Annotated in this window: 59 protein-coding genes (2 of these 59 cut by a window edge); 32 read left to right on the forward strand and 27 right to left on the reverse strand. The window is 74.9% G+C overall.

Annotation, left to right across the window (positions count from 1 at the left end; all coding sequences use genetic code 11):
• Positions 1–99 carry the 3' portion of a DUF1684 domain-containing protein gene (locus ACFYPD_RS19410; RefSeq protein ID WP_387115061.1) on the forward strand. 486 nt of this gene lie to the left of the window's left edge, so only the last 99 of its 585 coding nucleotides appear in the window; the start codon falls outside the window, past its left edge; its stop codon occupies positions 97–99.
• Between the two features lie 52 nt (positions 100–151).
• Here ACFYPD_RS19410 and ACFYPD_RS19415 read toward each other — a convergent pair whose 3' ends face one another.
• Entirely contained in the window at positions 152–739 is a 588-nt protein-coding gene (locus ACFYPD_RS19415; protein WP_387115064.1) for a general stress protein, read from the reverse strand.
• A gap of 109 nt (positions 740–848) precedes the next feature.
• On the opposite strand from ACFYPD_RS19415, the gene ACFYPD_RS19420 reads away from it, so the two are divergent.
• The 3 genes from ACFYPD_RS19420 (at position 849) to ACFYPD_RS19430 (ending at position 4041) form a co-directional block, all read left to right on the forward strand.
• Complete coding sequence (locus ACFYPD_RS19420) at positions 849–2690, forward strand: glycoside hydrolase family 15 protein (protein ID WP_387115067.1); 1842 nt, start codon at positions 849–851, stop codon at positions 2688–2690.
• Positions 2687–3466, forward strand: coding sequence for a glucose 1-dehydrogenase (locus tag ACFYPD_RS19425; RefSeq protein ID WP_387115070.1), 780 nt, complete (start codon positions 2687–2689; stop codon positions 3464–3466). Before ACFYPD_RS19420 ends, ACFYPD_RS19425 begins: the two co-directional genes overlap by 4 nt.
• 74 nt (positions 3467–3540) lie before the next feature.
• The gene (locus ACFYPD_RS19430; protein ID WP_387115073.1) at positions 3541–4041 is read left to right on the forward strand and encodes a metallophosphoesterase family protein; all 501 of its coding nucleotides are present in this window, start codon (positions 3541–3543) and stop codon (positions 4039–4041) included.
• A gap of 1 nt (position 4042) precedes the next feature.
• Here ACFYPD_RS19430 and ACFYPD_RS19435 read toward each other — a convergent pair whose 3' ends face one another.
• On the reverse strand, positions 4043–4267 hold the full coding sequence (locus ACFYPD_RS19435) for a DUF3072 domain-containing protein (protein WP_387115076.1): 225 nt from the start codon (positions 4265–4267) through the stop codon (positions 4043–4045).
• A 102-nt stretch (positions 4268–4369) separates the two neighbouring features.
• Between ACFYPD_RS19435 and ACFYPD_RS19440 the strand changes: the two genes are divergently transcribed.
• Positions 4370–5317, forward strand: a complete 948-nt coding sequence (locus ACFYPD_RS19440) for an NAD(P)/FAD-dependent oxidoreductase (protein ID WP_387115605.1) — start codon at positions 4370–4372, stop codon at positions 5315–5317.
• A gap of 66 nt (positions 5318–5383) precedes the next feature.
• Positions 5384–6436 (forward strand): anti-sigma factor RsbA family regulatory protein, encoded by a 1053-nt coding sequence (locus ACFYPD_RS19445; RefSeq protein WP_387115079.1) that lies wholly within the window; start codon positions 5384–5386, stop codon positions 6434–6436.
• On the opposite strand, the gene ACFYPD_RS19450 is transcribed toward ACFYPD_RS19445, so the two are convergent.
• From ACFYPD_RS19450 to ACFYPD_RS19460, 3 genes are all read right to left on the reverse strand, one after another.
• Positions 6386–7681: a cation:proton antiporter gene (locus ACFYPD_RS19450; protein WP_387115082.1), complete on the reverse strand. Its 1296-nt coding sequence runs from the start codon at positions 7679–7681 to the stop codon at positions 6386–6388. The genes ACFYPD_RS19445 and ACFYPD_RS19450 overlap by 51 nt on opposite strands.
• Before the next feature lie 65 nt (positions 7682–7746).
• Positions 7747–8508 carry an HAD family hydrolase gene (locus ACFYPD_RS19455; RefSeq protein WP_387115085.1) on the reverse strand — a complete coding sequence of 254 codons (762 nt, stop codon included), beginning with the start codon at positions 8506–8508 and terminating at the stop codon, positions 7747–7749.
• Positions 8509–8548: 40 nt separating this feature from the next.
• The gene (locus ACFYPD_RS19460) at positions 8549–10684 is read right to left on the reverse strand and encodes a SpoIIE family protein phosphatase (RefSeq protein WP_387115088.1); all 2136 of its coding nucleotides are present in this window, start codon (positions 10682–10684) and stop codon (positions 8549–8551) included.
• A 200-nt stretch (positions 10685–10884) separates the two neighbouring features.
• Between ACFYPD_RS19460 and ACFYPD_RS19465 the strand changes: the two genes are divergently transcribed.
• Positions 10885–11721 (forward strand): hypothetical protein, encoded by an 837-nt coding sequence (locus tag ACFYPD_RS19465; protein WP_387115090.1) that lies wholly within the window; start codon positions 10885–10887, stop codon positions 11719–11721.
• 57 nt (positions 11722–11778) lie between these two features.
• On the opposite strand, the gene ACFYPD_RS19470 is transcribed toward ACFYPD_RS19465, so the two are convergent.
• Positions 11779–12141: a DUF6401 family natural product biosynthesis protein gene (locus ACFYPD_RS19470; RefSeq protein ID WP_387115093.1), complete on the reverse strand. Its 363-nt coding sequence runs from the start codon at positions 12139–12141 to the stop codon at positions 11779–11781.
• Positions 12142–12305: 164 nt separating this feature from the next.
• On the opposite strand from ACFYPD_RS19470, the gene ACFYPD_RS19475 reads away from it, so the two are divergent.
• Entirely contained in the window at positions 12306–12752 is a 447-nt protein-coding gene (locus ACFYPD_RS19475) for a hypothetical protein (RefSeq protein ID WP_387115096.1), read from the forward strand.
• On the opposite strand, the gene ACFYPD_RS19480 is transcribed toward ACFYPD_RS19475, so the two are convergent.
• On the reverse strand, positions 12753–12965 hold the full coding sequence (locus ACFYPD_RS19480) for a hypothetical protein (protein WP_387115099.1): 213 nt from the start codon (positions 12963–12965) through the stop codon (positions 12753–12755).
• A gap of 177 nt (positions 12966–13142) precedes the next feature.
• On the opposite strand from ACFYPD_RS19480, the gene ACFYPD_RS19485 reads away from it, so the two are divergent.
• The gene (locus ACFYPD_RS19485; protein WP_387115102.1) at positions 13143–14360 is read left to right on the forward strand and encodes an MFS transporter; all 1218 of its coding nucleotides are present in this window, start codon (positions 13143–13145) and stop codon (positions 14358–14360) included.
• A 65-nt stretch (positions 14361–14425) separates the two neighbouring features.
• Here ACFYPD_RS19485 and ACFYPD_RS19490 read toward each other — a convergent pair whose 3' ends face one another.
• The 4 genes from ACFYPD_RS19490 to ACFYPD_RS19505 all read right to left on the reverse strand — a co-directional run bounded on the left by ACFYPD_RS19490 (position 14426) and on the right by ACFYPD_RS19505 (position 16786).
• Positions 14426–14689 carry a hypothetical protein gene (locus ACFYPD_RS19490; RefSeq protein ID WP_387115104.1) on the reverse strand — a complete coding sequence of 88 codons (264 nt, stop codon included), beginning with the start codon at positions 14687–14689 and terminating at the stop codon, positions 14426–14428.
• Positions 14690–14788: 99 nt separating this feature from the next.
• Entirely contained in the window at positions 14789–15250 is a 462-nt protein-coding gene (locus ACFYPD_RS19495) for an SRPBCC family protein (RefSeq protein ID WP_387115107.1), read from the reverse strand.
• 55 nt (positions 15251–15305) lie between these two features.
• Positions 15306–15722, reverse strand: coding sequence for a DUF2795 domain-containing protein (locus ACFYPD_RS19500; RefSeq protein ID WP_387115110.1), 417 nt, complete (start codon positions 15720–15722; stop codon positions 15306–15308).
• An 86-nt stretch (positions 15723–15808) separates the two neighbouring features.
• Complete coding sequence (locus ACFYPD_RS19505; protein ID WP_387115113.1) at positions 15809–16786, reverse strand: YihY/virulence factor BrkB family protein; 978 nt, start codon at positions 16784–16786, stop codon at positions 15809–15811.
• Positions 16787–16928: 142 nt separating this feature from the next.
• Between ACFYPD_RS19505 and ACFYPD_RS19510 the strand changes: the two genes are divergently transcribed.
• Positions 16929–17333 (forward strand): ChaB family protein, encoded by a 405-nt coding sequence (locus tag ACFYPD_RS19510; RefSeq protein WP_387115116.1) that lies wholly within the window; start codon positions 16929–16931, stop codon positions 17331–17333.
• 60 nt (positions 17334–17393) lie between these two features.
• Here ACFYPD_RS19510 and ACFYPD_RS19515 read toward each other — a convergent pair whose 3' ends face one another.
• Positions 17394–18827 carry an aldehyde dehydrogenase family protein gene (locus ACFYPD_RS19515; protein WP_387115119.1) on the reverse strand — a complete coding sequence of 478 codons (1434 nt, stop codon included), beginning with the start codon at positions 18825–18827 and terminating at the stop codon, positions 17394–17396.
• A gap of 72 nt (positions 18828–18899) precedes the next feature.
• Here ACFYPD_RS19515 and ACFYPD_RS19520 point away from each other — a divergent pair, with 72 nt between their 5' ends.
• Positions 18900–20492 carry a phytoene desaturase family protein gene (locus ACFYPD_RS19520; protein WP_387115122.1) on the forward strand — a complete coding sequence of 531 codons (1593 nt, stop codon included), beginning with the start codon at positions 18900–18902 and terminating at the stop codon, positions 20490–20492.
• Between the two features lie 52 nt (positions 20493–20544).
• On the opposite strand, the gene ACFYPD_RS19525 is transcribed toward ACFYPD_RS19520, so the two are convergent.
• Together ACFYPD_RS19525 and ACFYPD_RS19530 are read right to left on the reverse strand one after the other, a co-directional pair.
• Positions 20545–21312, reverse strand: a complete 768-nt coding sequence (locus ACFYPD_RS19525; RefSeq protein WP_387115125.1) for a polyprenol monophosphomannose synthase — start codon at positions 21310–21312, stop codon at positions 20545–20547.
• 170 nt (positions 21313–21482) lie between these two features.
• Positions 21483–21920, reverse strand: a complete 438-nt coding sequence (locus ACFYPD_RS19530; protein WP_387115128.1) for an SRPBCC family protein — start codon at positions 21918–21920, stop codon at positions 21483–21485.
• 156 nt (positions 21921–22076) lie between these two features.
• On the opposite strand from ACFYPD_RS19530, the gene ACFYPD_RS19535 reads away from it, so the two are divergent.
• From ACFYPD_RS19535 to ACFYPD_RS19570, 8 genes are all read left to right on the forward strand, one after another.
• Positions 22077–23789: an HAD-IIIA family hydrolase gene (locus ACFYPD_RS19535; protein WP_387115131.1), complete on the forward strand. Its 1713-nt coding sequence runs from the start codon at positions 22077–22079 to the stop codon at positions 23787–23789.
• Positions 23786–24760 carry a glycosyltransferase gene (locus ACFYPD_RS19540; protein ID WP_387115134.1) on the forward strand — a complete coding sequence of 325 codons (975 nt, stop codon included), beginning with the start codon at positions 23786–23788 and terminating at the stop codon, positions 24758–24760. Before ACFYPD_RS19535 ends, ACFYPD_RS19540 begins: the two co-directional genes overlap by 4 nt.
• On the forward strand, positions 24745–25962 hold the full coding sequence (locus tag ACFYPD_RS19545; protein WP_387115137.1) for a glycosyltransferase: 1218 nt from the start codon (positions 24745–24747) through the stop codon (positions 25960–25962). The genes ACFYPD_RS19540 and ACFYPD_RS19545 overlap by 16 nt, the downstream gene beginning before the upstream one ends.
• Positions 25962–26654 carry an SIS domain-containing protein gene (locus ACFYPD_RS19550; protein WP_387115140.1) on the forward strand — a complete coding sequence of 231 codons (693 nt, stop codon included), beginning with the start codon at positions 25962–25964 and terminating at the stop codon, positions 26652–26654. The genes ACFYPD_RS19545 and ACFYPD_RS19550 overlap by 1 nt, the downstream gene beginning before the upstream one ends.
• 11 nt (positions 26655–26665) lie before the next feature.
• Positions 26666–28138, forward strand: coding sequence for a PfkB family carbohydrate kinase (locus tag ACFYPD_RS19555; protein WP_387115143.1), 1473 nt, complete (start codon positions 26666–26668; stop codon positions 28136–28138).
• 76 nt (positions 28139–28214) lie between these two features.
• Positions 28215–28916, forward strand: coding sequence for an SDR family oxidoreductase (locus ACFYPD_RS19560; RefSeq protein ID WP_387115146.1), 702 nt, complete (start codon positions 28215–28217; stop codon positions 28914–28916).
• A complete protein-coding gene (locus tag ACFYPD_RS19565) occupies positions 28913–29884 on the forward strand; it encodes a glycosyltransferase family 9 protein (RefSeq protein ID WP_387115149.1) in 972 nt (323 codons plus the stop codon). The genes ACFYPD_RS19560 and ACFYPD_RS19565 overlap by 4 nt, the downstream gene beginning before the upstream one ends.
• On the forward strand, positions 29868–30857 hold the full coding sequence (locus tag ACFYPD_RS19570) for a DNA topoisomerase IB (protein WP_387115152.1): 990 nt from the start codon (positions 29868–29870) through the stop codon (positions 30855–30857). Before ACFYPD_RS19565 ends, ACFYPD_RS19570 begins: the two co-directional genes overlap by 17 nt.
• Before the next feature lie 185 nt (positions 30858–31042).
• Here the strand turns inward: ACFYPD_RS19570 and ACFYPD_RS19575 are convergent, their stop codons facing one another.
• From ACFYPD_RS19575 to ACFYPD_RS19595, 5 genes are all read right to left on the reverse strand, one after another.
• Positions 31043–32083 carry a helix-turn-helix domain-containing protein gene (locus ACFYPD_RS19575; protein WP_387115154.1) on the reverse strand — a complete coding sequence of 347 codons (1041 nt, stop codon included), beginning with the start codon at positions 32081–32083 and terminating at the stop codon, positions 31043–31045.
• Between the two features lie 123 nt (positions 32084–32206).
• Positions 32207–32710 carry a hypothetical protein gene (locus ACFYPD_RS19580; RefSeq protein WP_387115157.1) on the reverse strand — a complete coding sequence of 168 codons (504 nt, stop codon included), beginning with the start codon at positions 32708–32710 and terminating at the stop codon, positions 32207–32209.
• Between the two features lie 66 nt (positions 32711–32776).
• On the reverse strand, positions 32777–34408 hold the full coding sequence (locus tag ACFYPD_RS19585) for a RecQ family ATP-dependent DNA helicase (RefSeq protein WP_387115160.1): 1632 nt from the start codon (positions 34406–34408) through the stop codon (positions 32777–32779).
• A gap of 52 nt (positions 34409–34460) precedes the next feature.
• Positions 34461–35411, reverse strand: coding sequence for a TIGR03557 family F420-dependent LLM class oxidoreductase (locus ACFYPD_RS19590; protein WP_387115162.1), 951 nt, complete (start codon positions 35409–35411; stop codon positions 34461–34463).
• Between the two features lie 87 nt (positions 35412–35498).
• Positions 35499–35621 carry a hypothetical protein gene (locus ACFYPD_RS19595; RefSeq protein WP_255474570.1) on the reverse strand — a complete coding sequence of 41 codons (123 nt, stop codon included), beginning with the start codon at positions 35619–35621 and terminating at the stop codon, positions 35499–35501.
• Between the two features lie 135 nt (positions 35622–35756).
• Between ACFYPD_RS19595 and ACFYPD_RS19600 the strand changes: the two genes are divergently transcribed.
• Positions 35757–37259: a glycoside hydrolase family 3 protein gene (locus tag ACFYPD_RS19600; RefSeq protein WP_387115165.1), complete on the forward strand. Its 1503-nt coding sequence runs from the start codon at positions 35757–35759 to the stop codon at positions 37257–37259.
• Between the two features lie 32 nt (positions 37260–37291).
• On the opposite strand, the gene ACFYPD_RS19605 is transcribed toward ACFYPD_RS19600, so the two are convergent.
• Both ACFYPD_RS19605 and ACFYPD_RS19610 read right to left on the reverse strand, forming a co-directional pair.
• Entirely contained in the window at positions 37292–37579 is a 288-nt protein-coding gene (locus tag ACFYPD_RS19605) for a GNAT family N-acetyltransferase (RefSeq protein WP_387115167.1), read from the reverse strand.
• Positions 37576–38802: a cysteine desulfurase-like protein gene (locus ACFYPD_RS19610; RefSeq protein WP_387115170.1), complete on the reverse strand. Its 1227-nt coding sequence runs from the start codon at positions 38800–38802 to the stop codon at positions 37576–37578. The genes ACFYPD_RS19605 and ACFYPD_RS19610 overlap by 4 nt, the downstream gene beginning before the upstream one ends.
• 74 nt (positions 38803–38876) lie before the next feature.
• On the opposite strand from ACFYPD_RS19610, the gene ACFYPD_RS19615 reads away from it, so the two are divergent.
• The 7 genes from ACFYPD_RS19615 to ACFYPD_RS19645 all read left to right on the forward strand — a co-directional run bounded on the left by ACFYPD_RS19615 (position 38877) and on the right by ACFYPD_RS19645 (position 43207).
• A complete protein-coding gene (locus tag ACFYPD_RS19615) occupies positions 38877–39242 on the forward strand; it encodes a hypothetical protein (protein WP_387115173.1) in 366 nt (121 codons plus the stop codon).
• Between the two features lie 62 nt (positions 39243–39304).
• The gene (locus ACFYPD_RS19620) at positions 39305–40126 is read left to right on the forward strand and encodes a DUF1206 domain-containing protein (protein WP_387115175.1); all 822 of its coding nucleotides are present in this window, start codon (positions 39305–39307) and stop codon (positions 40124–40126) included.
• A 77-nt stretch (positions 40127–40203) separates the two neighbouring features.
• Positions 40204–41400 carry a mechanosensitive ion channel family protein gene (locus tag ACFYPD_RS19625; RefSeq protein WP_387115178.1) on the forward strand — a complete coding sequence of 399 codons (1197 nt, stop codon included), beginning with the start codon at positions 40204–40206 and terminating at the stop codon, positions 41398–41400.
• Between the two features lie 273 nt (positions 41401–41673).
• Positions 41674–42108 (forward strand): phage holin family protein, encoded by a 435-nt coding sequence (locus tag ACFYPD_RS19630; protein WP_387115181.1) that lies wholly within the window; start codon positions 41674–41676, stop codon positions 42106–42108.
• Positions 42105–42446, forward strand: coding sequence for a DUF3618 domain-containing protein (locus tag ACFYPD_RS19635; protein WP_387115183.1), 342 nt, complete (start codon positions 42105–42107; stop codon positions 42444–42446). Before ACFYPD_RS19630 ends, ACFYPD_RS19635 begins: the two co-directional genes overlap by 4 nt.
• Complete coding sequence (locus ACFYPD_RS19640) at positions 42443–42715, forward strand: DUF4235 domain-containing protein (protein ID WP_355056391.1); 273 nt, start codon at positions 42443–42445, stop codon at positions 42713–42715. Before ACFYPD_RS19635 ends, ACFYPD_RS19640 begins: the two co-directional genes overlap by 4 nt.
• Before the next feature lie 288 nt (positions 42716–43003).
• Positions 43004–43207: a cold-shock protein gene (locus tag ACFYPD_RS19645; protein ID WP_088962828.1), complete on the forward strand. Its 204-nt coding sequence runs from the start codon at positions 43004–43006 to the stop codon at positions 43205–43207.
• A 116-nt stretch (positions 43208–43323) separates the two neighbouring features.
• Here ACFYPD_RS19645 and ACFYPD_RS19650 read toward each other — a convergent pair whose 3' ends face one another.
• Together ACFYPD_RS19650 and ACFYPD_RS19655 are read right to left on the reverse strand one after the other, a co-directional pair.
• Positions 43324–43521 (reverse strand): hypothetical protein, encoded by a 198-nt coding sequence (locus ACFYPD_RS19650; RefSeq protein ID WP_387115186.1) that lies wholly within the window; start codon positions 43519–43521, stop codon positions 43324–43326.
• A 91-nt stretch (positions 43522–43612) separates the two neighbouring features.
• Positions 43613–44596: an aldo/keto reductase gene (locus ACFYPD_RS19655; protein WP_387115189.1), complete on the reverse strand. Its 984-nt coding sequence runs from the start codon at positions 44594–44596 to the stop codon at positions 43613–43615.
• Between the two features lie 84 nt (positions 44597–44680).
• On the opposite strand from ACFYPD_RS19655, the gene ACFYPD_RS19660 reads away from it, so the two are divergent.
• Together ACFYPD_RS19660 and ACFYPD_RS19665 are read left to right on the forward strand one after the other, a co-directional pair.
• A complete protein-coding gene (locus tag ACFYPD_RS19660; RefSeq protein ID WP_387115192.1) occupies positions 44681–45508 on the forward strand; it encodes a trans-aconitate 2-methyltransferase in 828 nt (275 codons plus the stop codon).
• Positions 45505–46530: an adenosine deaminase gene (locus tag ACFYPD_RS19665; RefSeq protein ID WP_387115195.1), complete on the forward strand. Its 1026-nt coding sequence runs from the start codon at positions 45505–45507 to the stop codon at positions 46528–46530. Before ACFYPD_RS19660 ends, ACFYPD_RS19665 begins: the two co-directional genes overlap by 4 nt.
• On the opposite strand, the gene ACFYPD_RS19670 is transcribed toward ACFYPD_RS19665, so the two are convergent.
• The 3 genes from ACFYPD_RS19670 to ACFYPD_RS19680 all read right to left on the reverse strand — a co-directional run bounded on the left by ACFYPD_RS19670 (position 46487) and on the right by ACFYPD_RS19680 (position 49107).
• Positions 46487–46762 carry a hypothetical protein gene (locus ACFYPD_RS19670; RefSeq protein ID WP_387115199.1) on the reverse strand — a complete coding sequence of 92 codons (276 nt, stop codon included), beginning with the start codon at positions 46760–46762 and terminating at the stop codon, positions 46487–46489. The genes ACFYPD_RS19665 and ACFYPD_RS19670 overlap by 44 nt on opposite strands.
• 237 nt (positions 46763–46999) lie before the next feature.
• On the reverse strand, positions 47000–48388 hold the full coding sequence (locus tag ACFYPD_RS19675) for an ATP-binding protein (protein WP_387115202.1): 1389 nt from the start codon (positions 48386–48388) through the stop codon (positions 47000–47002).
• A gap of 29 nt (positions 48389–48417) precedes the next feature.
• Positions 48418–49107 carry a response regulator transcription factor gene (locus tag ACFYPD_RS19680; RefSeq protein ID WP_089155714.1) on the reverse strand — a complete coding sequence of 230 codons (690 nt, stop codon included), beginning with the start codon at positions 49105–49107 and terminating at the stop codon, positions 48418–48420.
• Between the two features lie 73 nt (positions 49108–49180).
• Between ACFYPD_RS19680 and ACFYPD_RS19685 the strand changes: the two genes are divergently transcribed.
• Positions 49181–50107 carry an ADP-ribosylglycohydrolase family protein gene (locus tag ACFYPD_RS19685; RefSeq protein ID WP_387115205.1) on the forward strand — a complete coding sequence of 309 codons (927 nt, stop codon included), beginning with the start codon at positions 49181–49183 and terminating at the stop codon, positions 50105–50107.
• Positions 50108–50172: 65 nt separating this feature from the next.
• Here ACFYPD_RS19685 and ACFYPD_RS19690 read toward each other — a convergent pair whose 3' ends face one another.
• Positions 50173–50967, reverse strand: coding sequence for a DUF1775 domain-containing protein (locus tag ACFYPD_RS19690; protein WP_387115209.1), 795 nt, complete (start codon positions 50965–50967; stop codon positions 50173–50175).
• A 206-nt stretch (positions 50968–51173) separates the two neighbouring features.
• Here ACFYPD_RS19690 and thrS point away from each other — a divergent pair, with 206 nt between their 5' ends.
• Together thrS and ACFYPD_RS19700 are read left to right on the forward strand one after the other, a co-directional pair.
• Positions 51174–53198, forward strand: coding sequence for a threonine--tRNA ligase (gene thrS, locus ACFYPD_RS19695; RefSeq protein ID WP_387115212.1), 2025 nt, complete (start codon positions 51174–51176; stop codon positions 53196–53198).
• A 62-nt stretch (positions 53199–53260) separates the two neighbouring features.
• Positions 53261–53661 carry the 5' portion of an HIT family protein gene (locus ACFYPD_RS19700; RefSeq protein WP_387115215.1) on the forward strand. Its footprint extends 166 nt past the window's final position, so only the first 401 of its 567 coding nucleotides appear in the window; it begins with the start codon at positions 53261–53263; its stop codon lies off the right edge, out of view.

The raw sequence follows: 53661 nt of genomic DNA on the forward strand, positions 1-53661 counted from the left end.
CCGAGCTGCGCCTACGACGACCGGTGGGCCTGCCCGCTGGCCCCGCCGGAGAACCGGGTCGACGTCCCGATCCGCGCCGGCGAGCGGTCCTACCACTGACGCGGTGACGCCCCGGCGCGACGGGGCGCGCCGGGGCGTCGGGCTCGACCGGTCAGCGGGCGGTGGCGCCGGTCGGGGTCAGGTGCATCCGGCCGAGCAGCTGCCGGGCCTGGTCGGCCAGTTCGGCGTCCACGGTGACCGCGTACTGGCTGGCCCGCAGCGCGCTGGCCGAGGTGAAGTCGCGCTGGCCCCCGGTCATGGCGTGGGCCACCGCGCCGAACACGGCGCCCCAGATCGCGCCAATCACCAGGCCCACCAGGATCACCGCGAGCCAGTTCCCCGCGGTAAAGATGCCGAAGAGCAACCCAATGAACAGGCCGAACCAGGCGCCGGTGCCCGCACCCACCAGGGCGGCCCGGCCCGTGGTCAGCCGGCCCATCACGGTCTCGACGAGAGTGAGGTTCGTCCCGACGATCGCGGTCCGTTCCACCGGGAACCGGTTGTCGGCCAGATAGTCCACCACCCGCTGGGCGGACGGATAGTCCGGATACGACCCGATCGTGACGGTCGGCGGGCCGGCCTGCGGCCCGTGTCCGTCCCCGCTGGGCGGCGACGGGCGACCGCTCGGACCGGACGGGAGGTTGTCGCTGCCCGGCATCCCGGGCCGCCAGGCCGCGGTCGGACTCGAGGAACTGGTCATGAGCATCCTCCTTCGTCAACCCGCCGCGTTCCCACCCCCGTCGGGCGGTAACGCGCCCGTCCGGACCGATGGCGGCGCATGGCGACCGCCGGGCCGGGTAGCCAACCCCGTGCGGACCGGACGGATCAGCGAGCACGGCTTCCTCGCCGACGGGCACAGCGCCGCCCTCGTGGACCGGGCCGGCGCGGTCAACTGGTGGTGTCCGCCCCGCTTCGACGCGCCGTCCGTGTTCGGCCGGCTGCTCGACGACGCGGCCGGGCACTGGAGCATCCGGCCCGCGGGCGAGTTCACCAGCACCCGGTCCTACCTGGACGACACGCTCGTGCTGCGTACCGTCTTCACCACCGCGACCGGGACGGCGGCCGTCACCGACGCCCTGGCGCTGGAGCCCGGCGCGCGCGGGCACGGGATCGGGCGGCGGTCGCCGCGGGTGCTCGCCCGGGTCGTCGAGGGGCTCACCGGCGAGGTGCCGATGCGGGTCGACTACGCGCCCCGCTTCGAGTACGGGCGGGTCAACGCCTACCTCACCGACACCGACGGGGTGATCGGGGCGACGGCCGGCGCGTGCCGGCTGGAGCTGCGCGCCAACGTGCCGCTGACCTGCGGCGAGGGCGCCGCGTCCGGGACGTTCACCGCCCGCGCCGGCAGCGCCCACCACTTCACCCTCGGGTACGCCCCGACCTACCGGGGCGGCGCGCCGGCGCTGCCCGACGCCGACCAGGTGCTGGCCGACACCGTCGCCGGCTGGCGGTCCTGGGCCGACCTGCACGACTACCACGGCGACTACCGCGAGATGGTCCGCCGCAGCGCGATGATGGTGCAGGGGATGACCTACGGGCCCAGCGGGGCGGTCGTCGCGGCGGCCACCACCTCGATCCCCGAGGAGCTGGGCGGCGACCGCAACTACGACTACCGGTTCGTCTGGCTCCGCGACTTCAGCCTCACCCTCCAGGCGCTCTGGCTGGCCGCCTGCCCGGACGAGGCCGATCGGCAGTTCAGCTGGGTGGCCCGGGCGATGGGCCGGATCGACGACGAGCCGGTGCCGATCATGTACGGCGTCGAGGGCGAGCGGGACCTCACCGAGCACCGCCTCGACCACCTCGCCGGGTACGCCGGCAGCCGGCCGGTCCTGATCGGCAACGACGCCTGGCAGCAGCGGCAGTCCGACGTGCTGGGCGAGGTCCTCGACGCGGCGTGGTTGATGCGCCACTACCTCGACCCGATGTCGGCCGACGTGCGGCACATGCTGCACGCTCTCGCCGACCAGGCGGTGCGGCAGTGGCACCGGCCCGACGCCGGGATGTGGGAGGCGCGCGACATCGAGCGGCACTACCTGTCGTCCAAGGTGCAGTGCTGGACGGCGCTGGACCGGGCCGTCCGGTTCGGGCCCCGGATCGGCGAACCCGCCGACGTGGCGCGCTGGGCGGCCGCCCGCGACGAGGTGCGCGCGGCGGTGCTCGACCGGGGCTGGAGCGACCGGGTCGGGGCGTACACCGGCGCGTTCGACTCCGACGAGCTGGACGCCTCGGTCCTGATCATGCCGCTGGTCGGCTTCCTGCCGGCCGACGACCCGCGGATGCGCGCCACGATGGACGTGGTCGAGCGCCGGTTGTCCCGCAACGGCCTGCTGCGCCGCTGGAACGACGACCCGGCGGGCTTCCTGATCTGCTCGTTCTGGCTGGCCGCCGGCCTGGCCGAGGCCGGTGAGCTGGACCGGGCGCGGCAGCTGTTCGCGCAGCTCGCCGCGCAGGTCAACGACCTCGGCCTCTATGCGGAGCAGATCGATGAGACCACCGGTGAACAGCTGGGCAACTTCCCGCAGGCCTTCTCGCACATCGGCCTGATCAACGCCGCGGGCCGGATCACCGCGGCCGCCGAGCGGCTCGGCGGCCGGACCGACCAAGCGGCCGTGCCGACCGGCGCGGCCACCACGGAGGGAGTACGCGGATGACCGGACGTCTGGCGGGGAGGACCGCCCTGATCACCGGCTCGGACTCGGGTATCGGCCAGGCCACCGCCATCGAGTTCGGCCGCGAGGGCGCCGACGTGGTGGTGCACTACCTGCACGACCACGCCGGGGCGAACCACACCCGGGCCGAGATCGAGAAGTCCGGCCGGCGGGCCGTGGTGGTGCAGGGCGACATCAGCGTCGAGCACCAGGTCGAGGCGATGTTCGACGAGGCCCTCGCGGAGTTCGACCGGCTGGACATCCTGATGAACGACGCGGGAGTGGACGCCTCCGGCATCCCGGTCGCCGACCTCGACACCGAGACCTGGGACCGGTGCATCCGCACCAACGTCTACGGGGCCTTCTTCTGCTCCCGCCGCTTCGTCCGGCACCGGCGCGACCAGGGCGGCGGTGGGCGGATCATCAACATCACCTCGATCCACCAGGAGGTCGCCCGGGCCGGCGGCGCCGACTACGACACCAGCAAGGGCGCCGTGCTGGAGTTCGCCAAGAGCCTGGCGCTGGAGGTCGCCCCGATGCGCATGAACGTCAACAACATCGGGCCCGGCATGGTGCTCACCCCGTTCAACCAGCGGGCCATCGACGACCCGAAGTACCTGGAGGAGCAGGTGCAGAGCATCCCCTGGAAACGGGCCGCGCAGCCGTCGGAGATCGCCAAGTTGGCCGTCTTCCTGGCCAGCGACGACGCCGAGTACGTGACCGGCTCGACGTACTTCATGGACGGCGGCCTGATGCAGAACCAGGGTCAGGGCGCCTGAACCCGGCGCTCAACCGACCGCGGCGGCGGGGCGCCCGCGCGACAGCGGGCCCCGGTGGCGGGCAGGATCGGGGGATGGAGCTGGTCATCATGGCCGACACGCACGTGCCGAAGCGGGCGCGCGACCTGCCCGCGCCGCTCTGGGCGGCGGTCGAGGCCGCCGACGTGGTGCTACACGCCGGCGACTGGGTGGACGTGTCCCTGCTGGACGCCCTGGTGGCCCGGTCCCGCCGGCTGGTCGGGGTGTACGGCAACAACGACGGGCCGCCGCTGCGCGCCCGGCTGCCCGAGGTGGCCCGGGTCGAGCTGGGCGGGCTGCGGGTCGCCGTCGTGCACGAGACTGGGCCGAAGACCCGCCGGGAGGAGCGCTGCACCGCCGCCTTCGGTGACTGCGACCTGCTGGTGTTCGGGCATTCCCACATCCCGTGGGACAGCGTGGCCCCGGGCGGCCTGCGGCTGCTCAACCCCGGCTCACCCACCGACCGGCGGGCCCAGCCGCACGCGACCTACCTGACCGCACGGGTGGCGGCGGGGCGGCTCGACCGGGTCGAGCTGCACCGCCTGCCCCCGCGCTGAGTCAGCGGCCGCGACCGGTCTCCGCCTGGAGCTCGTCGATCCGGCGGGACGCCTCGGCCTTGGTCAGCCCGTCCGGCACCTCCTCGCCCGCCTCCCGGGCCAGGGTGTGCAGGTACGACTCCTGCGCCGCGGTCGGCGGCTCATCGCCGGTGACCCAGTCGTCCGGGTCCTTGACGGCGGCGTCCGGGTTGACGGGGTCCGTGCTGCCGTTGCTGCGGTCGGCCATGATGATCACCTCTCCTCGAACAGGTGTACCACTACCCCCGTCGCACGGTCTTCATGCCGGTCGCCGCCTACGATCATCTGCGTGACTGCGGACCGGGCGGGTGTGGTGGTGGTCGGCGCGGGCATCGCCGGGGTGGCCTGCGCGACCGAGCTGGCCCGGGCGGGCATCCCGGTGGAGGTCCGGGAACGGGCCCGGGTGACCGGCGGGCGGATGGCCAGCCGGCGTTTCGAGGGCCGCCCCGCCGACCTGGGCCCCGCCTACTTCACCGTCGACGACCCGGACTTCGCCGCGGTGGTCGACGGGTGGCGGGCCGCCGGCCTGGCCCGGGAGTGGACCGACACGCTCGTCGCGTACGGGCCGCGGGGGCGCGAGGAGGTGGCCGGCCCGGTGCGCTGGTCCGCCCCGCGCGGGCTCCGCTCGCTGGTGGAGCACCTGGCCGGGGACCTGCCGGTGGCGCACAACCGCCTGGTCATGACCGTCGAGCCGGGCCCCCGCGTGGACGGGCGGGCCGCCGAGGCGGTCGTGCTGGCCATGCCAGGCCCGCAGGCCGCCCTGCTGCTCGACCCCGCGCTGGCGGCGGCCACCCGCGCGGTGGCGGCCCAGCGCTGGTCCTCCGCGCTGGCCGGGGTCCTGCGCTTCCCGGCCCGCCGCTGGCCGGACTTCCGGGGCGCGTTCGTCAACGGGCATCCGGTGCTGAGCCTGGTCTGCGACGACGGCGACCGGCGCGGCGACGGTGCCCCGGTGCTGGTCGCGCACACCACCTCCGAGTTCGCTTCCGGGCACCTGCTCCAGCCCACCGCCGCCGGCCCGGCGATCGAGCAGGCCGTCCGCGACCTGTTCGGCCTGCCCGAGCCGGCCGAACTGACCCACGTGCACCGCTGGACGTACGCGAAACCGGCCGCCGGCGGCGACGGCACCTACCACCTGGACGACGACGGGATCGGCCTGGCCGGCGACGCCTTCGGGCGGCCGCGGGTGCAGGGCGCCTGGCGCTCCGGCCGGGACCTGGGCCGCGCCCTGGCCGCCCGACTGCTCGCGGACCGTGTCTGACCGGTGCCACTGCGCGCAGGCGGCTCGTCACCCACGGGTACCCTTCGCCGGGGAGGTGTACGGGCAGTGAACGGCGCCGGCGGTCGGCCGGGAGACGGCAGGACCGGCGTCGACCGGTCGCCGTTCCCGGAGGGCGGGCTGCGCCACGACGCCCTGTTCTACGCCGACGACCGGGACTACCGCGCCGCCGTCGCCGAGTTCGTCGAGGCCGGACGGGCCGCCGGCGAGCCGGTGCTGGTCGCCGTGCCCACTGGCCGGCTGTCCCTCGTCCGGCCGCTGCTCGATCCGCTCGACGGTGTCGACCTGGCCGACATGGCGGTGATCGGGCGCAACCCGGCGACCATCATCGCGACCACGCTGCGTGATTTCGTCCACCGGTTCCCCGGCCGCCGGGTCCGCGTCGTCGGCGAGTCGCTCTGGCCCGGCCGGCGCCCGGCCGCGCACCGGCACTGCGTCGAGCACGAGGCCATGATCAATCTCGGTCTCACCGACCGTCCCCTCACCATGCGCTGCCTGTTCGACCGGTCCCGGCTGCCGGCCGGGACGCTGGCCGACGTCGCCCGGACCCACCGCTGGCTGGTCAGCGGGGGAGTGGCCCGGCCCAGTGCCGGCTACCGGCCGCCCCGGGCGGTGCTGCGCCGGCTGGCCCGCCCGCTGCCCCCGCCGCCCGACGGCGCGCACGCCGAGCCGGTCCGAGCGGAGGGCCTCGGGGCGCTGCGTGCGGCGGTGGCCGCCGTCGCCGAGGCCGCCGGGCTCGCCGCGGAACGGATCGACGACCTGCGGATCGCTGTGACCGAGCTGGCCTCCAACGCGCTCACCCACGGCGCCGGGCCTGCCACCGCGCGGTGCTGGGCCGCCGCGGGCGACCTCATCTGCGAGGTGAGCGGCCCGGGCGAGCTGGCCGATCCCCTGGCCGGCCGGATCCCGCCGCCGGTGACCGGCGTGCGCGGCCGGGGGCTGCTGCTGGTGCACCGGCTCTGCGACCTGGTGGACGTGCACGTCGCCGACGGGGTGACCACCGTGCGGCTGTGCCTGGAGCTGCCGGCCGCCCGGGTGCCGGCGCAGCGGTCAGCCCCGGACGCCGTCCAGGGCGGGTTCGTCCGCCCGGCCACCCTCTGAGGCCTCCCGCGTCCGCTCGCCCGCCCGGTCGAGCAGTTGCATGACCGGGGTGGCGGCGATCCCGTGCACCACGACCGAGACCACCACGACCAGGCCGACCGTGGCCCAGACCAGCTCGGCCTGCGGGAAGTCCGTGCTGCTGGTGGCGTACGCCAGGTAGTAGAACGAGCCGACGCCGCGGATGCCGAACAGTGCGATCACCCAGTGCTCGGCCGGGCGGCCCGGCGCGCCCCGCAGCGACAGCCAGCCGGCCAGCGGCCGGATCACGAACACGAGGGCCAGCCCGACCAGGGCCGCCGGCCAGGTCAGCGGGGCGAGCAGTCCGCCGATCACCGCGCCGCCGAAGAGCAGCAGCAACAGCACGGTGAGCAGCCGCTCGACCTGCTCGGCGAAATCGTGCAGCACGGAGTGGAACTCGTGGGTGCGTTCCGCGGCCCGGATCGCCCGGGCGGCCACGAAGACGGCCAGGAAGCCGTACCCGCCGACCACCTCGACCAGCCCGTACGCCAGGAAGGTCGCGGCGAGGGCGAGGAAGCCCTCGGCGTGCCGGGCCAGCCGCAGGTTGCTCGGGGCCCGGAAGAAGAGCTTGCCGAGCAGCCAGCCGATGAGCAGCCCGCCGCCCACCCCGACGGCGAGCTTGTAGAGCACGTCGACGGCGAGCCAGTGGGCCAGCCAGTCCGCCGGGGCGAGGCTGGTGGTGGCGATCGCGATGGCCGCGTACACGAAGGGGAAGGCCAGCCCGTCGTTCAGCCCGGCCTCCGAGGTGAGCGCGAAGCGCACCTCGTCCTCCGAGTCCTCCACGTCGGTCGGCTCGCCCACCTGCACGTCGGAGGCGAGCACCGGGTCGGTCGGGGCGAGCGCGGCGCCCAGCAGCAGCGCCGCGGCCGGCACCAGGCCGGCCCACCACCAGCCGAGCACCGCCACCGCGGCGATGCACAGCGGCATGGCGACGGCCAGCAGCCGCCAGGTCGACGACCAGCGTGCCCAGCTCAACGGCCGGTCGATCTTGAGACCGGCACCCATCAGCGCGACGATCACGCCGACCTCGGTGAGGTGGGTGGTCAGCTCCGGCCAGCGCAGCGGATCCGGGGTCGGCAGCCCCGTGGGCAGCACGAAGACCAGCATGCCGAGGCCGAGGAACGCGATCGGCATCGACAGCGGCCGGCGTTCCAGCACCCGGGGCAGGATCCCCGCCAGCAGCGCACCGACGCCCAGCAGCGCGAACGCGACATCGACCGGTTCCACGGCACCACCCTTCCGCCAGCCCACGGAGCGGGCAGGTGGTCACCAGTGCCCCGAAGCGATGCCGGCTATGCCTCCGTGTCCGTCTTCTCGCCGGTGGGACCGGTCACTGTGTCACCGGCGCGGCGCGGCGCGCGAACCGCCCTCGCCGGATCGGTGAGGGCGGCGATCGCGCTGTCGGCGAGGCCGTCCAGCAGGGCGGCCGGGTCGTCGTAGACGGCGACCGCGCCCGAGCCCGCCAGCTCGCCGCGGCTGGTGCCCCCGCAGGTCAGGCCGATGCAGGGCACGTCCAGCTTGCCGGCCGCGGCGACGTCCCAGACCGAGTCGCCGACGAACACCACCCGCTCGGCGGCCAGCCCCGACTGGGCCAGCGCCGCCGCCAGGATGTCCGGTGCCGGCTTGCTCTCCTCCGCGTCCGCCGAGGAGGTGACCGTGTCGATCACGTCGTCGGCGTCGAGGACGGCCCGCAGGGCGGCCACCTCGTGCTCGGCCGCCGAGGTGGCCAGCACCACCCGCAGCCCTCGGGCCGCGCAGGCGCGCAGCAGGTCCACCGCCCGGGGCAGCGGCACCAGCCGCTCCCAGTACTCGGCGTACAGCGCGTCGTGCGTGTCGCGCAGCTTGCCGTCCGCGTCCCGATTCCGCTCCGCGCCGAGCAGGTGGTCGAGGAGCTTGTCCGAACCCATCCCGATGGCCCGGTGGATCCGCGCCATCGGCACCCGGTGGTCACCCTGGCGGAGCGCCTCCCACCAGCTCACCGTGTGCAGGTACGTGGTGTCGACCAGGGTGCCGTCCACGTCGAAGAGGACGCCACAGCGGTTGTCGTCAGGCATGGCACCCTCCTACCCGCCCGGGTCGCCGCCGACGCGCGACTCACCCGGACGGGATGAGGATTTCGAACCAGACCGTCGAGCCGCGCACCGTGGGGTCGGTGCCCCAGGCGTCGCTCAGCTCCTCGATCAGCCCCAGCCCGCGGCCCCGGCTGCTCAGCGTGTCGGTCTGCGCCCGGGTCACCTGCCCCCGGGTGCCGGAGTCGGCGACTGAGACCAGCAGGCGCTCCGGGCTCAGGTCGATCTCGACCCGGGCGGCGGTGCCGGCGTGCAGCAGGGCGTTGGTGGTCAACTCGCTGGTGCAGAGCACCGCCGCGCCGACCACCGCCTCGGGCACCTGCCAGTCGGTGAGCTGGGCGGTCATCCAGTGCCGGACCCGGCTCGGCGCGGTCGGCTCGGCCGGCACCTCCATGCCGGCCGACCGGCTCGGCTTGACCGCGTGCTCCACGGCCAGTACGGCCACGTCGTCCTCGGTGGCACCCGGGACCGCGGCGCTCGCCACCGCGCAGAGCGCCCGCGGGTCCCCGCTGGTCGCGGCGGTCACGGCCGCACCCAACCCGGCCAGGCCGGCGGTGAGGTCCTGCCAGCGTCGCTCCACCACCCCGTCGCTGAACAGCAGGAGGGTGTCGCCGGGGCGGAACGGCACGGTGACCGTCCGCGGGCGGCCGCCCAGGCCCAGCGGCGGCGCGGGCGGCAGCTCGACGTATTCGGCGACCGGGTCGCCCTCGGCGGGGCAGCGTCGGATCAGCGGCGCGGGATGGCCCGCGCTGGCCAGGGTGATCTGCTCCCGGTCGGCCTCGACCACCCCGAACACCACGGTCACGAAGAGCTCGTGCGTCCCGCCCTCGGTGCCCAGGCTGGCGACCAGCCGGTCCAGGCCGCCGAGCACCGCGTCCGGCCGGGGGTCGGAGAGGGCCAGCGCGCGCAGCGCGGCGCGTACCTGACCCATCCGGGCGGCGGCCTGCACGTCGTGCCCGGCCACGTCGCCGAGCACCACGCCGAGCGCGCCGGTGGGCAGCACGAACGCGTCGTAGAAGTCGCCACCGGCGGCGTTGCCGTCGACGCCGGGGTCGTAGCGGGCGGCGATCCGCAGCCGGGGCAGGTCGGGCAGCTGCTCCGGGAGCATGCTGCGCTGCAACAGCTGGGCGGTGCCGTGCTGGGTCTCGAAGCGGCGGGCCCGCTCGGCGGCCTGGCCGACCAGCTCCGCCGAGGCGGCGAGCAGCGCCCGTTCCGCGGGTGACCAGGGATGGGCGACCTGGTAGCCGACGGTCAGCGCGCCGCGGATGACCGTCGAGCGCAGCGGCAGCGAGGCGATCGCCCGGATCTTCTGGTCGTGCCGGTCCGCCGCGTTGTCCCGCAGCGGCTGGCCGTCGGTGACGAAGGACGACACGCCACTGCGTGCGGTGACCACGATCGGGATGGTCGCGTCGGCTTGCAGCCGCCGCCACAGCGGCGGCAGCCGCTCGTCGGCCTCGTCCAGCAGCTCGCCCCGGACCCGGCGGACCATCCGCCAGGCGGAGCCCTCGTCGACCACGAACGAGACGCGGTCGGCGTCGAAGGAGTGCAGGCAGTAGCGCAGCGTGACCCGGGCGACGTCGTCCAGGGTGAGGGTGCCGGAGAGCGCCGCAGCGAAGTCGCTCAGGCTCTGCAACTGCTGGGTGACCTGGGTGGTCTGGGCGGCCACGGTGAGCACGCCGATGATCCGCCCGGTGGAGTCGCGGACCGGGGAGTAGCCGCGCGTGAACACGGCGGGCTCGGCGGGACCGGCCCGGTGCCGGTCGACCGGCAGCACCGCCTCCCGCTCCAGGTAGGGCTCGCCGCGCCGGTAGACCCGGGTCACCACCTCGCCGGCGCCGGGGTCGTGCCAGAGGTCGGCGAACACCTCCCCCGCCGGCCGGCCGAGCGCCGCCGGGTGCCGGTCGCCGATCAGTTCCGCGTAGCCGTCGTTGTAGAGCAGGACCAGGTCCTCGCCGTAGAGCAGGGCCATCGGCACCGGGGAGGCCAGAACCAGGTCGACCACGGCACGGACCGCCGGATCCCAGCCGTCCGGCGGGCCGAGCGGCGTGTCCGCCCACGGGTGGGCCAGGACGGTGGCCGCGCCGGAAGTCGCGCCCGGTCCAGCGGGCGCTCCCGGGGTGGGGGCTGATGGCGTGGGGACCCGCCCGACGGTGCCTGGCATGACCGCAGCCTAACCGGAGCCTGGCGGTCAGGTTTCGATCACGCGCGCGCGTCGGCCGCCGGCCGGCCCGGCCGTGGGTGTTAACGCAGGTCAGGGGCGGTTCGCCCGGCCATGTCGGGAAATTGCCCCGGGTCGGCTCGGCGTGCTGCCGACACGACCGGGTATGCGGGCGGCGCAGTTCACGCGACAGGAGGGACAACATGCCGAAAACCCTCGCGGTCGGGCAGGCCGACATCGGTGACGCCCTGACCGATTTCTGGAGGTCGGTGCTGCTCTTCATCCCGAGGGCCATCGCGTTCATCGCGATCCTCGTGGTGGGCTGGCTCATCGCCCGAGCCGTCCTCAAAATCGTGGACGCGGCACTGGAACGGGTGGGATTCGATCGCGCCGTCGAACGTGGCGGCATCAAACGCGCGCTCGAACGCACGAGATACGACGCCAGCGACATCCTGGCCAAGCTGGCCTACTACGCGGTCCTGTTGTTCACCCTGCAGTTCGCCTTCGGGGTGTGGGGACCCAACGCGATCAGTGACCTGATCCGCGGCATCGTCTCGTGGCTGCCGCGGGCCTTCGTGGCGATCGTCATCGTGGTCATCGCCGCCGCCATCGCCAACGCGGTGCGGGACCTGGTCTCGGGCGCCCTTGGTGGGCTCTCGTACGGCCGGGTGTTGGCCGACCTGGCGGGGGTCTTCATCCTGGCGCTCGGCGTGATCGCCGCGCTGAACCAGGTGGGCATCGCCACCACGGTCACCACGCCGGTGCTCATCGCGTTCCTCGGCACGATCGCCGGCATCCTGGTGGTCGGCGTCGGCGGTGGTCTCATCAAGCCGATGCAGGCCCGCTGGGACGGGTGGCTCAACCGGGCCGCCGAGGAGTCCCGGGCGTTCAAGGAGCAGCGCCAGGCGCAGGGCGCCGGTCGCAGCGACTACGAGCGGCAGATGGCCGACCGGGGCGGCCAGCCCAGCCCGGCCATGCCGCAGTCGTCGATGTCCGGCGCGGGCGACGAGACCCAGCAGTTCCGCCGGCCGAACGGCTGAGGAGAACAGGGCGAGGAGGGTGTCCGCGGGGCGATCGCGGGCACCCTTCGCCGTGTCTCAGGCCAGGTCGCGGGGGTCCAGCGCGCGGGTCAGCAGGCAGACCGCGAGCAGGCGGGTGAGCAGCCAGTCCGGCTCGGACCAGTCGATCGGCTCGACCGGCGGCTGCCAGCCGTGCTCCCGCGCCGCGTCGCGCACACCCTCGGCGTATCCGGCGAGCGCCGCCACGGTCAGCGGGCGGCGGTCGCCGTGCAGGCTGTCGCGGACGGCGGCGGCGTGCTGGTCGACCGCGGCGAGCAGGCCGGGAAAGGCGGCGGCCGCGGCGAGGCCGGCGGTGCCGACGACGGCGGTGAGCGTGGTGAGGCTGGACCTGGCGGCCACCGCCGCGGAACGGGTCGCCACCCGGTTGTTCGGCACGCGCATGGTGACCGAGGCTAGCCCCGCCGGAAGCGGGGCGACCTCGGCCGACCGGCCGATGCCCGGATCGTCCGGGTGATGCGCGGTCTCGCCCGCCGGGATTGAGCCGCGCGCCCCGGGGCAGAAGGGATACCGCGCAGACCGCGCAGGCGACCACGCGGAGGAACGGAATGGGACAGCAGGTGGACGGACCGGACCAGGCGCACCGCCGGCCGGCGGGCGTGAGTGACGCCACGGTCGAGGCCCTGGGCAAGCTCAGCGAGGCGCTGGAGTGCGTCGAGCGGGCCCGGGGGCACCTCTACTCGCTGCACCAGCTGATCGGCCACGCCGACCTGATGCTCGACGACGCCGTGGCGCTGTTCCGCTCCGCCGGGCACCCGGAGCTGGCCGGGCGGGTCGAGAAGGACCTCCTCGGCCGCAACGTCATCGCGGGCCGCTGGACCTTCCAGATCGTCGAGGACTTCGACGACGGGTACTACGCGCTCTTCCGGGAGCTGGACCGGCAGGCCCGCGACGAGCTGGTCGGCGGCCGGCGGCACCTCTACGAGGCGGAGATGAAGGAACGCCGCCGCAGCCCGGGGCGGCCGGGGCACGAGGCGCGCCCCGCCGAGGGCTGATCAGTCGGAGGAGCGGGCCTGCGCCGGGCGGCGGCGCACGCCGTCGTCGGCGACGATCACGGTCGCCACCATGAGCGCCACCACGAGGCTGAACAGCCAGGAGCTGTCGTCGACCAGCCGGGCGGCGACGGGCGCCTGGATCGCGGCGAGCAGGAAGCCGAGCCACGCCAGGCGGCGCTGACGCTGGGAGAGGAAACCGGAGCCCTGTTGCATCCCGAAAGTCTTACGCGGGGTAGGGGCATCGCCGTCAGCCGTTCGGCCGATTCTGGATGGGCTGTCCGTTTTCCTGCCCGTCCGTATCGCACTTTTTGTCGTTTCGGCTGAGCGCGGCGTCACGGACGGCCCGCCCGGTCGGCCGGGGCCGGTGGTGGCTGGGCAGGATGGGGCCTCGTGTCCCGCGCCCCCGCTCCGCCCCGCCCGGTCCTGCTGCTCCTGGCCTACCTGGCCTTCGTCAGCCTCGGGCTGCCCGACGGCCTGATCGGGGTCGGCTGGCCCTCCATCCGGCTGGACCTGGACGTGCCGACCGAGGCCGTCGGGGTCGTGCTCACGGCGGGCACCGTGGCCTACCTGACCTCCAGCGTGCTCGCCGGGTTCACGCTGGCCCGGCTCGGCGTCGGCTGGCTGCTCGCCGGCAGCACCCTGCTGGCGGGCGTCGCCCTGACCGGGTACGCGTCCACCCCGGCGCTCGCCGTCATGGTCGGCTTCGCGCTGGTGCTCGGGCTCGGCTCCGGGGCGATCGACGCCGGGCTCAACGCGTACGCGGCCGCCGCCTTCGGTCCCCGGCACATGAACTGGATGCACGCGTTCTTCGGGCTCGGCGTGGCGATCGGGCCGCTGATCATGACCGCGGTGCTCGGCGCCGGCCTGAGCTGGCGCTGGGGGTACGCCCTGGTGGCGGCTGCCCAGCTCCTCCTGGCCACCGCGTTCGCGCTCACGGTGCGGCTCTGGCGCGGCGGCCCGTCCGTCGGCGCGGCCCTGCCGCCCGACCCGATCGCACCGCAGGTGGTGCCCGGCGAGCCCGCCGGCGGCGGGCCGGCGCGGCGGACCCCGATCGGCGCGACGCTGCGGCTGCCGGCCGTGTGGCTCGGCGGGGCCGCCTTCGCCGTCTACGTGGCGATCGAGGTGTCCACCGGCCTGTGGGCGTTCCTGCTGCTCACCGAGGGGCGAGGGCTCTCCGCCGCAGTGGCCGGGCTCTGCGTCTCCGGCTACTGGGGCAGCCTCTTCGTGGGGCGGGTGGTGCAGGGGGTGGTGGCGGAGCGGCTGGGCACCGCCGGGGTGCTGCGGGGCAGCCTGCTCGGCATGGCCGGGGGAGCGGTGCTCATCGCGCTGCCCGCCCCGGGCTGGGTGACCGTCGCCGGCCTGCTGGTGGTGGGCTTCGCGGCGGCGCCGGTGTTCCCGCTGCTCACCCTGACCACGGCGGAACGGGTGGGCCGCGACCACGCGGACCGGACCATCGGCCTGCAGATCGGCGCGGCCGGCCTGGGCGCCGCCCTGGTGCCGGCCGCGGTCGGGGTGCTGCTGGCCCGGGTCTCTGTGGCCGCGCTCGGTCCGACGCTGGTGGCGCTCGCGGTCGCGCTCATCGCCCTGCACGCCGCCGGCGCCCGCTAGGCCCGCCCGCAGTCCCGAGCCGGCTGAACCCCCGGGCCGCGCACTCCGGGCGCCCGGGGGCCGGCTCACATGGTGTCGGGGCCGGTCCGACCGGTGGTCGACGGCCGGTACGCCCGGTCGGCGTCGGTCATCTCCCGCCGCTCGGCCTCCGGGCCGGCGCCCCGGTCCACCGCCTCCGGCCCGTGGCCGAACGCGGCCTCCTCGCCGGCGTCGTTGCCGGTGGCGTCGTCCGCCTGCCCGTCGAGGGTCGACCCGGCGAGCGCGCGGTCCAGTTCGCGCAGGGGAGTGCGTTCCTCGTCGCGCCACACGTGGCTGTCGTTGTCGGTCATTCCCCTGCGGTACCCGGGCCGGATGATCGCAAACGGCCCCGGACGCGGCGATGGCCGCCGGAGCGCCGGCGGCCATCGGGGTTCGCGTACGGGGGGTGATCAGGGGGTCGGCCGGTCGACCGTGCCGCGCCAGGCGCCGGTCTCCTGACCGCGCCGCTCGATGAACGTCTTGAACCGCGCCAGGTCGCCCTTGGTCCGGCGGTCGACCACACCCAGCTTGTCGCCGGCCTTCTCGACCACGCCGTGCGGCTCGAACTCCAGCTGGAGGGTGACCCGGGTGTTCCCCTCGTCCAGGCGGTGGAAGGTCACCACACCGGCCTGCTCGGTGCCCCCGGTGGAGCGCCAGGCCACCCGCTCGTCGGGCAGCTGCTCGGTGATCTCGGCGTCGAACTCGCGCTTCACGCCGGCGATCTCCACCGTCCAGTGGGTCATCGTGTCGGAGAGCTGCCGGACCTCCTGGACACCCTCCATGAAGTGCGGAAACTCCTCGAACTGCGTCCACTGGTCGTACGCGGTGCGGATCGGGACGGACACGTCCACGTGTTCCATAACGCCGCTCATGTCAGTCTTCCTCCTGTCCTGCCGGTGCCTGCTCGCGGACCGTGGGCCGCTCCGCTCACCAGCGCGTCGTCTCGTTCTTGTTCCCGAGGGCGGCCCACACCTCGGAAATCGTCTGGTAACGGGTGCCCTCGGGCAGTCGTTCCAGGGCGGCGACGATGTCGGCGGGCGCCTGGTTCTCCCGCGCGTTGGCCACCAGGGTGTCGCGGTCACCGGGCAGGGCGCTCATGGTGATGAACCGGCCGAGCCGACTGCGCTCCTCGACGTCGTCCATGCTCATTCCCTGCGGGTTGCCGCCGCGGCTCGCGCCGGCCGTCACCGTCTTCGGCTCCGGCTGGTCCTCGCCCGCAGGCTCCGGCTGGCGGAACTCGTCGACCCGCGAGCCCCCGGTGCCCGGCCCCTGGACGAGGCCGCTCACCTCGCTGCTCATCTGCTCGTCGACCCTGGGTGAGTGCTTGCTGCTGCCACGTTCCATGCCGACAGACATGCCCGAGGGGGCCGCCGGTAAACCGACGGCGGCCGGTCGAGCCGGTCATCGACCCCCGAACCGGGCGAAGCCGGTCAGGAATCGGCCGGGGCGCGGGGCGGCAGGACGGGCTCGCTGGGATCCTCGACGCCGGCCTGCATCACCCGGCCCCGCTGGAGTTCGGCGTTGACCTGGACGCCGAGCATGAGCGCGCAGTTGGACAGGTACAGCCACACCAGGAAGGCGATGACCGCGCCCAGGCTGCCGTAGGTCACGTCGTACGAGCCGAAGTTGGCCACGTAGAGGCCGAAGCCGAAGGAGGCGACCACCCAGGCCAGCAGGGCGAGCGCGCCGCCCGGGGTGAGCCAGCGGAACCGGGGCTGCCGCACGTTCGGGGCGATCCAGAACAGCAGCGACAGCAGGGTCATCGCCACCAGCGCGAGCAGCGGCCACTTCGCCACCGTCCACACCGTGCGGGTCAGCCCGCCGGCGTGCAGCCGGTCGCCCACGAAGTCGGTGACCGGGCCACTGACGATCAGCCCCAGGGCCACCACGGCGAGCAGCACCAGCGACACCCCGGCGAGCCCGATCTGCACCGGCCGCAGCTTGTAGAAGGGCCGTCCCTCCTCGACACCGTAGATCGCGTTGGAGGCCCGGGTGAACGCGCCGATGAAGCCGGAGGCCGACCAGAGCGCGCCGAGCAGACCGAAGCTGAGCAGCACCTTCGCCGGGCCCTGCTGCTCCACCACGGTGCGCACCACGGTGACGAAGGCGTCGTTGCCGACCACCGAGCCGGCGCCGATCTCCCGGGCCAGGTCGATCACGGTGTCCACGGTGCGCGAACCGTCGGAGACCAGCCCGACCAGGGCGACCACCACGATGGTCGAGGGGAAGAGCGCCAGCACCCCGTAGTAGGTGAGCGCGGCGGCCCAGTCGGCGCAGTTGTCCTTCACGAAGTTGCGCCCGGCCCGGATCAGCACCCCGCGCCAGGTGGCCCAGCTCAACTGGCGTACCCGGCGGGGGATCCGGGCCCGCTGCCGGCCGCCGGCCGCCGCATCCGTCGTCGCCGTCATGACCGCCTCCTCCGCCGCCGCGCGCACCTCCGGCAGGTGGCCCGGGCGGTACCCGGTGGGGGAAGTCGACAAACCGGCGCCGGTTTGCCCTCGACGGGCGGGGGAATCGGTAGAGGATCCCACGGAGACGGAGGAGGACGAGATGCCCGGGCGCGAGGTACTGCCCAGCACGTTGAAGCGCTCCCCGGCCAAGGCGCAACGGACCTGGGAGAAGACACACGACTCGGCGACCGAGACCTACGGCGAGGGGGAGCGGGCGCACCGCACCGCCTTCGCCGCGGTGAAGCACGAGTACGAGAAGGTCGGCGACCACTGGGAGTCGAAGGGGCGCAAGGGCCCGAGCGACCGGCAGGCGGCCGGCGGCGGCCCGGCCCGGCGGGCCCCCACGGCCGGCGGGGTGGACGCCAACGCGAAGAAGGACCACCTCATGGAGGTGGCGAAGAAGCTCGACGTGCCGGGCCGGTCCCGGATGACCAAGCCGGAGCTGGTCAAGGCGATCGAGAAGGCGAACAACAACGCCACCCGCCAGGCCCGCGGCGGCCGCTGACCGGCCGGCGACGACACGGAAGCCCGGGACCGCGCAGGTCCCGGGCTCCCGTCGTGCCGCTCACCAGTGGCCGCCGCCCGGCGCCTCGATGTGCACCGCCTTCACCGTGCTGAACTCGTCGAGCAGCTCCGGGCCGTACCCGAAGCCCTGGCCGCTGCCGCGGCGCGGCTGCGCGGCGCCGCCCGGCGCGCCCCCGAACACCGCGTTGACCTTGACGGTGCCCACCGGCAGCTCCCGCCAGGCCCGGTGGGCGTGGCTCATCGAACCGGTCAGCACCGTGGCGGCCAGCCCGTACGGGGAGTCGGCCGCGCAGCGCAGCCCCTCGCTGAACGAGTCGACCACGACCACCGGGGCGACCGGCCCGAAGGTCTCCTCACGGACCAGCGCCATCTCGTGCCGGCAGTCGCTGACCACCGTCGCCGGGTAGAACGCGCCCGGCCCGTCCGGCATGCTGCCGCCGGTGCGCAGCCGCGCCCCCTCGGCCACCGCCGCGGTGACCTGCCCGTGCACGTGGTCCCGGTGCCGCCGGTCGACCAGCGGCCCGAGCTGGGTCCCCGGGTCCCGACCCGGGCCCGCGACGAGCGCCTCGGCCCGCTCCACCAGCGCGTCGACGAAGTCCTCGGCCACGTCCCGGTGCACGTAGATCCGCTCCACCGCGACGCAGATCTGCCCGGCGTTGGCGAAGCAGCCCAGCGCGGCCTGCTCGGCCGCCCAGACCGGATCCACGTCCGCGTCCACCACCAGGGGATCGCTGCCGCCGTTCTCCAGCAGCACCTTCGCGCCGGTGCGGGCGCAGGCGGCGGCGATCGCCCGGCCGGTGGCGGTGGAACCGACGTGGGCGACCACGTCCACCTCCTGACCGGCCAGCGCCGCGCCCACCTCCGGGCCGCCGGTGAGCAGCGACAGCACCCCGGCCGGCAGCGCGGAGTCCAGGGCCCGGGCCAGCAGCCAGCCGGTCGCCGGGGTGCGCTCGCTCGGCTTGTGGAGCACCACGTTGCCGGTGACCAGGGCCGCGCCGAGCAGGCCGCAGGAGACCGCCACCGGATCGTTCCAGGGGGTGATCGCGGCGACCACGCCGCGCGCCTCGGGGGCCATGAAGTCCAGCCCGGAGGGGGCGCCGTGCAGGGTCCGCCCGCCCCGCACCGGGCCGAGTTCGGCGTACTGTCGCAGCGTGCCGATGCCCGCCGCCACGCCACCGCGCGCGTCGTCCAGCGGCTTGCCCATCTCCGCCGTGGTGGCCTGCGCCAGCTCGTCGGCGACGGCCTCGACCGCGTCCGCCGCGCGGTGCAGCGCCGCCGCCCGTTCCGCCGGGGCCGTCGCCGCCCACTCCGCGGCCGCGCCCCGGGCGGCCTCGACCGCCTTGGCCACCTCGTCCGCCGTCGCCACCGGCACGGTGGTCACCGGGGAGCCGTCGGCCGGATCATGTACGACCAGCTCGCCTCCCGCACCCCCGGCACCCCAGACTCCACCTATGAGCTGCGCAACCGTGTACATGCGGCAGTGGATGCCCCGACCCGGGCGAGGCAAACGCGTTTCGCCCGGTAACCGGCCGGGTAGGCGGATCGGATGATTTCCACGGCGGACGCCGTCGTCATCGGGGCCGGGCACAACGGGCTGGTGGCCGCGAACCTGCTGGCCGACGCGGGCTGGGACGTGCTGGTGCTGGAGGCCACGCAGGTCCCCGGCGGGGCGGTGCGCTCCGCCGAGGTGACCGCCGCCGGCTACCTCAGCGACCTCTACAGCTCCTTCTACCCCCTCGGCTACGCCTCGCCGGTGCTGCGCGGCCTGGACCTGGAGCGCCACGGGCTGTCCTGGACCCACTCCCCGGACGTGCTGGCCCACCTGCTCCCGGACGGCCGGGCGGCCGTGGTCAACCGGGACCTGGACGCCACCGCCGCCTCGCTGGAGGCGTTCGCCCCCGGCGACGGCGACCGCTGGCGGCACGCGTACGCCGACTGGTGCCGGGTGGCCGAGCCGATGCTGGACACCATCACGAGCCCGTTCCCGCCGGTGCGCGGCGGGCTGGCCCTGCTGCGCCGGCTGCGGATCTCCGGCGCGCTGCGGCTCGCCCGCCGGCTCGTGGTGCCGGTACGCAAGCTCGGCGACGAACTCTTCGCCGGCGAGGGCGGCCCCGCGCTGCTGGCCGGCTGCGCCCTGCACACCGACCTGTCGCCCGAGGAGGCCGGCTCCGGGGTGTACGGCTGGCTGCTCGCCATGCTCGGCCAGCAGGTCGGCTGGCCGGTGCCGGTCGGCGGCGCGCAGCGGATCACCGACGCGCTGGTCACCCGGCTGGTCGAGCGGGGCGGCCGGATCGAGTACGGCGCCCGGGTCGACCGGGTGCTCACCGCCCGCGGCCGGGCGATGGGTGTGCGCACCGCCGGCGGCACCGACTGGCGGGCCCGGCGGGCGGTGCTCGCCGACGTCCCCGCCCCGGCGCTCTACCTGGACCTGGTCGGCCCGGCGGCGCTGCCGCCCCGGCTGGTGGAGGACCTGGCGCACTTCCGGTGGGACGGCTCCACGCTCAAGGTGGACTGGGCGCTGTCGGCGCCGGTGCCGTGGAAGAACCGGGCGATCGCCGGCGCGGGCACCGTGCACCTGGGCGCCGACCTGGACGGGCTCACCGCGTACGCGGGGGCGCTGGCCCGCGGCGAGGTGCCGCGGGACCCGTTCCTGCTGGTGGGGCAGATGTCGGTGGCCGACCCGAGCCACTCCCCGCCGGGCACCGAGTCGCTGTGGTCGTACACGCACCTGCCGTTCCGCCGGCACTGGCGGGCCGACGATGTCATCGGGCACGTGGAGCGGATGGAGGAGGTGCTGGAGGAGGCCGCCCCGGGCTTCCGCTCGCTGGTCGTCGGGCGGCACGTGGCCGGCCCGGCCGACCTGGAGGAGGCCGAGCCGAGCCTGGTCGGCGGCGCGCTGGGCGGCGGCACCGCTGCCGCGTACCAGCAGCTCTTCCTGCGGCCGATCCCCGGCCTGGGCCGCGCGGACACCCCGGTGGACCGGCTCTACCTGGCCAGCGCCTCGGCGCATCCCGGCGGCGGGGTGCACGGCGCGCCGGGCGCGAACGCCGCCCGGGCCGCCCTGGCCCGCGACCGGGCGCTCACCGGTGACCTGTACGCGGGCGTGATCGGCGCGGCGCACCGCACCGTCTACCGCTGAGACGCGGCCGAGCCCGGGTCGCGCACGCGGCCGGGCTCGGCCGGTCCGGCGGTCAGGTGTCCAGGTTGCGGTGCCGGGTGCGCAGCTTGAACGGCATCAGCGCGCTCTCGATCTTGGTGGCGGTGGTCATCTTCGAGGCGCCCTCGTGGCGCTCCTCGAAGCGGATCGGCACCTCCAGGATGGTGTGCCCCAGCTTGGTGGCCAGGTAGTGCATCTCCACCTGGAAGCTGTAGCCGTTGGACTGCACCCGCTCCAGGCCGATGTCGCGCAGCGCGTCGGCCCGCCAGATCTTGAAGCCGGCGGTCAGGTCGCGGATCCGCACCCGCAGCAGGGTGTGCACGTAGAGGTTGGCCCAGCCGCTGAGCGCGCGCCGGTAGAGCGGCCAGTTCTCGTCCAGTTCGCCGCCGGGCACGTAGCGCGAGCCGATGACCACGCCGGCCTGGGTGGAGAGCAGCGCGCCGAGCATGCCGGGCAGCGCCTCCGCCGGGTGGGACAGGTCGGCGTCCATCTGCGCGACGTACTCGGCGCCGTCGTCGAGCGCGCGCCCGATGCCGTCCACGTACGCCCGGCCGAGGCCCTCCTTGCCGGGGCGGTGCACCACCAGCACCCGGTCCGGGTGCTCGATGGCCAACTTGTCGGCGACCTCCCCGGTGCCGTCCGGGGAGTTGTCGTCCGCGACGAGCACCTTCAACCCGGGCAGCGGCAGCGCGAGGAGGCGCTCGACCAGCAGCGGGAGGTTGCCCGCCTCGTTGTAGGTCGGAACGACGACGGTCAGGCGTGCGTCGCGCCACGGGGAGGGCAACTGCACGGGTTCGATCATCACGGACATCCTCGGTCGGCCGACAGGTTCATCTGAGAGGGTAGCCAGTCCCCTCCGCGTGGTCCGCACAGACGCCCGCCCGGAGGATTCCGGAGCGGTCGCCGGCGTGGGCGGTCAGCGTAGCCGGCGGGCCAGCCCGCCGGCCGCCGTCAGCAGCCCACCCCGCTGCGTCACCGGTCCGACTTCTGTCGGGTGGCGATGTCGGAGAGCCGGCTCAACGTCTCCTTGTTCCGCTGGTGCAGCACCAGGTCGTTGAGCTTGTTCCGGACCCAGCGCAGCGGCCCGGCGGCGAAGTCCTCGCCGATGGTGACCCGCGTCCGGCCGTCACCGAGCGGTTCCAGCCCGAACGCCACGATGGCCTCGCCGGCCGGCCACAGCCCGGCCCGCACCACGAACTTGTGCGGGGCGTCGCACTCGAGCACGGTGGAGGTGTCCTGGAGCGAGAACGGCCACGGGCCGGCCTTGTGGTGCAGCCGGCTGCCCACCCGGGGCCAGGTGTCGTCCACGTCCCGGACGTGCACCGTGCCCACGACCCAGTCGCTGTACGTCCACCCGTCGGCGAGCACGTCGAAGACCCGCTGCGGGGGCGCGTCGATCACTTTCTCCACAATCGCCACCGCAATCCCATACCCCCGCCCGGACCTCCGCTAACGGGCGGCCGGGTTAGCTTCTCGGGGGCGGCGGGTAACGCCGGACCGGGCCCGGCGTGAGCGCGATGCGGACCGGCCGTTACGGCACCGGCGGAGGCGGCTCCGCCGAAGTTGATGTTTACTCCTCGGGGGGTCGGGAACCCGCCGCCCGTGCGACGGGACCACGAGCGGGATCAGTGCAGGTCAGCCCGGGTTGACCCGGGTGCTGACCGCCTCCCGTCCGGCCTGTACGACGCGGTGCTGCTGGACCGGGACGGCACGCTCGTCGAGGACGTGCCGTACAACGGCGACCCGGAGAAGGTCCGGCCGCTGCCCGGCGCCCGGGAGGCGCTGGACCGGCTGCGTGCGGCCGGGCTGCGCCTGGCGGTGGTCAGCAACCAGTCCGGCCTGGCCCGGGGCTGCTTCACCGCCGACGACCTGCGCCGCGTCAACGCCCGGGTGGAGGAGCTGCTCGGCCCCTTCGACTGCTGGCAGATCTGCCCGCACGGCGAGCCGGACCGCTGCGCCTGCCGCAAGCCGGCCCCCGGGCTGGTGCACGCCGCCGCCCGGGCGCTCGGCACCACACCGGCCCGCTGCGTCCTGGTCGGCGACATCGGCGCCGACATGGCCGCCGCCGCGGCGGCCGGTGCCGCCGGCATCATGGTGCCCACCCCGGCCACGCGGGCCGCCGAGGTGGCCGCCGCGCCGACCGTCGCCGCCGACCTGCCGGACGCGGTGAGCACCATCCTCGGCCGGATGCGGCTGGTGACCGCGCCGGAGCCCGCGCCCCGGCGGGGCACCGTGCTGGTGGCACGCAGCGACGCGGCCGGCGACGTGCTGGTCACCGGCCCCGGGATCCGCGCGGTGGCGGCCGGGGCGGAACGGGTGGTGCTGCTCTGCGGGCCACGCGGCCGGGCTGCGGCGGAGCTGCTGCCCGGCATCGACGAGATCATCGAGTGGCCGCTGCCCTGGATCGACGCCCCGGCCCCGCCGGTCGACCCGGCCGGGATGCGTACCCTGGTCGACCGGCTCGCCGCGGTCCGCGCGGAGGAGGCGGTCGTCTTCACCTCCTTCCACCAGTCGGCGCTGCCGCTGGCGTTGCTGCTGCGGATGGCCGGGGTGCCGCGGATCAGCGCGATCAGTGACGACTACCCGGGTGCCCTGCTCGACGTGCGGCACCGGGTGCCCGTCGGGGTGCCCGAGCCGGAGCGGGCGCTGTCGCTGGCCGCGGCGGCCGGCTTCGCGCTGCCCGCCGGGGACGAGCCGGGGCTGCGGCTGCGCGCCGACCGGTTGCCGCCCGCGCCGGCCGCCGGCGAGCCGGGCTACGTGGTGCTGCACCCGGGCTCCTCCGTGGAGACCCGGGCCTGCCCGTTCGAGCTGGCCACCCGGATCGTCCGGGTGCTCAGCGCCGCCGGCTACCGGGTGGTCGTCACCGGCGGGCCCGACGAGCGGGAGCTGACCGCGCAGGTCGCCGCCGTGGGCGGTCTCGACCTCGGCGGGCGCACCGGACTCGGCGAACTGGCCGCGGTGGTGGCCCGGGCCGGCGCGCTGGTGGTCGGCAACACCGGGCCGGCGCATTTGGCGGCGGCGCTCGGGGTGCCGGTGGTCAGCCTCTTCGCCCCGACCGTCCCGTTCGGACAGTGGGGACCCTACCGGGTGCCCACCGTGCGGCTCGGCGACGCCGGGGCGGCCTGCCGGGACACCCGGGCCATGCGCTGCCCGGTCCCCGGCCACCCCTGCCTCTCCGCCGTCGAGCCGGGCCGGGTGCTGGAGGCGCTGCGGCTGCTCGGGGTGCCCGCCGACGCGCCGGAGCCGCTGGTCACCGTTCCCGGCGGGGTGGTCGGATGAACGTCCTGGTCTGGCACGTGCACGGGTCCTGGACCACGTCGTTCGTGCACGGCAAACACCGCTACCTGGTGCCGGTCACCCCGGACCGGGGCGCATACGGGCTGGGCCGGGCGCGGACCTACCCGTGGCCGGACAGCGCCGTCGAGGTGACCCCGGCGGAGCTGCGCCGCGCCGACGTGGACGTCGTGCTGCTCCAGCGGCCCGAGGAGTTCGACCTGGCCTGTGAGTGGCTGGGCCGGCGGGTCGGCCGGGACGTGCCGGCGATCTACGTCGAGCACAACACCCCGAAGGGCGACGTGCCGAACAGCCGGCACCCGATGGCCGACCGGGACGACCTGCTGCTCACCCATGTCACCGGATTCAACGAACTGTTCTGGGACAACGGCGGCACCCGGACCGCGGTGGTCGAGCACGGGGTGGTCGCCCCGGCCGTCGAGTGGACCGGCGAGCTGGACCGCCTCGCCGTGGTCATCAACGAGCCGGTGCGCCGCTGGCGGGTCACCGGCACCGACCTGCTGGCCCCTTTTGCCGAACTCGCCCCGCTGGACGTCTACGGCATGAAGGTGGCCGGGCTCGCCGACCACCTGGGCCTGCCCCCGGACCGGCTGACCAGCCACGACGACGTGCCGCAGCACGCCATGCACGCCGAGCTGGCGAAGCGGCGGGCGTACCTGCACCTGTGCCGGTGGACCTCGCTCGGGCTGAGCCTCGTCGAGGCCATGACCATGGGCATGCCGGTGGTCGCGCTGGCCACCACCGAGGCCGTGGAGGCGGTCCCGCCGTCCGCCGGCGCCCTCTCCACCCGGGTCGACGTGCTGGTCGACGCGGCCCGGGGCCTGCTGGACGACCCGGCGGCGGCCCGCCGGGCGGGCGCCGCAGCCCGGACCGCCGCCCGCGACCGCTACGGCCTGGAGCGGTTCCTCGCCGACTGGGACCGGCTGCTGGAGGAGGAAGTATGCGCATCGCGATGATCTCGGAGCACGCCAGCCCGCTCGCCGTCCTCGGCGGGGAGGACGCCGGCGGCCAGAACACGCATGTCGCGGAGCTTTCCGCCGCTCTCGCGGCCGCCGGTCACGACGTCCGGGTGTACACCCGGCTCGACGCGGTGGACCTGCCGGTGACGGTCCGCGCCCCGGACGGGTACGAGGTGGTGCACGTGCCCGCCGGGCCGGCCGAGCCGGTGGCCAAGGACGACCTGCTGCCGTACATGCCCGCCTTCGGGGAGTGGCTGGCCGAGCGGTGGCGCACCGGCGACTGGCAGCCCGAGGTGGTGCACGCGCACTTCTGGATGAGCGGCCTGGCCGGGCTGGCCGCCGCGCGGCGCACCGGGGTGCCGGTGGTGCAGACGTACCACGCGCTCGGCACGGTCAAGCGGCGGCACCAGGGCGCGCAGGACACCAGCCCACCGGGTCGGGTCGCACACGAGCGCCGGCTGGGCCGCTCCGTCGACCGGGTGGTCGCACAGTGCCAGGACGAGGTCGCCGAGCTGGTCCGGATGGGGGTGCCCCGGTCCCGGATGACCGTCGTGCCGTCCGGGGTGAACCTGTCCACCTTCGCGCCGCTCGGCCCGGTCGCCGACTCCGACGGCGCCCGGCCCCGGATCCTCACCGTCGGGCGGCTGGTCGAGCGCAAGGGCTTCCAGGACGTCATCCGGGCCACCGCGCTGGTGCCGGACGCCGAGTGCGTGGTGGTCGGCGGCCCGCCGGCCGGGCTGCTGGAGACCGACCCGTACGCGCGGCGGCTGCGCGCGCTCGCCGCGTCCCGCGGGATCGCCGACCGGGTGAAGCTGATCGGGGCGGTGCCTCGGGAGGAGATGGGGCGCTGGTACCGGTCGGCGGACGTGCTGGTCGCCGCCCCCTGGTACGAGCCGTTCGGGCTCACCCCGCTGGAGGCGATGGCCTGCGGCGTACCGGTGATCGGCACCGCCGTCGGCGGGCTGATCGACACGGTGGTGCCCGGCCGGACCGGTGACCTGGTGCCCGCCCGCGACCCGGCGGCCCTCGGCGCGGCGATCCGTGGGCTGCTCGGCGACCGGATCCGCCGGTTCGCCTACGCCACCGCGGCCCTGGAGCGGGCCCGCACCCGCTACTCCTGGTCCACCACGGCCGATCGGCTCGCCGAGCTGTATTCCGAGGTGGCCACCGTGCGTCGGCCCACCCGGGTGGTCGCCTGATGGCGGCGGGCACGCCGGCCGTCGGGGGGACGGTCCTGGAGGACCACCTGACCCGGCTGGCCGCCGCGCTGCTGCCGCTGCGCGACGCGGAGCAGTTGCTGGCCCGCTGGGGCGGGGAGCTGGCGCACCGGCTGGCCACCGGCGGGCGGCTGCTGGTGGCCGGCAACGGCGGCAGCGCCGCCGAAGCCCAGCACCTCACCGCCGAACTCGTCGGCAAGCTGCGCGACGACCGCGAACCACTGTCCGCCATCGCCCTGCACGCCGAGACCTCCGCCCTCACCGCCATCGGCAACGACTACGGCTACGACGAGGTCTTCGCCCGCCAGGTCCGCGCCCACGGCCGACCCGACGACATCCTCCTGCTCCTGTCCACCAGCGGCACCAGCACCAACCTGCTCACCGCCGCCCGCGCCGGACACGACACCGGCCTGCGCTGCTGGGCCTTCACCGGCCCCGCCCCCAACCCGCTCGCCGGGTCCTGCCACGAGACCCTCGCCATCGACTCGCCGGACAGCCAGGTCGTGCAGGAGCTGCACCTGGTCGCCACCCACGTGCTCTGCGAGTACGTCGACCGGGCGCTGCCGGCGGCGCTCGCCGCCCGCGCGGCGGACACGACGCCGGCCGACACGGTGCGCACCGGCGTCGAGGTGGTGCTCGGCGACGGCCCGGACGGGAAGGTGCAGGCCCGATGAGGAGGTCGAGCATGACGGGACCCGTGGTGGTGCTCGGTGACACGCTGCTGGACCGGGACGTCGAGGGGGTGGTGAACCGGCTCTGCCCGGACTCCCCGGTGCCGGTGCTCGAGGAGACCACGCACGTCGACCGCCCCGGCGGCGCCGGCCTCGCCGCCGTCTTCGCCGCCGCCCAGGGCGCCGAGGTCGCGCTGGTCACCGCGGTCGCCGACGACGCCGGCGGGGCGCGGCTGGGCACCCTGCTCGCCGCCGGCGGCGTGCAGTTGTACGCGCTGCCGCTGGCCGGGGCCACCCCGGAGAAGATCCGGCTGCGGGCCCGCGGCCGGGTGCTGCTGCGCCACGACCGGGGCGGGCCGGCCGGCGATCCGGGCGAGCCGAGCGAGGCGGTGCTGCGCCTGCTCGCCACCGCCTCGGCCGTGCTGGTCAGCGACTACGGCCGGGGCGTCGCCCGGCACCCGGCGCTGCGTGCCGCGCTCGCCGCGACCCGGGCGCCGGTGGTCTGGGACCCGCACCCGCGCGGCCCGGCCGCGGTCCCCGGGGTGAGCCTGGCCACCCCGAACGAGTCCGAGGCGCGTGAGCTGGCCAAGGCGCCGCCGGGCGCGTCCCGGCTGGTCACCGCGTCCCGGGGCGCGCAGGCGCTGCGCCGGCGCTGGCAGGCCGGCGCGGTGGCGGTGACCCTGGGCGGGGACGGCGCGCTGCTCTGCCACGCCGGCTCCACCCCGCTGGTGGTGCCCGCCCCGGCCGCCGAGGGGGACACGTGCGGGGCGGGGGACCGGTTCGCCGCGGCGGCCACCCTGGCCCTGGCCCGGGGCGCGCTGGTCTCCGAGGCGGTGCAGGAGGCGGTGGCCGAGGCGTCCGCGTACGTGGCCGGCGGGGGAGTGGCCGCCGCGCTGCCCGCCCCGGTGCGGACCGCCGCCCCGGCGGTGGTCGTCGGCGGCGGGGACCGGATCGGCGCCGCCGCGGCCGGCGAGGTGGTGTCCCGGGTACGCGCGGCCGGCGGCACGGTGGTCGCCACCGGCGGCTGCTTCGACCTGCTGCACGCCGGGCACGTGGCGACCCTCCAGGCGGCCCGGCAGCTCGGCGACTGCCTCGTGGTCTGCCTGAACTCCGACGCCAGCGTGGCCGGGCTGAAGGGGCCGGAGCGGCCGGTCGTGCCGCAGGGCGACCGGGGCCGGCTGCTCGCCGCGCTGGGCTGCGTCGACGCCGTGCTGATCTTCGACGAGCCCACCCCGCGCGCGGCGCTGTCGTGGCTGCGCCCGGACATCTGGGTCAAGGGCGGCGACTACGCCAGCGGCGGCGGCGCGGAGACGCTTCCCGAGGCGGAGATCCTGGCCCGCTGGGGCGGGCACACGGTGGTCGTGCCGTACCTGGACGGCCGGTCCACCACCGACATGATCGCGGCGGCCCGGGCCGGGCGCGGCACGGCGGGCTGGTCCGCCGCGTCGGGGCCGGCGGTCGTCCGGTCCACGGAGGGAGCACGATGAGCGAGCGCAGCGAGCGAATCATCCGGCTCAGCGCGGCCGAGCCTCGTGCCGCCGTCGACCGCGGGGAAGCGGCGGCATGAGCGGCAGTCCACCCGGGGCCGGCCCCACCGTCCTGGTCACCGGCGGATCGAGCGGGCTCGGCGCGGCGGTGGTCGCCGCGGTGGCCCGGGCCGGCGGCCGTCCCCTGGTGCTGGACCGGCAACGGCCCGCGGACGGGGTGCCCTGGGTCGAGTGCGACCTGGCCGACACCCGGTCCGCCGAGGCCGCCACCCGGGACCTCGCGGAACGCTCCGGGGGGCTGGACGCCGTGGTCACGGCGGCCGGCATGGACGTGCCGGGGAAGCTCATCGACGTGCCGGCGGAGACCTGGGAACGGATCGTCACGGTGGACCTGCTCGCCACCGCTGCCGTGATCCGGGCCGCGCTGCCCTACCTGGAGGCGTCCCGGGGCAACATCGTCACCGTCGCCTCCACGCTCGGCGTGAAGGCGGTCAGCGACGCGACCGCGTACTGCGCGGCGAAGTTCGGGGTGGTGGGCTTCACCCGGGCACTCGCCGCCGAGCTGGCCGGCGCGGTCGGGGTCACGCTGCTCATCCCGGGCGGCATGCGCACCGCCTTCTTCGACGAGCGGGACGCCCAGTACCGCCCCGGCCCGGACGCGGTGCTCAACGAGCCGGCCGACACCGCAGCCGCGGTGATGTTCGCGCTCGCCCAGCCGGCCGGCTGCGCGGTACGCGAGATGGTGGTCTGCGCGCAGCAGGAGTCCTCGTACCCGTGATCCTGGTGCTGCGGGCGCTCGGGGTCGGCGACCTGGCCACCGCGGTCCCGGCGCTGCGCGGCCTGCGGGCCGGCCTGCCGGGCCGGGAGTTGGTGCTGGCCGCGCCGGCCTGGCTCGCGCCGCTGGCCGAGCTGACCGGGGTGGTCGACCGGGTGCTGCCGACCGCCGGGCTGGTCGACCGGCCCGCGTGGCCCGGCCCGCCGCCGGAGGTGGCGGTCAACCTGCACGGGCGGGGACCGCGGTCGCACCGGATGCTCGCGGCCGCCCGGCCGGGCCGGCTGCTCGCCCACCGCAACGCCGAGGCCGGTCACCTCGCCGGCCCGGCCTGGGACGACGACGAGCACGAGGTGCGCCGCTGGTGCCGGCTGCTGCACTGGTACGGCCTCCCGGCCGACCCCGGTGACCTGGCGCTGCGCCGCCCGCCCGCCGCCGGCGTCCCGCCCGGGGCCACCGTGCTGCACCCCGGCAGCAAGGTCCCCGCGAAGCGCTGGCCGGCCGGCCGCTTCGCCGCGCTGGCCCGGATCCTCACCGCCCGGGGGCACCGGGTGGTGCTCACCGGCTCGACCGACGAGCGGGACCTGGCCGCCCGGGTGGCCCGGGACGCGGGGCTGCCCCCGGACGCGCTGCTCGCCGGCCGGACCGGCCTGGCCGAGCTGGCCGCGCTGGTGGCCGACGCCCGGCTGGTGGTCAGCGGGGACACCGGCATCGCCCACCTGGCCACCGGCTACGGCACCGCCTCGGTGGTGCTCTTCGGGCCGGTGCCGCCGGCGCACTGGGGCCCGCCGCCCGACCGGCCCCGGCACCGGGTGCTCGGGGTAACGCGCCGCGACGAGATCGACCGGGATTGGGCCGGTTCCGGCGGGGTAGGAGCCCACCCGACGTTGGCGGCCATCGATGTCGACGAGGTGGTGGCCGCCGTGGATGAGGCGGAACGGGCGGTGCGGGTCTCCGGTGCGATTGCGGCGTAGTGATCCGGGCAGGCCGGGGTACGGACGCCGGCGGCGCGGCAAGGGCTGGCTCTTCGTCGACGCGAAGGGCGAGCCGGTGCGCGACCCCGACGAGCTGGCCCGACTGCGCGACCTGGTCATCCCGCCGGCCTGGCAGGACGTGTGGATCTCGCCGCACCCGAACGGGCACATCCAGGCCACCGGGATCGACGCGGCCGGGCGCAAGCAGTACCTCTACCACCCGAAGTGGCGGGAGAAGCGGGACGAGGCCAAGTTCGACCACGTGCTGGAGGTGGCCCACCGGCTGCCCGTGCTGCGCGACCGGGTCGATCACGACCTCGCACTGCGTGGCCTGCGGCGGGAGCGGATCCTGGCCACCGTCGCCCGGCTGCTCGACATGGGCATGTTCCGCGTCGGCAGCGACCAGTACGCCACCGGCGAGGACGCCACCTTCGGCGTCTCCACCCTGCGTCCCGAGCACGCCCGCTCGCGCGGCGGCTGCGTGGTCTTCGAGTTCCCGGCGAAGGGCGGCATCGAGCAGGTGCGGCGGATCGAGGACCCGGAGCTGTGCCGGGTGCTGACCAACCTGCGCCGCCGGCGGCGGGCCGAGGAGCGCCTGTTCGGCTACTGGGACGGCCGCACCTGGCGGGACGTGCGCAGCGACGAAGTCAACGACTACCTGCGCGAGGCCAGCGGCGGGGAGATGACCGCGAAGGACTTCCGTACCTGGCACGCCACCGTGCTGGCCGCCACCGAGCTGGCCACGGTCGGCCCGCAGCGCTCCACGACGGCCCGCCGGCGGGCGGTGGCGGGGGTGATGCGCTCGGTCGCCGAGCTGCTCGGCAACACGCCCACCGTGGCCCGGACGTCCTACGTGGACCCGCGGATCGTCGACCTCTACCACGACGGGGTGCTGGCCCCGGTGCAGTCGGACATGCCGCGCGAGGCCGTGGAGAAGGCCGTCCTGGTGCTGCTGGAGGAGGAGGCGGGCTGACCGGCCCCGCCGTCGATCCTGGGGGGAAGCACGGCGGGGCCGGAAACCAGTGCGGGCCGTCGAAGGCGGCTGCCGCCCGGGGTGCCGTCACCGGGCGGCCGCCCGCGGCGGAACCGCCGCGGGCGCCTCGCCGCGGCCCCCCGATACATGTGGGCCGCGCCGGTCGCCCGGCTGCCGGCCCGCACTCAGTATGTCCGGCCCGAGTTGACTGCGGGCGCCGCCGTGTTGACGATCCGTGCCGCTTCCCGGTGGCGCGTCCGGTACGCCTGCGGGGTCTCCCCGTACGCGGCCCGGAACGCCCGGCTGAAGTGGGCCTTGTCCCGGAAGCCCCAGCGGCCGGCGACGAGCTGGATCGGCCGGTCGGCCAGCGCCGGGTCGGCGAGGTCCCGGCGACACCGCTCCAGCCGCTCGTCCCGGATGTACGCCGCCACGGTGGTCTCCTCGGCCTCGAAGAGCCGGTGCAGCGACCGGACCGAGACGTGGTGCGCGTCGGCGATCGACTGCGGGCTCAGCGCGGCGTCGCCGAGGTGCTGGCGGACGTGCGAGCGCACCTGGGCCAGCAGGGCCCGACGGCGTACCTCGGTGGGCACCGCGTCCTCGGAGACCAGGTGCCGGCCCAGCATGGTGGAGATCAGGTCGAGCCCGATGCCGCCCAGCCGCTCCGTGTCCGCCGCGTGGTACTGCTCGGGATGGTCGGTGAGCCGGATGAGGTAGTCGGCCAGCAGGGCCGCGATCCCCTCGGCGCCGGACATCCGACCGGCGAACAGCGGGGCGAGCCGGCGGTGGGCCAGCGGCAGCGCCTCGTACGGGATGAAGGCCACGATCGAGCTGACGGGCCGGTCCCCGTCGTCGCCGTGGTGGCTCAGCTCCTGCGGGCGGGCACAGTCGTAGAAGGTGAAGTCGCCGGCGGTGCAGATGCCGCGCTGCCCGTCCTGGTCCGCGATGCCGGTGCCGGCGAGGGTCAGCGCGAGCACGTAGTAGTCGGCGTCGGAGCGCTGGATCAGCTTCCGGCTCCGGACCCCGTCCAGCGAGGGGTAACGGTGGCGGACCAGCTGCATCGGGCCCAGGTCGAGGAACTCCGACCGCGCCACGAAGTTGTCGGCGTGCTCGGTGCGTACCCGCATGAGCCCGGGCGTGTCGGCGAGCATGTCCAGCCACAGCCCGAAACGGTCGGCGGCGGGCACCAGTTCCGTGTCGAAGATCTGCCGCTTCATTTCCGTGTCCATGCCCGACCCCCGTGGTTTGTCACCCTGCATGAAGCAGGACGCCCCACGAGGCCGGGAGTTGGCACCCGTGGGGCGTGACATTTCCGTCATTGACGGATGTGAGATCTTCTGTTAACAGTCCGGTCAGTCGTTGAGCACGTGCGCGAGCCGGTCCCGGAAGCGCCGCTCCGAGTCGCTCACCACGTCGCCGCCGAGGCCCAGGATGCCGCCCGTGGCCGCGGCGCCCACCACCTGCTCGGCGATCTCCACGAGCCAGTGCCGGTAGGCGCCCGCCTGTCCCTCGTCGATCTTGCTGGACAGCAGCACCGACGCCTGCCCGGCCCGGCCGAGTACGTCCTCGATCATGGCCTGGGGGTCGTCGGGGGTGATGACCGGCAGCTCCTCACCGGCCTCCGGGTCGCCCACCCGGGAGACGATCTCGCCGGCGACGGCGGCCACCAGCGGGCTGGCCGACTCGCGGCCCGCGGCGATCGTCTCCAGCCCGGCGGCGTTCTCGGCCATGGTGCGCCGGGTGCCGTCGGACTCGGCCGCGGCGGCCGCCGCGAGGACCGACTGCGGCAGACCGACCAGCAGCCCCCACTCCTCGTCGGAGAAACCGAACCCGGTGTACGCCGGCTGCTCGATCACGATCAAGCCCCTTTCGCCGTGGTCGTCGTTGTCGACGGGCGCCGCCACCGCGGCGCCCGGGTCAGGCTAGTCCAGCTCCAGCAGGCCCTGTTCGGACACCACGCGGACGGACAGCGTCTTGTAGCCCACCTCGTCGAAGAGCACCGTCATCCGGTCCTCCTCGTAGCTCAGCACCAGGCCGGCGCCCCACTCCGGGTGGCGCACCTGGCTGTGCACCGGGAACGGCCCCACCGCGCCGTCCGACGGGACGCTGGTGCCGGCGTGGCAGTTGTCGCAGTGCCCGCAGACCTCGCTCATCTGCTCGCCGAAGTACGCCAGCAGCGCCTGCCCCCGGCAGCCGGTGGTCTCCGCGAAGGCGCGCATCATGTCGGTCCGCGACCGGGTCACGGTCTGCTGCCGCTCCGCCTCGGCGAGCGCTGCCCGGCCGGACTCGGCGGCCGCCGGCGCGTACCGGGGGGCCGCGATCCGCTGCCGGGCCCGGGGTTCCGCGGCGCCCACCTGCTCCAGCAGGGACAGGTACTGGCCGAGCTTGCGCGGCCCGAGGCCGGTCACCTCCCGCAGCTCCTTCTTGGTGCGGGCCTGCTTGCGCAGCAGGGCGGCGAGTTCCGCCAGCTCGGTCTCGTCGGGCAGGCCCCCGCTGAAGTAGCGCTGGAGACCGACGTCCTCGGCGCGCCAGAGCAGCAGCACCCGGGCGGGCGCGCCGTCCCGGCCGGCCCGGCCGATCTCCTGGAAGTAGCTGTCCGGCGAGTCGGGCAGCGCCATGTGCACCACCCAGGCGATGTTCGGCTTGTCGATGCCCATGCCGAACGCCGAGGTGGCCACCATGATCGGCACCTGGTCGGCGAGGAACGCCTCGTGCAGCTCGTTGCGCGCGCCTGCCGGCATCCCGCCGTGGTAGTACTGCGCCGGGAAGCCGGCGTCGGTGAGGCGCTGGGCCAGCTCCTCGGCCGCCCGCCGGGTCGGCACGTAGATGATGCCGGGCCGCTCGTCGTCGCGGAGCAGCGTGAGCAGCCGCCGCCACCGGTAGTCGTCGGTGGGGCAGTGCGCCACCTCCAGGAAGAGGTTGGGCCGGTCCAGCCCGGACACCACCACCTCGGGGTCGCGCAGCCGCAGCCGGGCGACGATGTCGTCGCGGACCGGCGGGGAGGCGGTGGCGGTCAGCGCCACCACCGGCGGCCGGCCGATGCCCTCGATCAGGTGGCCGAGCGCCAGGTAGTCCGGGCGGAAGTCGTGCCCCCAGGCGGAGATGCAGTGCGCCTCGTCGATCGCGACCAGCGCCGGCTTGAGCGCGCGGACCTCGGCCAGCCGCTCCGGGTTGCTCAGCGCCTCCGGGGTGATGAACAGGAACTCGGCGCGACCCGCCCGGATCTCCTCGATCGCCTCGGCCTGCTGGGCCGCGCTCTCGTCGGAGCTGATCCGGACCGCCCGCAGCTCGGGCCGCTGCCGCTCGTTGAGCGCGGCGATCTGGTCCTGCTGGAGGGCGAGCAGCGGGGAGATGACCACCGTGGGGCCGGGAATCAGGCTGGCCGGGATCTGGTAGATCGCCGACTTGCCGGCGCCGGTGGGCAGCACCACCAGGGCGTCGCGGCGCTTCATGACCGCCCGCATGGCGGCCAGCTGGTTGGGCCGGAGGGCGGTCCAGCCGAAGAGGCTCTTGGCCGCGCGGCGCAGGGTCGTGGAGTGCGTGGTCAGTCTCATCAGTGGCCGCAGGTACCCCTGCCGATCACCGCCGAAACCGGGGGCGGTCGGCTCAGCGCAGCCGGGGGAGCACCTCGCGCTGGTAGAGGTCGAACAGGCCCTGCCAGTGCGGGCCGGTGTTGGCCACGTAGATCTCGTCGAACCCGGCCTTGGCGTACTTGTCGATCATCTCCAGGTGGGCGTCGGCGTCCTGGCCGCAGACGAACGACTCCTTCAGCATCTCCGGCTTGACCAACTGGGCGGCCTGCTCGAAGTGGCGCGGCGACGGGAGCACCTGGGACAGCTCGCCCGGCACGCCGGCGTTGGGCCACCGCTCGTACGCGATCCGCACGCCCTCGTCCTCGCTGTCGGCGTACGCGGCCTTGAACCCGGCCTGGCAGGGCTTGTCGCCGCCGCCGGAGTCGCGGAATCGGCGCACCATGTCGGCGTCGGGCATGGTGCTGACGTAGCCGTCGCCGATCCGGGCGGCCAGCTCGATCGACTTCGCGCCGAAGCCGGAGACGTAGATCGGCGGGGGAGTGTCGGGGCGGGTGTAGATCCGGGCGTGTTCCACGGTGTAGTGCCTGCCGTGGTGGTTGACGAAGTCGCCGCTCCACAGCTTCCGGATCACCTCGATCGCCTCCTCCAGCATCTCCAGCCGGACGTCGGCCTGCGGCCACGGGTCGCCGAAGATGTGCTCGTTCAGCGCCTCGCCGCTGCCCACCCCGAGCACGAAGCGCCCGGAGTGCAGCACCGCGCTGGTGGCCGCGGCCTGGGCGATCACCGCGGGGTGGATGCGGACGGTCGGGCAGGTGACCGCGGTGGTCACCGGCAGCCGGCAGACCTGGCTGAGGGCGCCGATGGTCGACCAGACGAAGGGGCTCTGGCCCTGCGCGTCGACCCAGGGGTGGTAGTGGTCGGAGATCCACAGTGCCTCGAAGCCGGCCCGCTCGGCGCCGCGCGCCTGTTCCAGCAGCTCCGCCGGGGTGTACTCCTCGCTGGACAGAAAGTAGCCGATCTTCATCGTGCCCCCTCGCCGCGTCCGGGTGCCGGGCGCATGCCCGGACAACGACAGCCCTACCCCGGGGAGACGGGATCCGAACGCGGCGGGTCAGCGGCGGAACATCGCCCGGATGGCGATCAGCAGGAACAGGCCGCCGACCACCAGGCCGAGCAGGCGTACGCCGGGGATGTCCGCGGCGCTGGTGGCGTCGGCGAGCAGCGCGGGAGGCATGCCCGCACTCTCCCACGGGCGGCCCGGCGGTGCCAGCCGCTAACAGTAAGGATTGTTGACTATTTCGCGACGCGGTGTGACCATGGCAGCACCGCCGGGCGGCGGGCCGTGGGGAAGACGGGGGTACGACAGCGCATGAGTGAGCGGACCGTGGGAGCGACCGGAGACCTGGCGGCCCTGGCGGCCGCCGTCCTGCAACCCGGGTTCGTCGGCACCACACCGCCGCCGTGGGTCTGCCGCTGGCTCGCCGAGGGGCTCGGGTCGGTGGTCCTCTTCGCCCGCAACGTCGTCGACCACGAGCAGGTCGCCGCGCTGACCGCGACCCTGCGCGCCGAGCGGCACGACGTGATCGTGGCCATCGACGAGGAGGCCGGTGACGTCACCCGGATCGAGTCGGCCCTTGGCAGCTCCCGGCCGGGCAACCTCGCCCTCGGCGCGGTCGACGACCCGGCCCTGACCGAGGAGGTCGCCCGCGACCTGGGCGCCGAGCTGGCCGCCGTGGGCGTCACGCTCAACTACGCCCCGGACGCCGACGTCAACTCCAACCCGGAGAACCCGGTGATCGGGGTCCGCTCGTTCGGCGCCGACCCGGCCCTCGTCGCCCGGCACACCGCCGCCTGGGTTCGCGGCCTCCAGGCCGGCGGCGTCGCGGCCTGCGCCAAGCACTTCCCCGGGCACGGCGACACCCGGGTCGACTCGCACCACGACCTGCCCCGCATCGGCGGTGACCGGGCCCGGCTGGACGCCGTCGAGCTGGCCCCGTTCCGGGCCGCGGTGGCGGCCGGGGCGCAGGCGGTGATGACGGGGCACCTGCTGGTGCCGGCGCTGGATCCGGAGCTGCCGGCCACGCTCAGCCCGCGCATCCTGGGCCGCCTGCTCCGTGAGGAGCTGGGCTTCGGGGGCGTGGTCGTCACCGACGCGGTGGAGATGCGGGCCGTGGCCGACCGGTACGGCTTCGCGGGGGCCGCGGTCCGCGCGCTCGCCGCCGGGGCGGACGCGATCTGCGTGGGCGGAGAGCGGGCCACCGAGGCCGACGCCCGCGAGCTGCGGGACGCCATCGTGGCCGCGGTCGTCGCCGGTGAGCTGCCCGAGGAGCGGCTGGCCGAGGCGGCGAAGCGGGTCGGGCAGCTGGCCGCCTGGACGGTCGCCGCCCGGGCCGGTCGATCCGGTGCCCGGCCCGGCGACGCCGGCTCGGCGATCGGCCTGGCCGCCGCGCGCCGGGCGCTGCGGGTGGTCGCCACCACGGGCGGGCTGCTGCCGCTGGCCGGCCCGGCCCACGTGGTGGAGTTCGCCCCGCCGCACAACCTGGCCATCGGCGACGAGACCCCGTGGGGGATCGCCGCGCCCCTGGCCGACCTGGCGCCCGGCACCACGACCGCCCGGTACGCCCGGGACGAGGTCCCCGCCGACCCGGCCGCCGGCACGGCCGGCCGCCCGCTGGTGCTGGTGGTCCGGGACCTGCACCGGCACGACTGGATGCGGGACGCGGTGTCCCGCGCCCTGGCCGCCCGCCCGGACGCCGTGGTGGTCGAGCTGGGCGTGCCCGAGCTGGTCACCGGTGCGGTGCACGTGGCCACCCACGGCGCGACCCGGGCCACCGCCGTCGCCGCGGCCGAACTGCTCGCCGGCACCCGCTGACCCGTACCCGGCCGGGCCGGGTCGGCGCGCGGTCAGGGCTCGGGGACCACCAGGTCGGCGTATTCGGGGTGGCGCTGGATGAACGCGGCCATGAACTCGCACTGCGTCACGATGCGGCCGCCGCGGTCGCGGATCTGGTCGAGCGTGCCCCGGATCAGCGCCGAGCCCACCCCCATGTTCTGGTAGCGCTCGTCCACCTGGGTGTGCGTGAAGACCAGCACCTCCCCGCGCGGCGTGTACGCGGCGGACCCGGCCAGCGCGTCGTCGACCAGGATCTCGAAGCGGCGCTTCGCGGGGTTCTCCTCGACCAGGAAGCTCACCCGGCCATTCTCTCCCCGGCAGCGGCCAGCCGGTCGAGTTCGGCCAGCAAGCGGTCCACCTCCTCGATCGTGTTGTAGTGGTAGACGCTGGCCCGGACCGCGCCGCCGCTGTCCCGCAGGCCCATCGTCCGGAAGTACTCGTAGGCGTAGTAGTCGCCCGAGGAGAGGCACACACCGGCCGCGCCGAGCGCCGCCGCGGTCTCGGCCGGGGTCGACCCGGCCACCCGGAACGACACCGTCGGGCAGCGCCGGGCCGGCGAGCCGACGAGGGTGACGGAGGGGCGGGCGGCCAGCCCGGCGAGCAGCCGCTCGAAGACGGCCTCCTCGTGGGTCTGGGCGGCGGCCAGCCCGGCCCGGAGCCGGTCCCGGCGGCTGCCGGTCGCCGCCGGGTCGAGGGTGGCCAGGTGGTCCACCGCCGCGACCACCCCGGCCAGCAGCGGGAAGCTCGGCGTGCCGTACTCGAACCGGTCCGGGACGGCGTCGGAGGAGGGGAGCAGCTTGGCCGGGCGCAGCGACGCCCAGCGGGCCGGGTCGGCGGCCATCGCGGCCAGGTGCGGCCCGGACCACTTGTAGGCGCTGGTCACCAGGAAGTCCGCGCCGAGCGAGGCCAGGTCGGTGGGGCCGTGGGGCACCGCGTGGACCCCGTCCACGCAGACCAGCGCGCCCGCCGCGTGCGCGGTCTTGGCGATCGCCGCCACGTCGGGCACGGTGCCGATCGCGTTGCTGCCGGCGGTCACCGCGACCAGCCGGGTGCGCTCGGTGACCAGGTCGGCGTACTGGCCGGCGGGCAGCTCCCCGGTCGCCGGGTCGAACTCGGCCCAGCGCACCGTCGCCCCGGCGGCCTCGGCCGCCTGCACCCAGGGCCGGACGTTGGCGTCGTGGTCCAGCCGGGAGACCACCACCTCGTCGCCCGGCCGCCAGCCCGCGCCGAGCGTCCGGGCCAGGGTGTACGTCAGCGCCGTGGCGCTCGGGCCCAGCACCACGCCGCCCGGTTCCGCACCGAGCAGGTCGGCCACCGCGGCACGGGCCGCGGCCACCAGGTCCAGCGACCGCCGGCCCGGTACGAACGCGGTGCTCCGGTTGCCGGTGGCGGCGGTCATGGCGGCGGTGACCGCCTCGATCACCGGCCGGGCGGTCTGCGTGCCGCCGGCGCCGTCGAAGTGGGCGAAGCCCTCGGTCAGGGCGGGGTAGGCGGCCCGGGCGCGGGCGATGTCGAAGGGCATGCCGGGACCCTAACCCTCGCCGGGACGATCACCGGTGGGTGGCGGTGTGGCCGTCGTCTCGTACCCTTGGCCGGGTGACGAACCGACGCGTTTCCCCCTCGCTGACCCCCACCCGCCGGGCCGCCGGCCTGCTGGCCGGCCTCGCGCTCGGTGCCGCGCTGCTGGCCGGTTGCAGTTCGGAGAACGCCTCCACCGACTGCGGCCTGGACGCCTGCACCGTCACCTTCGAGCGTGGCGTCGACGCCAGCGCCACCGTCCTCGGCGTCGAGGCCAAGCTGGTCGGGGCCGAGGGCGACCAGGTCACCGTCGAGGTGGCGGGGGAGCAGCTCTCGCTCACCGTCGGCCAGCAGGCCGCCCAGGCCGGCGGCTTCTCGGTGACCCTCGACAGCGTCACCGACCAGCAGGTCGTCGTCCGGGTGGCGCGCGACCCGAACAGCTGATCACCGCGCCGGGTGGCGGCGGCCGACGTTTGGAAATCTTCGCACCGGGAGATTGAGGCGCCATGTCTCTCACCCGGAACGCCGGAGCCGCCGCCGCCCAGGCCGCGAACAGCAGGTGGCTCGAACTGTTGACCCGGGCCGGCTTCATCGGCTACGGGATCGTGCACCTCCTCTTCGCCTGGCTGGCCCTGCAGATCGCGTTCGGCAGGTCGGGCGAGGAGGGCAACCAGAACGGCGCCCTGCGCACCCTCGGCGCCCAGCCGCTCGGCAAGTTCCTCCTGGTCGCCATCGCGATCGGGCTGTTCGCCATGGCCATCTGGCAGGCGTTCGAGGCGGTCATCGGCCACCGCTTCCTGCGCGGCAAGGAAAAGCTCTTCGAGCGGATCGCCTCCGTCGTCCGCGTGATCGTCTTCGTCTGGCTGGGTTGGACCGCCATCAAGGTCTTCCAGGACGCCAGCAGCAACGCCGCCGACCAGCAGCAGCAGTTCACCGAGAAGCTGATGGCCTCCGAGGGTGGCCGGTGGCTGGTCGGGCTGGCCGGGCTCGTGCTCGCCGCGGTCGGCATCGGCATGATGGTCTACGGGCTGAAGAAGAAGTTCGAGCGCAACCTCAAGACCGGCGAGATGAGCCCGAAGACGCACACCCTGACCCGCCGTCTCGGCATGGCCGGGTACGCCGCCCGGGGCGCGGTCTTCGCCGTCGCCGGGCTGCTGATCGTGACCGCCGCCGTGAAGTACGACCCGGAGAAGGCCCGCGGCCTGGACGCCGCCCTGCGCACCCTCCGGGACCAGTCGTACGGGCCGGTGCTGCTGACGCTCATGGCGCTCGGCATCGCCGCCTTCGGCGTCTACTGCTTCCTCCAGTCGCGCTACCGCCGGGTGTGATCCTGGTCGATACGCGGTAGTCCGGGCACCATTGGGCCTTTGCCCGATTCGCACCCGGCCGGAGGGAGAGAAAGAACGTGCAGTCCTACCTCGTGACCGCCGTCGCCGCGCTCGCCGCGGCGGCGGTCGCGCTGTTGCTGGTGGAGGTGGTGCACCGGGTCACCCGCCGGCTCGGCCGCCGCTCGCTGCTGATGACCGAGCTGACCGATCACTCGCACCGCTCGTTCCAGGTGGCCGCGACCGTGCTGGCCGTGCAGCTCGCCGTCCGGTTCAGCACCGGGTACGCGATCGGCAGCCCCTGGCGGAAGCTCGTCCTGCACGCCCTGGTGCTCGCCCTGATCGCCACCACCGCCTGGCTGGTCGCCTCGCTGCTGGTGGTGGCGGAGGACACCGCGCTGGCCCGGTTCCGGGTGGACGTGCCGAACAACCGGCACGCCCGGCGGGTGCGTACGCAGGTGGTGCTGTTGCGCCGGCTCACCATCGCGGTGATCGTGGTGCTGGCCCTCGGCGTGATGCTGATGACCTTCCCCGCGGTCCGCGGCATCGGCGCCGGCGTGCTGACCAGCGCCGGTGTGGTCGGTGTGGTCGCCGCGCTGGCCGCGCAGAGCCTGCTGGGCAACGTCTTCGCCGGCCTCCAGCTCGCCTTCAGCGACGCCGTGCGCCTCGACGACGTGGTGGTGGTCGAGGGGGAGTGGGGCCGGGTCGAGGAGCTGACCCTCAGCTACGTGGTGGTGCAGGTCTGGGACGATCGCCGCCTGATCCTGCCGACCTCCTACTTCACCAGCACCCCGTTCCAGAACTGGACCCGCACCGAGGCGGCGGTGCTCGGCACCGCCGAGTTCGACCTGGACTGGGCCATCCCGGTGCAGGCCATGCGGGAGGAGCTGCGGCGGCTCTGCGAGGGCACCGAACTCTGGGACGGCCGGGTCTGCGTGCTGCAGGTGACCGACGCCACCGGCGGCCTGGTCAAGGTCCGGGCCCTGGTCAGCGCGGCCGACGCCGGCAGCCTGTGGGACCTGCGCTGCCTGGTGCGCGAGCACCTGGTCGCCTGGGTACGCGACCAGCGCCCCACCGCCCTGCCCCGGCTGCGCGCCGAGGTGGGCGACACCACCGGCCCGCTGCCCTGGCAGGCGGTGCAGCCGCGCCGGCCGGCCCGCCGGCTGCCCGACACGGAGGTTCCCGACGACGCGCGGGTCTTCGGCGGCAGCGACGACGGCGAGGCCCGCAGCGAGGTGTTCGTCGGCCGTGAGGACCACGCCGACGCCCGCCGCTGACCCCGTACCCGTTCCGGAGCCCCGGCCGCCCGCTCGTGACCTCCGCCCCGGCCCGCCCGTTGATCTGCCGGATGCCGGTGCAGCCGCGGTAGGTGGGGCCGTCCGCGTTTGATCGGCCCGTTCCGGGGGACCTGCTGCGCACGCCCCGGATCCGGCCGCCGCCCGGCGGCCGGGCGAGGACATGGTGTGCGGCCGGGTTGCCGGCCGCTCCGCGCAGGATTGACGGGCGGCGACTCCGGGCATACAGCGCGGTGATGATGAAAGGAGGACAGCATGGCTGACGTCGCGAGTCGCAGCGCGTCCCGGACCGGGCAGGAGCCGTCCACCGCGGAACTGGTGCAGCGGGCCACCGAACAGGTCACCCGCCTGGTGCGGGACGAGCTGGCGCTGGCCCGGGCGGAACTGACCCAGAAGGGCAAGCACGCCGGGATCGGGATCGGTCTGTTCGGCGGCGGCGGGGTGATGGCCCTCTACGGCGCCGGCGCGCTGGTCGCCACCGTGATCCTGCTGCTGGATCTGGTTATGCCGGCGTGGCTCGCCGCGCTGATCGTGGCGGTCGGGCTCTTCCTGCTCGCCGGCATCCTGGCGCTGGTCGGCAAGAAGCAGGTCAGCCGTGCCGTCCCGCCGGTACCGGAGGCGGCGGTCCGCAGCGTCCGGGCGGACGTGGACACCGTCACCGCCGCGGTGAAGGACGGGAGGCGGGCATGACCGGCAACGGGACCGGGGACGTGGCGGCGCTCCGGGAGGAGATCCGCCGGACCCGGGTGGAGCTGGGTGAGACGATGGAGCTGCTGGCCGCCAGGGCCGACGTCAAGGCTTTGGTCCGGCACTCCGCCGAGCAGGCGAAGACGCGGGTGCGCCAGCAGGCGGCGCTGACCGTGGCCCGGGTGCGCGGGCAGGCGGCGGGGAAGGCCCGGCTGGTCCGGGCGCAGGCGTACGAGAAGGGCGGGGCGGTCGGGCGCCACCCGGTGCCGTGGGCGGCCGTGGCGGCCGGCGCCGTGGCCACCGCGGTGGTGCTGCTGATCGTCCGTGGGAGGCGCAGGTGAGCAAGGGCATCGGCAGGGTTGTCTACAAGCCGGTCGGGGTGCTGATGGGTCTGGCCGCCGGCACCGTCGCCGGGGTCATCTTCCGGCAGGTCTGGAAGATGACGGCCGGCGACGGCGACGCGCCCAGCGCCACCGACGAGGACCGCCGCTGGGGCGAGATCCTCGCCGCCGCGGCGTTGCAGGGGGCGATCTTCGCGGTCGTCCGGGCCGCCGTGGACCGCGGCGGGGCGGTCGGCGTACGCCGGCTCACCGGCCGTTGGCCCGACTGATTCCATACGCACGAAAGGCCCCTTTCCACCTTGATGGACAGGGGCCTTTCGCCTGGCCCGAACAGCCCGGCCAGTGGATCTGCCGCACCCGTCAGGTCACATGTCGGAGAATTTCGTCGGGTAGACTGTGCGAAGTTTTTGCGTACGTGGTTTGCTGTCTCACGCTGTTGAGAGACGCGTGGGTTGAGAGAAGTCTCCTTCACCGGGGGCCGCCTCAGGCACCGCTGCTCGAAAACGGCCAATCGGCCGCACGGCGTGCTCGGCCGCCAGTTTTAGAAGGAGATACACATGGCGCAGGGAACCGTGAAGTGGTTCAACGCTGACAAGGGCTTCGGCTTCATCACCGTCGACGGCGGGGGTGCTGACGTGTTCGTCCACTTCTCGGCCATCCAGTCCAGCGGCTACCGCAGCCTGGAGGAGAACCAGCGGGTGGAGTTCGAGATCGCCCAGGGTCAGAAGGGTCCGCAGGCCGAGCAGGTCCGCCCCATCTGAGCTACGGAGCGCCGGCCGCGCCGGCCGGTGCGCAGAAGCCCCGCGTCCCTTCCGGGAGGCGGGGCTTTTCCGCACTGTGGACGTCTGCGCGAGTTCGGCCGGGCGTCTGCCGGGATTCAGCCGCGCCGGCGCCGGGCCCGCATGCCGAACCAGAGCGCGACGAGTCCGATGAGGACGAGCACCGGACCGGCGACCGCCCAGATCCGTTGGTCGGTCAGCGCGCTGTCCTCGACGTAGCCCAGGCCCGTCACGGTCCACAGGGCACCGAGCACCACGGCCAGCAGCCCCACGGTGAGCCGGAACCAGCCCCTCATCGTTCCCCCTCCGCCGACGCACACCCGGCTCCAGCATGCCCGCGGGCGCGGGTCCGCGGCGACGCCGCGCCGGCGGGCCGCCGGTCCGGGGTCACCACCGGTCGTGCACCTGCGGCCGGATCAGCTCGTCGTAGGTGGCGCGGACGGCGGCCAGCTCCACCTCGGTCAGCGGCGGCAGGCCGGCCGCGGCGGCGTTGCGCCGGGCCTGCTCGGCGTTGCGGGCGCCCGGGATGACCACGGTGACGCCGGGCTGGTCGAGGATCCAGCGGAGCGCGAACTGGGCCATCGTCCGGCCCTCGCCGACCAGCGGCGCGAGCCGGCGCACGGCGGACAGGCCGAGGTCGTAGTCGACGCCGGAGAAGGTCTCACCGACGTCGAAGGACTCACCGTGCCGGTTGAACGTGCGGTGGTCGTCCGGCGGGAAGGTGGTGTGCTCGTCGTAGCGGCCGGAGAGCAGGCCGCTCGCGAGGGGCACCCGGGCGATGATGCCGACCCCCGCCTTGGCGGCCTCGGGCAGCACCCGCTCCAGGGGCTTGTGCCGCACCGCGTTGAGGATGATCTGCACGCTGGCCACGCCGGGGCGGGCGATGGCGGTGAGCGCCTGGTCGCAGGTCTCGACGCTGACCCCGTACCCGGCGATCCGCTCCTCGGCGACCAGGGTGTCCAGCGCGTCGAAGACCCGGTCGTCGGCGAAGACCGCGGTGGGCGGGCAGTGCAGCTGCACCAGGTCGAGGGTGTCCACGCCGAGGTTCGCCCGGGACCGGTCGGTCCAGGCCCGGAAGTTGTCCAGGGTGTACGCCTCCGGCGCCTGCGGCACCCGCCGGCCCATCTTGGTGGCCACGGTCAGCCCGTGCCCGGGGTGCGCGTGCAGGAACCGGCCGATCAACTGCTCGCTGCGGCCGTCGCCGTACACGTCGGCGGTGTCCAGGAAGCTGACCCCGGCGTCGACGGCGGCGCCCAGCACGTCGAGGGCGGCGCCCTCGCTGACCTCGCCCCAGTCCGCGCCGAGCTGCCAGGCGCCGAGTCCGATGATGCCGACGTGCCGGCCGAGCCGGTCGAAGCTGCGCTGTTCCACCCGGTCGAGCCTAGTGAGCCGCTTGCCGGGACGCCCGTCGGGCCGTACGGTCTAGCAAGACGTACGTACGGTTTGGAGGCTGTCATGTGGGACCCGAGCACCTACCTGCGCTACGGCGACGAGCGCTCCCGCCCCTTCCACGACCTGCTCGCCCGGGTCCCGGCGGAGCGGCCCCGCGCGGTCGTCGACCTCGGCTGCGGCCCGGGCACCCTGACCGCGACCCTCGCCGGCCGCTGGCCGGACAGCCGGATCGCCGGCCTGGACTCCTCCGCCGAGATGATCGCGCGGGCCCGCGCCCTGCCACGGGTCCGCAGCCTGGCCGGGGCCGGCGTCCTGGCCGAGCCGGTCTCCTTCTCGGTCGGAGACGTGCGCGACTGGCGTCCGGAGCCCGACGTCGACGTGGTCGTCTGCAACGCGGTGCTCCAGTGGGTGCCCGGCCATCAGGAACTGCTCACCCGCTGGGCCGCCGCGCTGCCGGCCGGCGGCTGGCTGGCGTTCCAGGTGCCGGGGAACTTCGCCGCCCCGTCGCACCGGGCGCTGCGCGAGGTGGCCGGGCGGGACCGGTGGCGGGACACCCTCGCCCCGCTGCTGCGCGAGGCCCCCGTCGAGGACCCGGTCGACTACGCCGCGCTGCTGGTCGGTGGGGGCTGCGCCGTCGACGCCTGGGAGACTACCTACGTGCACCTGCTCCCGGCCGCCGGCGCCGACCATCCGGTACTGGCCTGGATGGAGGGGACGGCGCTGCGCCCGGTCCGCGCCGCGCTCGACGCCGCCGGCTGGGCCGACTTCCGCGTCGAGCTGGGGGTACGCCTCGTCGAGGCGTACCCGGTGCGGCAGGGTCAGGTGTACTTCCCGTTCCGCCGGATCTTCGTGGTGGCCCGCACCGGCGCCCGCGCAGAGGAGAACCTGTGACCGACCTGCCCACCTTCATCGCCGGACTGCCCAAGGTGGAGCTGCACGTGCACCACGTCGGCTCCGCCTCGCCCCGGATCGTGGCCGAGCTGGCCGCCCGGCACGAGGGGCGCAGCCCCGTCCCGGCCGACCCGGAGGCGCTCGCCGACTACTTCGCGTTCCGCGACTTCGCCCACTTCATCGACGTCTACCTCAGCGTGGTGGACCTGATCCGGGACGCCGACGACGTCTGGCTGCTCACCCACGAGGTGGCCCGGGAACTGGCCCGCCAGCAGGTCCGGTACGCCGAGCTGACCGTCACGCCGTACTCCCACGTGCACCGGGGGATTCCGGCGCCGGCGTTCTGCGAGGCGATCGAGGACGCCCGCAAGCGGGCCGAGGCCGACTTCGGCATCGCGCTGCGCTGGTGCTTCGACATCCCCGGGGAGGCCGGCCTGCCGGCCGCCGAGCAGACCCTGCGGATCGCCCTCGACGAGCGGCCGGACGGGCTGATCAGCTTCGGCCTGGGCGGCCCGGAGATCGGGGTGCCGCGGCCGCAGTTCAAGCCGTACTTCGACCAGGCCCGCGCGGCCGGTCTGCGGTCGGTCCCGCACGCCGGCGAGACCACCGGTCCGGAGACGGTCTGGGACGCGCTGCGTGAGCTGGGCGCCGAGCGCATCGGGCACGGCATCTCCGCCGTCCTCGACCCGGCGCTGCTCGCCCACCTGGCCGAGCGGCGGATCCCGCTGGAGGTGTGCCCCACCTCCAACGTGCGGACCCGGGCGGTGGCGACCATCGAGGAGCACCCGCTGCCGCAGCTCGTCGAGGCGGGCGTGCTGGTCACCGTCAACTCCGATGACCCGCCGATGTTCGGCACCACGCTCAACGACGAGTACGCCGTGGCGGCCCGGCTGCTGCGCCTCGACCCGGCCGGGGTGGCCGCGCTGGCCCGCGACGCGGTCACCGCCGCGTTCCTGGAGCCGGGGGAGCAGGCCCGGATCAGCGGTGAGATTGACGCGTACCTGGCGGCCGCGACGCGCTGAGCGGGCGGGACGGCACCGGCCGCCGGGACACCCGCAGCGGCCGGCGCCGTCCGACCAGGGCCAGCCCGAACCCGACCACCGCGGCCATCGCGACGGCGGCACCGGGCACGGGGTCGGCGGACCGGCCGGGGCCGTCCGCGAGCACCGGGTCCTGCCAGGCGGCGAGCGTGAGGGCGACGCCGAGGCTGATCACGGCGGCCCAGCGGAGCAGGCGGCGGACGGTCGGCGTCATCACGGTCACCTCACGCCCGGGGTGCGGCTCGACGGGGGAAGCGGCGCGCGGCGGGAGCGAGGTGTGGGGGGACCGAACTCCCGCCGCGCGCACTGCTCCGCCGACCGGAGGTGTTACGGGGCGTCCCCGGCCGACGGAACTGATGGGTTCGGTCCTGATCCTGACAGCCCGGCCCGGCGCCGCGGCCGTCGTTAACCCACTTCTAAGGAAGACTTGCGGCGGCCCACAGCCACCGGCTCAGCGCGGCCGCGGCCAGCGCCGGCCGGTCCGCGGCTCCCGGGCGTCGCGCGCCATCCGGCCGACCAGGCCGAACCGGTTGACCTGCCGGGGCGCCGCCTCCGGGTCGGCCAGCAGCATCACCACGCTGGCCCCGCCGAGCCGGGCCCGGTCGATGCTCACCGAGCCGTTGGCCTGCAACGCGACCCGCTTGGCGATGTCCAGCCCCAGCCCGGTGGAGCCTTGGTCGCTGGCGCCCCGGCGCAGCGCCCGGTCCGGGTCGGTGATCCCCGAGCCGGCGTCGTCGATCCGGATCGCCACCCAGCCGTCCCGCCGGCTCACCGCCACCTCGAACGCCGTGCCCTGCGGGGTGTAGCGGAAGACGTTCCCGATCACCGCGTCCAGCGCCGCGGCCAGCTCGGCCCGGGGCACCGGCGCGGGGATCCGCAGCTGCGCACCGACCACCCGGTGCGGCCGGTTCTGGTCGCCGGCGAGGGCCGACCAGAAGACCATCCGGTCCCGGACCACCTCGCTGACGTCGCAGCTCGCCGGCCCGGTCTCCTGGCTGACCGCCTTGCGGGTGGTCGTGATGAGCTGGTCGACCTCGCCCTCCAGAGTCACGATGGCCTGCCGGATCCGCCGAATACCGCGGCGGCGGTCCAGCTCCGCCTCGCTGAACGTGCCGATGCTCGTGTCGTCGGACTCCAGCGCCTCGGCGTCCAGGCGCAGCGCGGTCAGCGGCGTCCGCAGCCGGTGCGACAGGTCGGCGACGAGTTCCCGCTCGTCGGCGCGGAGCGCGACGAGCCGTTCCGCCATCCGGTTGAACGCGTGCCCGGCCTCGGCCAGCTCCCGCGGCCCGGTCGGCTCGACCCGGACGCCCAGCTCGCCGTCGCCGACCGCGAGGGCCGCCTTCACCAGTTCGCCGGTCGCGTCGACGGCCCGGGCGGCCACCCGGTCGACCACGATCACCGCGGCGCCGACCAGCGCCAGCGCCACCGCGAGCAGCAGCAACCACCGCCCGCCGCCGCCGGCGTCGAGCACCTCGTCGGGAACGAAGACCTCCACCACGGCGACCCGGTCGCCGAGCACCACCGGGTCCAGCCGGAGGACGCCGCCGGGCACGTCGGTGACCACCGAACGTCGCTCGGCGGCGGCCCGGTCCAGCGCCGCCGTGTCGGCCCGGCCCGCGCCCTCATCGACCCCGATCCCGTGTACGACGGGTCGCAGCGCCGGGTCGTCGCCGCTGGCCGCCACGGCGCGCCGGACGATCTCCGGGTCGGTGCTGACCGCGAGCGCCCCGGTGACCAGCGCGCTGCGCCGGGCCGCGTCGGCCAGCTTCTCCTCGCGCGCCTGGTCGGACAGGGTGATCCCGAGCGGGATGAGGAAGGCGAGCGCGACGAGGCTGCACATGCCGGCCGTGAGCCAGGCCAGCGCGGGCCTCAGTCCGGCGCCACCAGCCGGAAGCCGACCCCCCGCACGGTGCGCAGGTAGCGCGGCTTCGCCGCGGACTCGCCCATTTTGCGGCGGAGCCAGTAGAGGTGAACGTCGATGGTCTGGTCCTCGCCGACCGAGGGCTGCCGCCATACCTCCTCCAAGAGTTCCCGCCGGGACACTACCCGGCCGGGACGTGCGGCGAGATACGCCAGCAGGTCGAATTCCTTGCGGGTCAGGGCGAGGGGCTCGCCGTCCAGCACCGCGCTGCGCTCGCCCACGTCCACCCGCAGGCCGCCGACCGTGTGCACGGCCGGCTGGACGGTCCGGCTGGCCCGACCGGCCCGGCGCAGCACCGTGGTGATCCGGGCGTCCAGGTGGGCGCCGGTGAACGGCTTGACCATGTAGTCGTCGGCGCCCGCCCGGAGCAGCCGGACCACCGACTGCTCGTCGTCCCGTGCGGTCGCGATGATGATCGGCACGTCGGTGATGCCGCGCAGCATGCGCAGCGCGTCGGAGCCGTCCAGGTCGGGCAGGCCGAGGTCGAGCACCACCAGGTCGGGGGTCTCGGCGGCGACCCGGCGCAGCGCGTCCAGCGCCGTGCCGACGGCGTGCACCGCGTGTCCCCGGTCGGTGAGGGACCGCAGCATCGCACCGCGTACGACGTGGTCGTCTTCGACCAGGAGGACGGTTGCCACGTCAGCACCGTACTCGGCGTGGCAAGTTGATCGCGTTGCGGCACTCCTGCGAACCGGGCAAGCTGGGACGACGATGACGTTCACTCTCTTCCCCGACACCCGCCTCACGCTCGCCCGCGACGCGCTGGCCGGTTTGTCCGTCGGCGACGCCCTCGGCGCGCGGTTCTTCGTCCCGGGCAACGCGGTCGCCGCCTGGGCCGACGCGCTCCCGCCCGGCCCGTGGGCATGGAGCGACGACACCGAGATGGCCTGCTCGGTGCTCACCGTGCTGGCCGACCACGGTCGGGTGGACCGGGACGCCCTCGCGCTCGCCTTCGCCTCGCACTACGACCCGGCCCGCCGTTACGGCGCCGGCGCCGTGGAACTGCTCGAACTGATCCGCGCCGGCACGCCGTGGCCGGTGGCCGCCGCGTCCGCCTTCGACGGGCAGGGCTCCTGCGGCAACGGCGCGGCCATGCGGGTGGCCCCGCTCGGCGCCTGGTACGCCGACTCGACCCGGCGTGCCGCCGACCAGGCCCGCGCCTCCGCCGAGGTGACCCACTCCCACGCGGAGGGGATCGCCGGGGCGGTCGCGGTGGCGGTGGCCGCCTCGCTGGCCGCCCAGGCCCGGCTGGACGGGGACCGGCCCGAGCCGGCCCGGCTGCTCACCGTGGTGGCCGGCGCCCTCGACCCGGCCGGCGAGGTGCACCGGGGCGTACGCCGGGCCGCCGCGCTGCTCGGCCACCCGGCCGGCGAGGTCGCCGAGGCGCTGGGCAACGGCTCCCGGGTGACCGCGCAGGACACCGTCCCCTTCACGCTCTGGGTCGCCGCCACGCACCTGCACGACTATCCGTCGGCCATCCGCGCCTGCGTGGAGGCGGGCGGGGACGTGGACACCACGGCGGCGATCGTCGGCGGCGTGGTGGCCGCCCACACCGGGGTCGGCACGCCGGGCGGTGTCCCCGACGGCTGGCTCGCCGCCCGTGAGCCGCTCCCGTCCTGGCTCGCCACCCCCGCCTGACCGCCACCGCCTTCGATCGTCCCGACCTGCCGTCCGCCGACGGCAGGTCGCCGCGCGTGACGCGCTCAGCGGGCCGGTGCGGAGGTCAGCGGGGCGCGGTCGGTGCCGACCGGGTCGGGGGAGTCGGGCGGGAGGGTGAGGGTGTCGCGCCGGCGGCGGCTGAGCAGCCAGCCGAGCGCCGCGCCGCCGGCCAGGCCGGCGAGCAGCCCGCCGCCCAGCAGCAGGTCCGCGCTCGGTCCGTCGTCGTCGGTCCGTGCTGGGGCGGCCGCCTCGGCCGGCGCCTCGGCGACGGGCTCGCCGTGGCCGGCGTGCGCGGCGGCGCCCGGCGGCGGGGGCAGCAGGGTGACCGTCGGGGCGGGGTGCGCGCCGCCGGGCGGGTCGGTCCAGCGGACCACGGTGCCGTCGGCGTAGGTCTGGATCACCGTGAAGGTCAGCCGGTCGGTGGCCGGCATCGGGCCCATGCCGAGCGAGAGCCGGGCCGGCCCGGTGGTGCCGGGCATGCGGATCCAGCTCACCGCGTCGGTCACCTGGTTCAGCTCGGAGGAGTGGATGCCCGCGACCGGCTGGTCCAGGGTGCGGGTGGTGATGGTGGGCGCCCAGTCGGGCACGGAGAGCGGGTAGACCTCGCCGATCGGGGCGTCCGCGGGCATCCGCAGCTCTATCCGGCTGGTCCGGCTGCCGGCCCGCTCCTCGGGCAGCACCACGGCCAGTTCGATGGCGTCGCCCTGGTGCACCTGGGCGGGTGAGGTCGTGAGGGTCACCTCGGCGGCGCTCGCGGCGCCGGGCCAGCCCAGCGTGCCGCCGACCGCGGCGGCCAGCAGCGCGGTCGCCCACCACCGGCCCCGACGGGTCATCGTCATGGTCGTCCCCATCCGTGTCGACACGGCCGGTAACCGGCTCCGGCCTCACCCGGTAGTTCGGGCGCGAGGGCGGAAAGGTTCAACGCGGGACGGAACTGATCGCTCGGGGGAGCGCGGCGTCGCCGACGGTGCGGGTCCGGGCGACCGATAGCATCGCAGGAGCCGGTACCCGGCACATTCGAACCCGTTCGACGACAGGAGTCACCGTGTCCGCACCCCGTACCCCCGTCGTGGCCGACCCCGTCGTCGTCGCCGCCGGGACGACGGCGGCCGACGCGGTGGCCGCGGCCGGGCTGCCGATGAGCGGCCCGAAGGCGATCGTGGTGGTCCGCGACCCGCAGGGCGAGCTGCGCGACCTGGACTGGAAGCCGGCCGAGGAGACCGCGGTCGAGCCGGTCGCCCTCGACAGCCCGGACGGGCTGAACGTGCTGCGCCACTCCACCGCGCACGTGCTGGCCCAGGCCGTGCAGGACGTGTTCCCGGAGGCCAAGCTCGGCATCGGCCCGCCGATCGAGAACGGCTTCTACTACGACTTCCAGGTGGCCAAGCCGTTCCAGCCGGACGACCTGGCGAGGCTCGAGAAGCGGATGCAGGAGATCGTCAAGTCCGGCCAGCGGTTCCGCCGGCGCCGCTTCAGCAGCCTGGACGAGGCGCGCGGCGAGCTGGCCGCCGAGCCGTTCAAGATGGAGCTGATCGAGGTCAAGGGTGAGGGGCTGGACTCCTCCGAGGTGATGGAGGTGGGCGGCGGCGAGCTGACCATCTACGACAACCTCGCCGCCACCGAGGACAAGGTCTGCTGGTCGGACCTGTGCCGCGGCCCGCACCTGCCGAACACCCGGCTGATCGGCGCGTTCAAGCTGATGCGTTCGGCCGCCGCCTACTGGCGGGGCTCGGAGAAGAACCCGCAGCTCCAGCGGGTCTACGGCACCGCGTGGCCGACCCGGGACGAGCTGAAGGCGTACCTGCGGTTGTTGGAGGAGGCCGCCCGGCGCGACCACCGCAAGCTCGGCGCGGACCTGGACCTGTTCAGCTTCCCCGACGAGATCGGCTCCGGCCTGGCGGTCTTCCACCCCAAGGGTGGCGTGCTGAAGCGGGTGATGGAGGACTACGTCCGCACCCGCCACATCGAGGAGGGCTTCCAGTACGTCGGGACCCCGCACATCTCGAAGGAGGGCCTGTTCCACACCTCGGGCCACCTGCCGTACTACGCCGACGGGATGTATCCGCCCATGGAGCTCGAGGGCGCGGACTACTACCTCAAGGCGATGAACTGCCCGATGCACAACCTGATCTACCGGTCGCGGGGGCGGTCCTACCGTGAGCTGCCGATGCGGCTGTTCGAGTTCGGGTCGGTCTACCGCTACGAGAAGTCCGGTGTGGTCCACGGGCTGACCCGGGTGCGCGGCCTGACCCAGGACGACTCGCACTCCTACTGCACCCGGGAGCAGGCGCCGGGCGAGATCAAGCACCTGCTCAACTTCGTGCTGAGCCTGCTGAAGGACTTCGGCATCGACGACTTCTACCTGGAGCTGTCGACCCGCGACGAGGCCCGGCTCGACAAGTTCGTCGGCTCGGACTCCGACTGGGCGACGGCCACCGCCGTGCTGGAGCAGTGCGCCCGGGAGACCGGTCTCGACCTGGTGCCGGATCCGGGCGGCGCGGCCTTCTACGGCCCGAAGATCTCCGTGCAGGCCAAGGACGCCATCGGCCGCACCTGGCAGCTGTCGACTATCCAGTACGACTTCAACCAGCCGAAGGGCTTCGGGCTGGAGTACCAGGCGGCCGACGGCACGCGGCAGCAGCCTGTGATGATCCACTGCGCCAAGTTCGGGTCGATCGAGCGGTTCATCGGCGTGCTCACCGAGCACTACGCGGGCGCGTTCCCGGCCTGGCTCGCCCCGGTGCAGGTCGTCGGCATCCCGATCCGCGAGGACCACACCGACTACCTGCAGGACTTCGTCACCACGTTGCGCCGCAACGGCATCCGGGCCGAGGTCGACGCCGGTGACGACCGGATGCAGAAGAAGATCCGCAACGCCCAGCAGCAGAAGATCCCGTTCATGGTGATCGCCGGGGACGACGACGTGGCCGCCGGCACGGTCTCCTTCCGCTACCGGGACGGGTCGCAGCGCAACGGCGTGCCGATCGAGGAGGCGGTGGCCCACGTGCGGGACGTCGTCGAGTCCCGGACCAACTCGGGCCCGTCGGCGGAGGGCACGCCCAACACCTGACCCCCCCGTCGCGCGCCCGGCCGGCCGGGTGGGATCCGCCGCGGTGACCGTAGGATCGGCGTGTGACAGGGGCGGAACGGCACTTCGACGGCGCCGGCAGCGGCGACGACAACGGTCTGGCGGACGGGCTGGAACGGCTCTGGACGCCGCACCGGATGACCTACATCTCGGGTGAGGACCGGCCCGAGGGTGGCTACGAGAAGCCGACCGGCTGCCCGTTCTGCCTCGCCCCGGGCCTGCCGCCGGACGAGAGCCTGGTGGTGGCCCGGGGCGAGCACGTCTTCGCGGTGCTCAACCTCTACCCCTACAACCCGGGGCACCTGCTGGTCTGCCCGTACCGGCACGTGGCGGACTACACCGAGCTGGACGCGCCGGAGACCGCCGAGCTGGCCGCGTTCACCAAGGACGCCATGCGGGTGGTCCGGCACGTCTCCAACGCGCACGGCTTCAACCTGGGCATGAA

Source organism: Micromonospora sp. NPDC005299, from assembly GCF_042872345.1.
Taxonomy (GTDB): domain Bacteria; phylum Actinomycetota; class Actinomycetes; order Mycobacteriales; family Micromonosporaceae; genus Micromonospora.

Coding starts and splice junctions, on each gene's coding strand:
- ACFYPD_RS19415 (WP_387115064.1), bottom strand. CDS start 739: ATGACCAGTTCCTCGAGTCCGACCGCGGCCTGGCGGCCCGGGATGCCG.
- ACFYPD_RS19425 (WP_387115070.1), top strand. CDS start 2,687: ATGACCGGACGTCTGGCGGGGAGGACCGCCCTGATCACCGGCTCGGAC.
- ACFYPD_RS19430 (WP_387115073.1), top strand. CDS start 3,541: ATGGAGCTGGTCATCATGGCCGACACGCACGTGCCGAAGCGGGCGCGC.
- ACFYPD_RS19435 (WP_387115076.1), bottom strand. CDS start 4,267: ATGGCCGACCGCAGCAACGGCAGCACGGACCCCGTCAACCCGGACGCC.
- ACFYPD_RS19455 (WP_387115085.1), bottom strand. CDS start 8,508: ATGCCTGACGACAACCGCTGTGGCGTCCTCTTCGACGTGGACGGCACC.
- ACFYPD_RS19460 (WP_387115088.1), bottom strand. CDS start 10,684: ATGCCAGGCACCGTCGGGCGGGTCCCCACGCCATCAGCCCCCACCCCG.
- ACFYPD_RS19465 (WP_387115090.1), top strand. CDS start 10,885: ATGCCGAAAACCCTCGCGGTCGGGCAGGCCGACATCGGTGACGCCCTG.
- ACFYPD_RS19470 (WP_387115093.1), bottom strand. CDS start 12,141: ATGCGCGTGCCGAACAACCGGGTGGCGACCCGTTCCGCGGCGGTGGCC.
- ACFYPD_RS19475 (WP_387115096.1), top strand. CDS start 12,306: ATGGGACAGCAGGTGGACGGACCGGACCAGGCGCACCGCCGGCCGGCG.
- ACFYPD_RS19480 (WP_387115099.1), bottom strand. CDS start 12,965: ATGCAACAGGGCTCCGGTTTCCTCTCCCAGCGTCAGCGCCGCCTGGCG.
- ACFYPD_RS19490 (WP_387115104.1), bottom strand. CDS start 14,689: ATGACCGACAACGACAGCCACGTGTGGCGCGACGAGGAACGCACTCCC.
- ACFYPD_RS19495 (WP_387115107.1), bottom strand. CDS start 15,250: ATGAGCGGCGTTATGGAACACGTGGACGTGTCCGTCCCGATCCGCACC.
- ACFYPD_RS19500 (WP_387115110.1), bottom strand. CDS start 15,722: ATGGAACGTGGCAGCAGCAAGCACTCACCCAGGGTCGACGAGCAGATG.
- ACFYPD_RS19505 (WP_387115113.1), bottom strand. CDS start 16,786: ATGACGGCGACGACGGATGCGGCGGCCGGCGGCCGGCAGCGGGCCCGG.
- ACFYPD_RS19510 (WP_387115116.1), top strand. CDS start 16,929: ATGCCCGGGCGCGAGGTACTGCCCAGCACGTTGAAGCGCTCCCCGGCC.
- ACFYPD_RS19515 (WP_387115119.1), bottom strand. CDS start 18,827: ATGTACACGGTTGCGCAGCTCATAGGTGGAGTCTGGGGTGCCGGGGGT.
- ACFYPD_RS19520 (WP_387115122.1), top strand. CDS start 18,900: ATGATTTCCACGGCGGACGCCGTCGTCATCGGGGCCGGGCACAACGGG.
- ACFYPD_RS19525 (WP_387115125.1), bottom strand. CDS start 21,312: ATGATCGAACCCGTGCAGTTGCCCTCCCCGTGGCGCGACGCACGCCTG.
- ACFYPD_RS19535 (WP_387115131.1), top strand. CDS start 22,077: ATGTTTACTCCTCGGGGGGTCGGGAACCCGCCGCCCGTGCGACGGGAC.
- ACFYPD_RS19540 (WP_387115134.1), top strand. CDS start 23,786: ATGAACGTCCTGGTCTGGCACGTGCACGGGTCCTGGACCACGTCGTTC.
- ACFYPD_RS19545 (WP_387115137.1), top strand. CDS start 24,745: ATGCGCATCGCGATGATCTCGGAGCACGCCAGCCCGCTCGCCGTCCTC.
- ACFYPD_RS19550 (WP_387115140.1), top strand. CDS start 25,962: ATGGCGGCGGGCACGCCGGCCGTCGGGGGGACGGTCCTGGAGGACCAC.
- ACFYPD_RS19555 (WP_387115143.1), top strand. CDS start 26,666: ATGACGGGACCCGTGGTGGTGCTCGGTGACACGCTGCTGGACCGGGAC.
- ACFYPD_RS19560 (WP_387115146.1), top strand. CDS start 28,215: ATGAGCGGCAGTCCACCCGGGGCCGGCCCCACCGTCCTGGTCACCGGC.
- ACFYPD_RS19575 (WP_387115154.1), bottom strand. CDS start 32,083: ATGGACACGGAAATGAAGCGGCAGATCTTCGACACGGAACTGGTGCCC.
- ACFYPD_RS19585 (WP_387115160.1), bottom strand. CDS start 34,408: ATGAGACTGACCACGCACTCCACGACCCTGCGCCGCGCGGCCAAGAGC.
- ACFYPD_RS19590 (WP_387115162.1), bottom strand. CDS start 35,411: ATGAAGATCGGCTACTTTCTGTCCAGCGAGGAGTACACCCCGGCGGAG.
- ACFYPD_RS19595 (WP_255474570.1), bottom strand. CDS start 35,621: ATGCCTCCCGCGCTGCTCGCCGACGCCACCAGCGCCGCGGACATCCCC.
- ACFYPD_RS19600 (WP_387115165.1), top strand. CDS start 35,757: ATGAGTGAGCGGACCGTGGGAGCGACCGGAGACCTGGCGGCCCTGGCG.
- ACFYPD_RS19610 (WP_387115170.1), bottom strand. CDS start 38,802: ATGCCCTTCGACATCGCCCGCGCCCGGGCCGCCTACCCCGCCCTGACC.
- ACFYPD_RS19620 (WP_387115175.1), top strand. CDS start 39,305: ATGTCTCTCACCCGGAACGCCGGAGCCGCCGCCGCCCAGGCCGCGAAC.
- ACFYPD_RS19630 (WP_387115181.1), top strand. CDS start 41,674: ATGGCTGACGTCGCGAGTCGCAGCGCGTCCCGGACCGGGCAGGAGCCG.
- ACFYPD_RS19635 (WP_387115183.1), top strand. CDS start 42,105: ATGACCGGCAACGGGACCGGGGACGTGGCGGCGCTCCGGGAGGAGATC.
- ACFYPD_RS19645 (WP_088962828.1), top strand. CDS start 43,004: ATGGCGCAGGGAACCGTGAAGTGGTTCAACGCTGACAAGGGCTTCGGC.
- ACFYPD_RS19650 (WP_387115186.1), bottom strand. CDS start 43,521: ATGAGGGGCTGGTTCCGGCTCACCGTGGGGCTGCTGGCCGTGGTGCTC.
- ACFYPD_RS19660 (WP_387115192.1), top strand. CDS start 44,681: ATGTGGGACCCGAGCACCTACCTGCGCTACGGCGACGAGCGCTCCCGC.
- ACFYPD_RS19670 (WP_387115199.1), bottom strand. CDS start 46,762: ATGACGCCGACCGTCCGCCGCCTGCTCCGCTGGGCCGCCGTGATCAGC.
- ACFYPD_RS19675 (WP_387115202.1), bottom strand. CDS start 48,388: ATGTGCAGCCTCGTCGCGCTCGCCTTCCTCATCCCGCTCGGGATCACC.
- ACFYPD_RS19685 (WP_387115205.1), top strand. CDS start 49,181: ATGACGTTCACTCTCTTCCCCGACACCCGCCTCACGCTCGCCCGCGAC.
- ACFYPD_RS19690 (WP_387115209.1), bottom strand. CDS start 50,967: ATGACGATGACCCGTCGGGGCCGGTGGTGGGCGACCGCGCTGCTGGCC.